Below are 47,482 nucleotides of genomic sequence, written 5' to 3'. Positions count from 1 at the left end.
GGAGCATGACCGGATGCGGGCATCGATGAAATATGTTGGAGCCGTTCTTGTCACACTCTCGGTCGCAACCGGGTGCGGTAACAACGCCGACCAACCGGAGTCGGCGTCGACTGTGGAGGTGACGACACCGGCCCCGGCTCCCGGCGACGCACTGAAGGTCGGGTTTCAGTGGGTAGCGTTTCGCACAACGGATCTCGATTCCCCGGTCGTTCAGGCCACCCGTGCGGCAGCGGAGTCGCGGTGGTTCACACCCGAGGTGGCACGCGATATCTACAGCGGCGCACAACCTTTACCGCAGCAGCAGCCCAGCGGCGGAACCGGAACAGTGGCGTTTCGGGTTGTCGACGTCTCCGACGCCGACACCAACGGATACACGGTGAGTGTCTGCACCGATAGTTCGGAACTGTTCACCCGCCACCCGGACGGTCAATGGCATCCGGCAGGCCTCGCTCCTCAACTCGACGTGTATCTGGTCGACCCTCCCACCGATGCGCAGAACGATCCGCTCACATCAGCACCCGAACTCGCCCAGGACGGAACGGACCCATCCGCCGTCCGCTACCGCTACCCGAGTTGGGACGTGTTCAACGACTACACCGTGACATTGTCCAAACAGCAGGGTGATGATTCGCAGTGTTCGGCAACACAATCTGACGCCCCCTCCACACCCCAGACCGCACCACCGGCACCTGGCAACTGGTACCCCGGTTGGCTACAGCCCGAGAAGTAATCCTCGATACAGGTTTACGACGAACGTGACGGTGAAATGAAAGCGCAACGACTTCTCGGATTGATCCTGTGTGTGGGTCTCGTTGGTTGCGGAGGGCCGGCGACAGTGCAGCAGTCTGTCGGCGAACCGAAGTCACCGGGGACGCTGTCCGAGCGGTCGCAGGCATTGAACTTTCGGTGGTCGGCTACCGTTCCGGTGGATTGGGATTCACCAGCGATGCAGGTGGTCCGCGCATTCGCCGAGGCGCTCCAGATACCCGAGAGCACCGGCGAGCTGCTGTATCCGGGGGTTGACGAGGCATACCTGTCCCAAACAGGAGGAGACTTCTCGCCAGTCCGCGTAGGGCTACGCGGAACGGTACATTTCACTGTTCAGCACGCCGAGAAGTTCGTGCACGAAGGGAAACCGGCGGTGCGGGTGAACGTGTGTGACGACGGGTCTATGGCGGCAGAATATGACGACGGTTGGAGAGTATCCACGTGGCCACCAGTCACCCTGTGGTACATCGTCACATTCCCAGAATGGGGGGCTGCCAATCCCTTGCGGTCGGCGCATGCGGCAGACGGTTCGCACACACGAGAACGCTACCCAACCTGGGATGTTTTCAACGGTTACCACGTGGAGCTTCCTGGAAGATCAGGTGTTGGGGTCTCTGCGGAGGAGAAAGACGCGTTGAACGCGCAATGCGAGGCGGTAGACGTTACACCGGATGCGCCGGCGAATGAGATGCCGCCGGGAACCTGGTACCCGGGTTGGCTTCGACCGGAAGGAGCATGACCGGATGCGGGCATCGATGAAATATGTTGGAGCCGTTCTTGTCACACTCTCGGTCGCAACCGGGTGCGGTAACAACGCCGACCAACCGGAGTCGGCGTCGACTGTGGAGGTGACGACACCGGCCCCGGCTCCCGGCGACGCACTGAAGGTCGGGTTTCAGTGGGTAGCGTTTCGCACAACGGATCTCGATTCCCCGGTCGTTCAGGCCACCCGTGCGGCAGCGGAGTCGCGGTGGTTCACACCCGAGGTGGCACGCGATATCTACAGCGGCGCACAACCTTTACCGCAGCAGCAGCCCAGCGGCGGAACCGGAACAGTGGCGTTTCGGGTTGTCGACGTCTCCGACGCCGACACCAACGGATACACGGTGAGTGTCTGCACCGATAGTTCGGAACTGTTCACCCGCCACCCGGACGGTCAATGGCATCCGGCAGGCCTCGCTCCTCAACTCGACGTGTATCTGGTCGACCCTCCCACCGATGCGCAGAACGATCCGCTCACATCAGCACCCGAACTCGCCCAGGACGGAACGGACCCATCCGCCGTCCGATACCGCTACCCGAGTTGGGACGTGTTCAACGACTACACCGTGACATTGTCCAAACAGCAGGGTGATGATTCGCAGTGTTCGGCAACACAACCCGACGCACCTTCTGCACCCCAGCCCACACCACCGGCACCGGGCAACTGGTACCCCGGTTGGCTACCGCCCGGGAATTAGGGTTTTTAACAAGCGACTCGGGGCGGATACCGGCCGAGCTGCAGTTTCCGGGAAGGAACTACATCTACCGATCGGGTAGCGGGCGCTCGGGAATCTGCGGACGCGCCAGCGGATGGCGGACACGGCGTTTCGCGGCCGCATAGACGTTCGCGGTGTCGTCGGCGACCTTGTGCCAGTCGAAGTCGGACGTCAATCGTGCCCGAGCTGCTTCTGCGCGAACGGTGGCTGCGGCCGGATCGTCGAGAACTTCCCGCACCGCAGACGTCAGCCCCGCGACGTCGCCCGGGGCGAACGACACACCGGTGACGCCGTCGACCACGGCCTCGCCCAGACCGCCTGCCGTGGACGCCACCAGCGGCGCACCCGCTGCCGCGGATTCGAGGGCGATGATGCCGAACGGTTCGTAGCGGCTCGGGAGAACGATGGCGTCGGTGCCGTGCAGCCAGCCGAGAAGTTCGATGTGGTCCAGGTTTCCCAGGAAGGTCACCGAGCGCGCGACGCGGTGTGTGCGAGCGAGTTCCGACAGCCACTCGAACTGGGTGCCCTCGCCGGCGATGGCGAGTGTCGTTCCCGGGTGGCTGCGTCTGATGCGGGGGAGCGCCGCGATCGCGTCCTGGACGCCTTTCTCGTATTCGAGGCGGCCGACGTAGAGCAGTCGCGGCGGCCCGGACCTGGGTGCGCGTTCGCGGTAACTCCACGTGGTGAGGTCGATTCCGTTCCGGATCACAGTCACCGGCGGCAAACTCGGCCCGTAGAGTGCGGTGACCTCGTCCTTCATCGACGCGGAGCATGTGATGAGGCTGTCCGACTCGTTGGCCAGCCACCACTCGACCGAGTGCACCTGGCGGTTGATCCGACCGGATACCCAGCCGCTGTGCCGGCCGGCTTCGGTCGCATGCAGGGTGGAGACGAGGGGCACGTCGTAGAACTCGGCGAGAGCGATCGCCGGATGCGCCACGAGCCAATCGTGCGCGTGCACGACGTCGGGCTGCCATCCTTCGCCCAGTCCGGGTTTGCGCAGGGCGGTACCGGCACGGACCATGGCGTGCCCCATCGCCAGCGTCCACGCCAGCATGTCCTCGCCGAAGACGAAGTGTGCCGGATCTTCGGCGACGGCAACCACGAGGACACCGTCCTCGAAGTGGCTGATCGTGGGGTGGGTGGTCGCGTCGGTTCCGGAGGGTCTGCGCGAGAGGACGACCACCTCGTTCCCCGCAGCAGCCAATTCGGTCGCGAGATGGTGGACGTGACGCCCCAGCCCTCCCACGACCACCGGCGGGTACTCCCAGGACACGATGAGGATTTTCATGGCGTGCTCTCTGTGCGGTCGGTCGGATTCGGGCTGTCCGGTCCAGGTAGGCGTCGGGCGTCGAGGCCGGGAAAGAGCCCGTCGGCATTGTTCCAGCCTGCGGCAAGGTGCGCCGCACGGGTGTCCTTGCCCTCGGCGACCGCGGCGGCGATCTCGCGAAGGGCGTGCGCGTGCTTGTGTGCTCGTTCGCGCGCATACCCGGCGGCGGAATCCTTGCTGACCATGAACGCCCAGTCGCTCGAGACGGTCATCAGGGCTTCGCGCACCATTTGGTCCGATACCCGGTTGCGCAGCGCGGGCCTGCCCGGAGCCGAGTCGCCGCTGGACTTGTCGATCGTCTCGAGGGCGGTCGCGACCACCTCGGAGTTGAGCTGCACGAGGTCGGATACCTGATCGCCGGCCCACACCCGCCAGTCCTTGCCCGAGCCCCAGGACGAATCCTCGAGCCCGACGGGTTCACCGACGAAGCCCTGCGCTTTCGCGTCCCCGAGTGTGCCGACGCGGATTCCGGCTTCCGGGAGTGCGCGTAAGACCTTCTCGAGCCATTCCGGACCCTCGTGCCACCAATGCCCGAACAGTTCGGTGTCGAATGCGGCCACGACCAGTGCGTCGCGGCCGATGCGGTCGGATTCTTCGCGCAGTCGCGTGCGGACGGAGTCCACGAAGTCGGCGACGTGCCGGTCGACGGCAGCAGAGGCGAGCTGCGGGTCGTACGGAGCCTTGTTCGCGGAGTCGACCGTGCGACCCGTCACTCGGGCAGGTTTGAGACCGGTCTCGTGGTCGTAGGTATGGAAGTCGCGGTACGCACCGTGACCTGGGTAGCCGGATTTGGGGGACCAGACGCGGTAGCTCACCTGGAGGTCGCGTCCGAAGGCGACCACATCGGATTCGCGGACCGGGCGACCGAGGGAGGTGTCTCCGCGCAGCGCGGGACCGTCCACCATGAAGTGGCTCACACCCGCAGCCTGATAACCGACCTCCATGCCGGGGGTGTACCCACATTCGGGTCCCCAGATGCCGGTCGGGGTGTGCCGCCACCGCGCCTGCGCGTCGGCGAGGCCTTCTGCCAGGGAAAACGCGCGAAGGCGTGGGTCGAGCAACGGCTGGAACGGGTGGGCGAGCGGACCGCCCAGCAATTCGATCGCCTGCGAATCGATCAGCTCGCGCACCACCGGGGACCCGCCGTGCCGCCACCGGGTCTCGAAATCTTCCAGGGCAGCGGCTGCCGCGCGGTGCTCGCGGGCGCCGAGCGCGCGGTGCGCCGCGTCCGGCATCCCGGCCGCCTCGTGTGCCCTGATCTGCCAGTTTCCCAGCCAGTGGTGCATTCCGGACAGGGAATGGGGGTCGTCCAACTGTGCGGCGAGGACCGGCGTGATCCCGAGGGTGAGGAGATTGGATCGCCCCTCGTCGGAGAGTCGGCGCAGGACGGCGGTCAGCGGAAGGTACGACGCAGCCCAGGACTGGTACAGCCATTCCTCGCCGACCGGCCACCTGCCGTGGTTCGCGAGCCACGGCAGATGAGAGTGCAGGACCAGGCAGAACATGCCCGGTTCGGTGTTCTTCGTCACGTAACCGGGACCTTCACTGCGATGGCCACGAGGTCCAGGCTGCCGTCGATGTCCGGTTCCTGGAGAGTGAAGTCGGCGGCGGTGATGCCTTCGACATCGTTGGTGAGGTCTTCGGGCCACGGCTCACCGGCCAGGGCACGGTCGATCTGCGCGTCGATGAACGACCCGCCGTGCTTGGCGTCGAGAGTACGAAGACGCTCGCCGTGGTGGACCCCGGTCATGACCGAGACGGTGAAACCGGCCTCGACGAGGAGTTCCGTCAGCTCCGCAGCATTCAGTTCGCGGGTATGGAAGGGGTTGAGCGGGGTGTCGCGACCGGGGGAGAAGGTGATCCGGTTGGGCGTGCTCACCAGCAGTTCACCACCGGGCTTCAGGACCCGGAAGCATTCGCGCAGAAACTGGGCCTGATCCCACAGGTGCTCGATCACCTGGAAATTGACCACCACGTCGACGGAGGCGTCTTCGAGTGGGAGCTCCGCGAGGTTGCCGTGGACCATCTCGACCCGCGGGTAACGGGTCCGCACGTGCTCGACGGCCGACAGGTCGTAATCGAGTCCGGTCACCTCGGTGGCGACGTCGGCGATCATGTTGGCTCCGTAGCCTTCTCCGGAGCCGGCTTCGAGGACGGTCTTGTCCGCGCACCGGTCGAGCAGGTCCAGGTAGACGACTTCGTGTCGCCTGAACCAGTAGTTCTCCTCGGGGATTCCAGGCACGGTGCGTTCCCCGGTGAGGGGCAGTGGTGCGTCGTCTCGGTCGCCGACAATTGATTCGCTCACGGGTGCGAGGCTAGTGCCCCCTTGGTTCGGGCTGTTCGTCGTGGTCCGGATCACAGTGGTGAATCTCGCTTTCGCCGCTATGGTGAACGAGGCTCGCACCCAAGTTACTCGCGGGTAACTTGACGTGAGGTAATCTAACGCTCAGTCGACGTGCGCCGAACTACACAGACGAGAGTTCGGCCTGCGCGCAGTAGCTCACGACAACCAGGTAAAAACACACAGGAGGTCGACGAAGACCCATGACGAACATCGTTGTTTTGATCAAGCAGGTCCCCGACACGTGGTCCGAGCGCAAGCTCACCGACGGTGATTTCACCCTCGACCGTGAAGCTGCCGACGCAGTGCTCGACGAGATCAACGAGCGCGCCGTCGAAGAAGCACTCCTCATCAAGGAAGCTCAGGGTGGCGAGGTCACCCTCCTCGCAGCCGGTCCCGACCGCGCGACCGACGCGATCCGCAAGGCGCTGTCGATGGGTGCCGACAAGGCCGTTCACATCAACGACCCGGCCCTCCACGGCTCCGACGGTGTCCAGACCGCATGGACGCTCGCCGCGGCTCTCGGCCAGATCACTTTCGAGAACGGTGAAGCTGCCGACCTGATCATCGCCGGCAACGAGGCCACCGACGGCCGCGTCGGTGCAGTTCCCGCCATCATCGCCGAGTACCTGGGCATCCCGCAGCTCACGCAGCTGCGCAAGCTGTCGGTCGCCGACGGCACCGTCACCGGCGAGCGCGAGACCGACGAGGGCGTCTTCGGTCTCGAAGCCGGCCTTCCCGCCATCGTCTCGGTCAACGAGAAGATCAACGAGCCCCGCTTCCCCTCCTTCAAGGGCATCATGGCCGCGAAGAAGAAGGAAGTTCTCGTCTACACGCTCGCCGACCTCGGCGTCGACCCGGAGACCGTCGGTGTTGCCAATGCAGCCACCACGGTCACCGCCTCCACCCCCAAGCCCCCCCGTACCGCTGGTGAGCGCATCACCGACGAGGGCGAAGGCGGCAGCCAGATCGCCGCTTACCTCGTGGCTCAGAAGATCATCTGATCGCGCCCCTCTAGACAACCAGCAGACATTCACAGGGAGAGTTAGTCATGGCAGAAGTACTTGTGCTCGTCGAGCACGCAGAGGGTGCACTCAAGAAGATCAGCACCGAACTCATCACCGCCGCACGCGCGCTGGGTGAGCCGTCCGCCGTCGTCACGGGCCCCGCCGGCACCGCCGACAAGCTCGCGGATGCACTCACCGCGGCCGGCGCCGAGAAGGTCTACGTCGCCGAGTCGGACGACATCGACGGCTTCCTCGTCACCCCCAAGGTCGACGTCCTCGCCGGACTCGTCGAGTCCGCATCGCCGGCAGCAGTGCTCACCGCCGCCAGCATCGAGGGCAAGGAGGTGTCCGGCCGTCTCGCTGCGCGCATCGGTTCCGGCCTGCTCGTGGACGTCGTCGACGTCAAGAGCGACGGCAGCGTCGTCCACTCCATCTTCGGTGGCGCCTTCACCGTCGATGCCAAGGCCAACGGTGACGTCCCGGTCATCTCGGTCCGCCCGGGTGCCATCGAGGCGCAGCCGCAGGCCGGAGCCGGCGAGAAGGTTGCCGTCGAGGTTCCCGCCCAGGAAGACGGCGCCGTGAAGATCACCTCGCGTGAGCCGATCGTCGGTGGCGACCGTCCCGAGCTCACCGAGGCGACCGTCGTCGTTTCCGGTGGCCGTGGTGTCGGCAGCGCCGACAAGTTCTCCGTCGTCGAGGAGCTCGCCGACTCGCTCGGTGCCGCTGTCGGTGCCTCGCGTGCCGCCGTGGACTCGGGTTACTACCCGGGCCAGTTCCAGGTCGGTCAGACCGGTAAGACGGTCTCCCCGCAGCTGTACATCGCCCTCGGTATCTCCGGCGCCATCCAGCACCGTGCAGGTATGCAGACCTCGAAGACCATCGTCGCGGTGAACAAGGACGAAGAGGCCCCGATCTTCGAGATCGCGGACTACGGCATCGTCGGCGACCTGTTCAACGTTGCTCCGCAGCTCACCGAGGCTGTCAAGGCTCACAAGGGCTGATCACCGCTCGTAGCGGACATCTGCTCGTTGCGCCCCCGTCTCCCAGTGGGAGACGGGGGCGCAGTCCGTTTCAGGGAGCGTTCATCCGTCCTGCATCGACATGACACCTCAGGGTTGCCGCAGGTCTGCAGTGGCTCGGTAAACCTGCGCCATGACAACTTCGTCAGTTCTGCGCTCGCCACGCGACGCCACCGATTCCGTTGTTTCCGCGCCCAGGTATTCCCTGGTCGTCTCGTCCGACCGTGAGCACCGAGTCGCCGCTCAGCGGCTCCGTTACCGGGTTTTCGCGTCCGAGCCCGGGTTCTCGATTCCGGACGCTCCCGATGGCCTCGATGCCGATCGGTTCGATGACTTTTGTGACCACCTGCTCGTGCGTCACGACGTGACCGGCGAGTTCGTCGGCTGCTACCGGATGCTTCCGCCCGATGGGGCAGTGGCCGCGGGCGGCTACTACACGGCCACAGAATTCGACATCTCCGCACTGGCACCCGCCGACAATCGCGTCGTCGAAATGGGCCGCGCGTGTGTCGAACGCGACCATCGTTCGGGTTCCGTGCTCAGTCTGATGTGGGCAGGGATCTTGCACTACCTCGAACTGACCGGCCACGAATCGGTCATGGGGTGTGTGTCGGTGCCGATGCAGGAGACCCCGGACGAACCCGCTGGGGCGAATGTCCGCGGCGTGCGTGACATGATCCTGCGCAGACACGGCAACGAGCCCGGCCGTCGAGTCGTGCCCTACTCGCCGGTGGTCGTCGATGGCAAGAGCCTGGACGATCTCGTCCCGCCCGTGCGGCCGCTCATCCCGCCGCTCCTGCGGGGATATCTGCGAATGAACGCGAAGATCTGTGGCGAACCCGCACACGACCCCGACTTCGGTGTTGCCGACTTCGTCGCGATTCTGCACCGCCGCGATGCCAATCAGCGGTATCTCGACAGGTTGCAGTCGGCATCCGCCAACCTCGAGTCGGTAAGTGCCCGATGAGCACCGGACAGCACTCGTGGATGCCGACGAGCCCGTGCGGCGACGGCTGCTTGCCGGCAGACCAGGGCCGGGTGTCGCGCGCGACAGTGATCGGTCGCTGGATCCTGGTGTTCGCTGCGTTGGCGACCGCTCCCGTGTTGAGCGCGGGATGGTTGCTTCCCCGCAGGCTTCGGTCCGGTCTGCAACGCAGGTACTCCCGCATGCTTCTTCGCTGTATGGGGATGCGGTTGCGAATCTCCGACGAGCGAGGTGTGCGTCGACCGGAGGGCGGCGTCATGATCGTCGCAGGCCACGTCTCCTGGTGCGATGTTCTGGTGTTGAGTGCGATAGCCCCCGCGAGCTTCGTTGCCCGCGCAGACCTGTTGGATTGGCGGGTTCTCGGGTCGTTGGCTCGGCGGATGCGCGTCATCCCCATCGAGCGCCAGAACCTTCGAGCACTCCCCGCGACGATCGGAGTTGCCGCCGACCGGCTGCGGGCGGGTGAGCGGGTCGTCGTCTTTCCCGAGGGCACCACGTGGTGTGGCCGCGCCTACGGCGGATTCCGTCCTGCCATGTTCGAGGCGGCGATCGACGCCGAGTGCCCGGTGCAACCGGTTTCGGTTCGCTACGCCGAGGAAGACGGCAGTCTCACCACCAGGCCGTGCTTCGTCGGGGAGGAAACGATCGGGCAGTCGATTCGCCGCATCATCGGGCAGGAGAACGTCACCGCTGCGGTCCGATTGGCGCCGATCGAGTATCCGGGGCAGTCACGTCACGACCTCGCCGCCCGCGCCGAACGTGCAGTACGCGGCGCTGAACGCATCGACCTGGCAGCCCACGACATCCTCGACCCCGCTATCGAGGCGCAGGAGAGGCTGGTCGCCTAGGTTATCCTGGTCAGGTCATGACCTCTGCTCGCACCTTTGTTCCTCCTGTCTACCTGGATCACGCCGCCACCACGCCACTGGTGTCGGCGGCCGTCCGGGCCATGACCGACATCTTCACCACAGTGGGCAATGCATCGTCGCTGCACGGTTCCGGTCGCGCCGCCCGGAGACGGGTCGAGGAGTCACGCGAATCCATCGCCGCTAATCTGGGTGCCCGTCCCTCCGAGGTGATCTTCACCTCGGGTGGGACCGAAAGCGACAACCTTGCCGTCAAGGGGATCTACTGGGCCCGGCGCGATGCCGATCCGAAGCGCACCCGCATCATCGCGAGCGCGGTGGAGCACCACGCCGTGATCGATGCCCTCGAATGGCTCGAGCAGCACGAAGGCGCCCAGATCAGCTGGCTGCCGGTGGACGAGGTCGGCCGCGTGGATCCGCTCACCCTGCGACGCGAGCTCGAGCTCCACGGCGAGGAAGCCGCGCTCGTGACCATCATGTGGGCGAACAACGAGATCGGCACCGTGATGCCGATCGCCGAACTTGCCGCAGTGGCGTCGGAGTTCGAGATCCCCATGCACAGTGACGCCATTCAGGCGGTGGCCCACCTGCCGGTCGACTTCGCCGCGAGTGGGCTTTCCGCCATGAGTGTCGCCGCCCACAAGTTCGGCGGTCCGCAGGGCGTGGGGGCGCTCCTGCTGGGGCGCACGGTGCCGTGCGTTCCGTTGCTGCATGGCGGCGGGCACGAACGTGACCTGCGATCGGGAACCGCGGACACTGCGGGCGTGGTGGGGATGGCTGCGGCGCTGCGGGCGGCCACCCAGGACCTCGCAAACGGTACGGCGGAACTGGCGTCGCTTCGCGATCATCTCGTCTCGGAAGTGCTACGCGTCGCACCCGAGGCGATTCTGAACGGACCGAAGGGCGACCACCGGCTGGCCGGCAACGCGCATTTCACCTTCCCCGGATGTGAAGGCGATTCCCTGTTGATGCTGCTCGACGCGGCCGGAATCGAATGCTCCACCGGATCCGCATGTACTGCGGGAGTGGCGAGCGCGAGCCACGTGCTCCTCGCCATCGGCACCGACCCGGCCACCGCACGCGGGTCGTTGCGGTTCTCGCTGGGACACACTTCGACAATCGACGACGTGGCCGCGCTGGTAGCGGCGCTGCCACAGGTAGTAGAGCGCGCCCGCGCCGCCGGCCTGGCCGGCGCCGGATCGCGCGGAGGAGGCAACTGATGCGCATTCTGGCAGCCATGAGTGGCGGGGTGGATTCGGCGGTTGCCGCCGCCCGTGCCGTCGATGCGGGACACGACGTGGTCGGAGTCCATCTTGCGTTGTCCACCGCACCGGGTGCACTGCGCACCGGTTCACGGGGGTGTTGTTCCAAGGAGGACGCCGGCGACGCGAGACGCGCGGCCGATGTGCTCGGAATTCCCTTCTATGTATGGGATTTCGCGGAGCGCTTCAAGGAAGACGTGATCGACGATTTCGTCGCGTCCTATGCCGCCGGTGAAACCCCCAACCCGTGCCTGCGCTGCAACGAGAAGATCAAGTTCTCGGCGCTGGCGGATCGTGCTGCGGCACTCGGCTTCGATGCGGTGGCGACCGGGCACTACGCCCGTCTCGAGGACGGGGTGCTGCGTCGGGCTGTCGACGACGACAAGGATCAGTCCTACGTTCTGGGCGTGCTCACCTCCGAGCAACTCTCGCGCGCAATGTTCCCGGTGGGAGACAGCCCCAAGGACCGGATTCGCGAGGAGGCTGCGGAGCGCGGCCTCGCGGTCGCGGACAAGCCGGACAGCCACGACATCTGCTTCATCCCGTCCGGTGACACCCGTGCGTTCCTCGGGGCACGTATCGGTGTGCGTCCCGGCAGCGTCGTCGACACCGACTCGGGCGAGGTGCTTGCCGAACACGAGGGTGTGCACGGATTCACGATCGGGCAGCGCAAGGGGCTCGGCGTGCAAGGGCCTGCTGCAGACGGTCGCCCGCGGTACGTGACGGCCATCGAACCCGAAACCGGCACGGTGCGTGTCGGGTCGGCGGCCAATCTCGAGGTGTGGTCAATTTCTGCCGAGCGTGCGGTGTGGACATCGGGTCAGACGCCCGATGGTCCTGTCGAGTGCACGGTGCAGGTGCGGGCGCACGGCGGGCTTGCGCAGGCAATTGCCGAGGCGGTCGACGGCGGCATCGAGATCACGCTGCGCGCACCTCTCACCGGTGTGGCCAAGGGTCAGGCCGTCGTGCTGTACCGCCCCGACGCTCAGGGCGACATCGTGCTCGGTAGCGGCACCATCGCCGGTACCGGCGGAGCGCCGAACCCACTGTGACACCCCACGCTCGTTCCGTCAGTCTGGCCGGCGCGGTCACCGGTGTGGGCTCGTGGCCGGGAACGAATCCGCTCGAATCCGCCCGAGTGATTCTCGGCGAACTGGGGGAGTTGCCGCACCTCGTCGAACTACCCGACCGTGGGCTCGGCGCGGATATGATCGGTCGTGCCGCGGCACTGCTCGTCGACATTCCCCTCGACGCATCCACCACCGGCTACCGAATCACACGCTCGCGCGGCTCGGTCACCAAGCGTGCCACCGACCTGATGATTCAGGATCTCGACGCTCTCGAAGAGGCCTGGGAGGTCGCTGGTTTCAGCGGCGACCAGGTGCTGAAAGTGCAGTCCGTCGGACCGCTGACCCTCGCCGCCCAGGTGGAGTTCGCCACCGGCAAGCGCATCCTCACCGATCGCGGCGCGGTCCGCGACTTCGCAGAATCGTTGGGCGAAGGCGTTTCCCGGCATGCTGTCGAGGTGACGCGACGGACCGGAGCGCAGGTGGTCGTTCAGTTCGACGAACCCTCGTTGCCCGCGGTGCTGGCAGGAACCCTGAAAGGCCGGACTCGCCTCGAAACGGTGCCCGCCGTTCCCGAACCCGAAGCGCTCGCGTTCCTCGACAGCGCCATCGACGCGACCGGGCATCGCGTCCTGGTTCACTGCTGTGCGGCCGATATTCCGGCGGACCTGCTGCGCCGAAGTTCCGCTTTCGCCATCGGTTTCGATGCCTCGCAGTTGACGTCGTCCGGTCTGGACGGCATCGGCGAACTGATCGATTCCGGAAAGGAATTGGTCCTAGGGCTCGTTCCGACGCTCCCACCGGAAACTGTGCCCGGTTGGCGCGAGTTGGCGCAGCCGGCCGTGACGTTGATCGACCGACTCGGGTTCCCACGCACCACCCTGCGAACTCAGGTGGCGGTCACTCCCACGTGTGGTCTGGCCGGGGCGAGTGAGCAGTGGAGTCGCGACGCGCTGAAGCTGACCCGTGAGGTCGGTGCCGCACTCACCGAGGATCCCGAATCACTCTGAGCTACCGAGGAGGCGTCGTGCACTGGGCTGTCGGTCTGGCCGTTCTCGTGGTGGTGCTCTTTGTTGTGGATCGGATTGCGTTGTGGGCCGAACGCAAGGGCTGGATCTACTGGCGCAAGCGCAGCGCGAACTACGGCGGCGGTGTTTCCGGTGCATTCGGCGAGATGCAGACCTTGCTCTCGCCGTCGTACCGGCACACCGCCGAAGAGGTGGAGGCCAAGAAATCGCTGCGGGTCGATCTTGCCACCTGCGACAAGCCCGGAATTGCAGTCGATCTCGACGACAACGTCGTGCAGATCCTGGCGCCGGAGAGCGGTACCGGCCACCGAGGTTCCGGCGACCGGTGCCAGTAATCGCTCAGGGGATGAGCACATAACGCCCGCGCACCCCGCCCTTGGCTACGGCCTTGTGCGCATCGGCGACCTGGTCCAGCGGCATCACCGTATGTATCCGTGCGGGAAGCTCACCTGACGCGGTGCGGGCCAGGAGTTCGGCCAGTCGGTTGCCGTCCGGGTGGGCCATCACCGCTTCCGCTCGGATTCCGCGTTCGGTGGCAGGTCCGGCATTCGGTCGGACACCCACATAGGTGCCGCCGTCGCGCACGAGGGTGATGGCCTGCTGCCCCAGTGTCGCGGTATCGACGACCGCATCCCAACCCGATTCGGTGCGCGTGACGAAGCCCGCACCGAGGGTGGTGACGAACTCCTGGTCCTCGGCGCGTGCGAGACCCGTCACCTGCCAGCCGCGGCCTTGTGCGAGTGAGATGACATAGGCCCCGACAGCGCCGGCCGCTCCGGTAACCAGCAGACGGTTTGCATTCGCAGGCGCATCGCCGAGCAGGTCGACGATCTGGGAGGCGGTCTGCGCGTTGAGCGGCACCGTCGACGCTGCGGCCAGATCCAGCTCGTCCGGAACCACCGCGAGATCGGTTGCGGGGACGACGAGTTGCTCGGCGTAGGTTCCGAAGTCTCGGTCGAAGCCGCCCACCATGCCTGCCACCCGTGTTCCGGCCGCAACGTGCACGCCCTCGCCCGTGTCGATCACCGTCCCGGCGAAGTCCCAGCCCAGACCGGTGTGTTCCGGCTGATGGACGGCGCCCATTTCATGGAAGAGGCCGTTCGCGATCGCCAGGTCGACGGGGTTGACGGTCGCTGCGACGATCTGGACCCGTACCTGGCCGGGCCCCGGCGAGGAGGCGGGGATGTCGATGATCTCGATCGAGTCGGGGCCGCTCGGAGTGCGGACCACTGCGGCACGGAAAGTGGAGTTCGTCATGAGTTAACGCTCCTAGGGGATTGTGTTCGACATGCTGACTACTTCACTATGGATAGGTAACTCTCCATTCGGAAGTACGTACTTCGAGGTGCGTAGGTCACCAGGCGGTAGGAAGGTGCGACAGATGCCCACGATGACGGCCGCACAGAAGCGCGCACATGCGAAGGCCGAATACGACGCATTCCTGGCGGAATGCCCGAGTCGCAAATTGCTCGATCGCATCTCCGACAAGTGGGTGGCGCTCATCCTCGCCGCGCTCGGCAGCGACGGTCCCACGCATCCGGGGCATGACAGCTCCGGCGGGCCGCGAGTGATGCGCTACTCCGAACTGTCACGCCGATTGGCAGGGGTCAGTCAGAAGATGCTCACCCAGACTCTGCGCTCACTCGAGCGTGACGGTTTGCTCGTTCGCACCGTGACGCCGACCGTGCCGGTCACGGTCACCTATGAACTGACCGACCTCGGACTCTCGCTCCACGAGGTGATCCGCGGTATCAAGATATGGGCCGAGGCGAATATGGGTGCGGTGCTCGCGAATCGTGAGGAATACGACACCCGCGTAACGCACGAGAGCTAACCCGTCATTACAGCGCCCCATGAGTGTGGCCACAAAACTTGGTTCGGGTTGAGGGATTCAATAGGTTCGAATGTCTAAAGAATCAAAACTCGAGTGGGGGAATAATGACTCATCGTCGTACTGTCGGTAAGCATCGTCGGGTCTCGCCGAACGTCGGCAAGGTTGCTGCTCTGGGGGCCGTCCCCGTATCGATCGCCGTGGCATTCGCCGCCACCGGAACTGCCAGCGCGGCTCCGGCGAAACATACTGTTGCCCAATCAGAATCGGTCGCTCTGACGCCGAACGTGGCAGCTGCGGTACCCGTTTCCGAGATTGTGGCTCCGGTCGTGTCGGTCGACGGTCCGTTGCCCGGGCCGGATATGAACAACGTCACCAACGGTGCGATCAACGGTGCGCTGGTCGGCGGCGCCGTGGGCGGTGCGCTGGGCGGCATCGGCGGCGGCGCCACTGGTGCAGTGGTAGGCGCAGGGACGGGGCTGGTTGCGGGCTCCGTAGCGGTGGCAGCTGTCACCGGCGGAATCGCGGGGTTCGGGTGCGCGACCACTGCATGTGTGATCAGTGTTCCGTTGATAGTCGGGGGCATTGTCGCCGAGACGGCGGTGGCTCTTCCCGCTATGGCTGCCGGTGGAGCAATCGGTGCAGCAACAGGCGGAGCGCTTGGTGCCGCTGCGCTCGGGATCCCGGCCGCCGGCGTCGGTGCGGCGATCGGTGCTGGCGCGGCCGCCGCCGGCGTTCCCATGCCGCCGCCGCCGATTCCGGCCATGTAACAGATCTGGGAAGTGCGGGGCTCCTTCGGATGCTGGTGGTCGTCGATCGCCGGTACCGGAGGAGGTCCGCGCAATTCGGTTGTGCCCGAAAGTATTGTGAGGGAATGACCGTGAATATCCCCAGGTTCGAGCCGGTAACCGATGCGCGCCCCAACGATCAGCCGTGGCCCAACATGGTGTGGCCGGTACCTGCCGGAACGGAACTGAAGGGTTCCACAGTCACGGTCACGCCCCTCGATCCGTCACGCGACGCAGAAGAACTGTTCCATGCGCTGGACCGTGACGAGGTGTGGGCGCATGTGCCCGGGCGGCCGAGTAGCCCGACGCACTTCGAGGAGATTCTGTCACCGCGAGTCGCCAGTGTGAACTGGGCGCCGTGGGTGGTACGCACTGGCGAGGGGGCAGTAGGCATGAGCTCCTATCTCGATGTCAATACGTATGACGCGCGCCTCGAGATCGGCTACACGCTGTATTCCCCGCAGGTATGGGGTGGCGTGGTGAACCCCGAAACCAAACTGCTTCTCCTCGGCTATGCCTTCGACACCTTGCGGGTTGGCCGGGTGCAGCTCAAGACCGATACCCGCAACACCCGTTCCCAACAGGCCATCGCACGGCTGGGCGCGACATACGAGGGCACGTTGCGGCGACACTTCCGCCGAGACGACGGCAGCGTCCGTGACACCGTCATGTTCTCGGTCATCGCGGAGGACTGGCCGACGGTGCGTGACGGCCTGCGAGAACGCGTCGAACTCGTCGGTGCCAACAGATAATCTCTAACCGTGAGTGAATCGACCGACGCCCCCGCGCCCGCACCGAATGATGTCCGGGAACGATGGAACGAGCTGGCCGAGGATGTGCGTCAGCACCAGTTCCGTTACTACGTGCGCGATGCCCCGGTGATCTCCGACGGCGAATTCGACACGTTGTTGGGTGAACTCGATTCACTCGAAGAGCAGTACCCAGACCTGCGCACACCCGATTCGCCGACGCAGCTGGTGGGAGGCGGATTCGCGACGGAGTTCACTTCTGTCGACCACCTGGAGCGGATGCTCAGCCTCGACAACGTCTTCGACGAATGCGAACTACGGACGTGGATTTCCCGCGTCGAGCAAGAGACCGGGCCCGATCTTCACTATCTGTGCGAGGTGAAGATCGACGGCGTCGCACTCAATCTCGTCTACGAGAACGGCACGCTGGTCCGCGGGGCCACGCGAGGCGACGGTCGAACCGGCGAAGATGTCACGCTCAATGCCCGCACGATCGACGAGATCCCACAGAAGCTCACCGGCACGGACGAGTACCCGGTTCCGGCGTTGCTCGAGGTGCGCGGTGAGGTGTTCTTCCGGTTGGAGGATTTCGCGAACCTCAATGCCTCGCTCGTCGCCGAGGGGAAGGCCCCGTTCGCGAATCCGCGTAACTCGGCGGCGGGTTCGCTCCGTCAGAAGAATCCGGCGGTCACGGCGCGCCGGCGGCTGGGCATGATCTGTCACGGCTTGGGCCGGATCGAAGGATTCGAGCCGAAGTCGCAGTACGACGCCTACACGGCACTGGCGGCATGGGGTCTGCCCGTGTCGTCGCACACCTCGCGGGTGGTGGGCGCGGATGCGGTTGTCGAGAAGATGCAGTACTGGGGCGAGCACCGGCACGACGTGGAACACGAAATCGACGGCCTGGTGGTGAAGGTCGACGAGATGTCGTTGCATCGGCGGTTGGGTTCCACGTCGCGGGCACCGCGGTGGGCGATCGCGTTCAAATATCCGCCGGAGGAGGCGACCACCAAGCTTCTCGACATCCGGGTCAGTGTCGGCCGGACCGGCCGCGTCACACCGTTCGCCTACATGGAACCTGTCACGGTCGCGGGGTCCACCGTCTCGCTCGCGACGCTGCACAACGGATCAGAAGTGCAGCGCAAGGGCGTACTGATCGGGGACACCGTGGTGCTCCGCAAGGCGGGCGACGTGATTCCGGAGGTCCTCGGCCCGGTGGTCGATGTGCGCACGGGCGACGAGCGATCCTTCGAGATGCCGAGCCATTGCCCCGAATGCGGCACGCTCCTCGCGCCTGCCAAGGAGGGCGACGCCGACATCCGGTGCCCCAACCAGCAGCATTGCCCCGCGCAATTGCGTGAGCGGGTGTTCCATGTGGCCGGAAGAGGGGCCTTCGACATCGAGGTCCTGGGATACGAAGCCGCGACAGCACTTCTGGGGTCGCACGTGATCGAAGACGAAGGGGATCTGTTCTCCCTCACGGAGGAATCGCTTCTCGAGACATCGATTTTCCGGACCAAGGCAGGCAATCTGTCCGCCAACGGACGTCGACTGCTCGACAACCTGGACTCGGCGAAGGACAAGCCGCTGTGGCGAGTCCTCGTGGCACTGTCCATTCGGCACGTCGGTCCCACGGCGGCGCGCGCGCTGGCGAGTGAATTCGGCTCCCTGGAACGCATTCGGTCGGCGTCACTCAAGGAATTGGCAGAAGTCGACGGAGTCGGTGCGACGATCGCCACCGCAGTTGTCGAGTGGTTCTCGATCGACTGGCACCGGGCGATCGTGGACAAATGGGCTGCCGCCGGGGTTCGGATGGAAGACGAGCGCGACGAATCGATTCCGCGGAACCTCGAAGGCTTGTCGATCGTGGTGACGGGTTCGCTCGAAACCTTCTCCCGTGACCAGGCCAAAGAAGCCATTCTCGTTCGGGGTGGAAAGGCAGCGGGCTCGGTGTCGAAGAAGACGGCTTTCGTGGTGGTCGGTGAGGCGCCCGGATCGAAACACGACAAAGCGGTCGAACTGGGAGTTCCCGTACTGAACGAAGAGGGATTCCGCATTCTGCTGGCGCAGGGGCCCGAGGCTGCCGCCGCAACGGTGTGATTGTTACCTCACGTCACGTTTTGGCTGGTGTGAGTTCAGCTGTCATCATTCCTGCATGATCGAGATTCGTGATGCGACGGCCGACGAGCACGAGGCCGTGGCAGACCTGACGCTGATCGCCTATGTAGGTGGCGGATTCGTAGACACCGACGACCCGTACACCGAGGTGCTCAAGGACACGTCCGCTCGCGCCGACGATGCGCGGGTCGTCGTTGCCGTGCAGGATGGCGCTGTCGTTGGATCGGTGACCATCGCGGAGCCGGGTTCGCGTTACGCAGATGTCGCGGAGCCGGGTGAACTGGAATTCCGAATGCTTGCCGTGTCGACGGATACGCGCAGGCAGGGGGTGGGGTCTGCGCTGGTTCGGCACGTGTACGACGTGGCCTACGAACGTGGTGATCAGGCGGTGGTGATGTCGACGCATCCCGACATGGAAGATGCGCGTCGCGTATACGACCGCAACGGCTTCGTCCCTGCCCCTGGGCGGAACTGGGAGCCGGTGCCGGGAACCGAACTGACCGTGCTGGTTCGCGAGATCGCCTGACGCAGCTATCCGAGAACCGTTGCGATGATGCCGGCAAGGTAGCCGAGGCGAGCTACCTCGGAAGGTCGGAACTCGGGGCCACCTGGTCGCCCGAGCATGAGTACTCGGTCGGAGTCTCCCAATGGGGCGGCGGCCAACGCGGTGTCCATGTCGCGCCATACCTGCGGTACCCAGGATGCCTGCCCGTCGAGTGCGGTCGCAGCGCGAAGGGGAAGCCAGGGGAGTTCGGTGGCGTGTGTTTCCGGGGCTCCCGAACTGCCGACGAGCCGGTGTACGCCGTGCGATCTCTGTTCGATCACGGTCGCCCAGCCGACCCGCAGGACTCGCGGCGCTCCGTCGACCAGGACCTGCATGCGATCATCGGACGCAGTCGCGACGTGGTCGATGAGCTCGAGTTCGCGGTGAGTGTCGAGCAAGCCCGTATACGGGCGGATCGAGTCGACGCCCACGTCGACGAGGGCCTCCGCCGCGGTGATGAGGGTGTCGGGAAGTGCGCCGGGTTCGACATCCACCACGAGGTCGTCGATGGCGAATCCGGCTTCTCTCTCGACGACATCGAGGGAGAGGATGTCGGCACCGACCGAGCCGAGGGCTACGGCGAGGGCACCGAGACTGCCGGGCCGGTCGGGAAGCCGGACGCGGAGTAGGTATGACACGTGCATCCCTTTCGCATGGCCTGTAACGCTTGACGGCGACGTCGACCATCCTTGCACTTTCTCCGTCGTGGATGGCTGTGGCCCAGCCTGCACGGCCAAGCACGCCACGCTCTAGGCTGGGACGGAATGCCTCGGCGTTGCCTGATCCGAAATGCCCGACCTGAAAGGGGTACTGCGGTGCCTGCCATCTCTCGTGACGAGGTCGCGCACCTCGCGCGGTTGTCCAGACTTGCGTTGTCGGAATCCGAGCTCGACGAATTCTCGGGTCAACTGGATTCGATTCTCAACCATGTCAAAGTGGTCACCGAGGTCGGTGCCGATGACGTGCCGCCGATGTCCAACCCCAACGACGTCACCAATGTGACGCGCCCGGACGTCATTGCGCCCGGACTGACGCCCGACCAGGCGCTTTCCGGTGCACCCGCTGTCGAACAGGATCGCTTCGCGGTTCCGCAGATTCTTGGAGAGGGCGAATGAGCGCTGATCTGACCGGTCTCGATGCTTCCGTACTGGCGGAGAAGATCCATTCCCGTGAGGTGTCGTCCGTCGAGGTGACGCAGGCACACCTCGATCGGATCGAGGCTGCGGACGGTGAGCTGAACGCGTTCCTGCACGTCGCGGGGGAGCAGGCCCTGGTGTCGGCCAAAGCCGTGGACGAGGCGATCACTGCCGGGCAGGCACCGGCTTCACCGCTCGCCGGTGTCCCGCTCGCGCTGAAGGACATCTTCGCCACCACCGACATGCCGACGACGTGCGCGTCGAAGATTCTCGAAGGTTGGGTGGCGCCGTACGACGCCACGCTGACCACGAAGCTCCGCGACGCAGGTATTCCCATCCTGGGCAAGACCAACATGGACGAGTTCGCGATGGGCTCCTCCACGGAGAACTCCGCGTACGGGCCGACACGTAACCCGTGGGACAAGGAACGGATTCCGGGCGGTTCGGGCGGCGGCAGTGCTGCGGCGTTGGCATCGCGCCAGGCGCCGCTCGCGATCGGTACCGATACCGGCGGTTCGATTCGTCAGCCGGCAGCGGTCACTGCGACGGTCGGAACCAAGCCCACCTACGGCACGGTGTCGCGCTTCGGTCTGGTGGCCTGCGCGTCCTCCCTCGACCAGGGTGGCCCTTGTGGACGTACCGTCCTCGACACCGCGCTGCTGCACGAGGTCGTCGCCGGTCACGATCCGCGTGACTCCACATCCATCGACGCACCGGTTCGTCCGGTCGTTGCCGCGGCCCGCGAGGGCGCCAAGGGTAACCTCAACGGCGTCAAGGTCGGTGTCGTGAAGGAACTTCACTCCGACAGCTACCAGCCCGGAGTGCTCTCCTCGTTCGACGCGGCCGTCGCACAGCTCACCGAACTGGGTGCGGAGGTTGTCGAGGTCTCGTGCCCCAACTTCGAGTACGCCCTCGCGGCCTACTACCTGATCCTGCCCAGTGAGGTGTCCTCGAACCTCGCCCGATTCGACGCCATGCGTTACGGCATGCGGGTCGACGACGGCAACATGAGCGCGGACCAGGTGATGGCCGCGACGCGTGCTGCCGGATTCGGCCCGGAGGTCAAGCGCCGCATCATGATCGGCACTTATGCGTTGTCCTCGGGGTACTACGACGCCTACTACGGTCAGGCGCTCAAGGTTCGCACCCTGATCTCGCGTGACTTCGACAAGGCGTACGAGGAGGTCGACGTTCTGGTGTCGCCCACCAGCCCCTTCACCCCGTGGAAGCTGGGGGAGAAGGTCGACGATCCGTTGGCGATGTACTTGTCGGATCTGTGCACCCTGCCCACCAACCTGGCGGGGCATTGCGCGATGTCGGTTCCGTCCGGGCTCTCGGAGGACGACGGACTTCCTGTCGGTTTGCAGATCATGGCGCCCGCACTCGCCGACGAGCGCCTTTACCGAGTTGGTGCAGCGTACGAGGCTGCTCGCGGTCCGGTGGGGTCGCCTTCCTGAGTGTCGCACTCGGGTAATGCCGTGCCCTGCTCGGTCCCGTATCGGTGGCCGTGTCCGGGCGGCACGCTCAATGCGGTGAGCAGGTCGACGCTCGTCTGAACGAAGCTGATACCCGGTAACCACGTGGGGATCGGCGCATCTCGGGTGGCTGATTCGAGGTCGGGTGGTGTGGTGATCAGCGTCGGCGACCACCACACCACTGGGTCCGAAGTGTTGGCGAGAACCGTTGCGCCGTCCGTGTTCACAGATCCCGCGGGTGGTCCGGCCCACAGTGTGCCGCACACCGATGTGCGTGCATCGGCGTCGGTCAGGGCTGCGCTTCCGCCGACCGAACCCAGACTCTGCCCGTAGAGGTAGATGTCGGGCCGCTGATCGGTGGGCATATCGGCCACGTGTTCGGTGACTGCGGACAGCAGGGCACCGGCACTCTCGTCGGCGGCGTCGCGTGCGAACAGGAATGTCACCCAACTGGGCGCGAACGAGTACTGCAGGCCGACGATCGCGACGTCGCCGGCAAAACGCTGTTCGATCCCGTGCGCCGCATTCGCATCGATCCACCCGGATCCCGTGGGCACCGCGACGACCACGGCAGACTTGTCGAAGCCGCCCGCTTGGTCGAGTTCGGAAACGGCGAGTGCAGCACGGGTATTCGTGTCGTCCGCGGAGTTCAGGCCGATGTAGGTGCGTACGCCGGTCGAGTCCGCGCCTGCGGCGACGAACCGCCGTCCCTCCCGGCCCAGGGTTTCCCAGCGCACGGCCGAACCGCTGTCGCCTTCGGCGGCGAGTGGGCGATCGACCGAGGCCTCGATCACCGAGTTCGACTCGCTGTAGGACTGCGAGAGCATCTTCGCGGCTGCGGGTCCGATTACCTGCGCACCTACTACGGCAATGACGATTGCGGTTACGGTCCCGAGCCGTCCGACTCGGCGTGCGAGGCGCCCCAGTCCGGTACCGGCGCCGAACAACACGAGGAACGTGAGAGCCCCGCACACGGTCGTGTGCGCCCAGTGCGCGGGCCCGATCGTCGGCATACCCATCGCCTGACGCAATCCGTCCTGCCATTGGTCGGCGGCGATCACGGCCCAACTCACGACGACCGCCGAGAACAGCAGTGCCAGTACCTGCGCGGATTCTCGGGGCCGGCGTTCCGGGATGTTTCGGACCGCTGTGATCACTCGACCGACGAGCACGGCGAGCGCGTACGCGAGCGCGGCCAGCAACCCCGTCACGATCCCCTGCATGATCGGTGGCCGGGGAAGCAGCGACGGTGCCAAGGAGACCAGAATCGCGACCGTGACGATCAGTGTTCGCAGGGGCGGCGGAGCGTACCTCACGACATCGCTCCGTTCTCGCGTCGTACGAACACGGCGGTTGCGGTGGTCAGCACGATGCCCAGCCCGCACAGGAGGTACGGCAGGAACGATTCCTTGGTGGGAGTGACGAATCCCTGCCGCCACGAATTGCCGGTGACCGCTGCAGCGGCGACGTCCGCCATGACGTAGCAACTTGCCCGGTTCATTTCGCCCGTTCGTGAGTCGCATGCGTTGTGCATGTCGACTTCGAGACGAGCATCGAGGTCCTTTCGTGCCCACGGTCCCAGTTCCTGGTTGTTGGCGGTGGCGTACCGCAGCACGTCGTAGCCGAGATCGTGCGCCTTGCACGCGTTGTCGAACTCCGCTGGCAGCGGCACCGGCGACGAGCAGCTGCCGCCCGGGTTGACGAGCCGGCCGTCGACCCGCGCAGGCTGGTAACCCATCACCGCTGCGAAATCGTTCGGAAGGGCATTCCTCTCGGTGACTGTGGCACTCAGTACCTGCACCGCGTGGGCGGCGGCAGCGTTCTCGCGTACCGGCGTGTCCGCACCCGCCATTCCGGTGGTGGCGACGGTGGCGGTCGCTGCCACCGCCACCGCCAGAGTCGCTGTTCGTCTCCCCGTGATTCGCATGGCACCGACGCTATGAACGCGGTGCACACAGGCACATCACCCCGAAGAGCGGTAACGATCTCGTTCTCCGCGGTGGTGTTTTCGGGCCTCTGATACTCAGGTATGGGGTGAACATCAACCCCGGGGGTGAGGACTCGGGAGGTAGGTCTTCGTACTGTCGAGGTGTGAAGACGAATGCACGTAAGAGTGTGCGATGGGTGAGTCGAACTGTGCCGGCAGGTCAATGGGCGAACGTCCTGATTCTCCTGACGACGGCGATCCTGTACGCGGTCGCGTGGCCGACGTTGCATCTGACCCATCAGGTGGCGCCGCCGATTCAACCGATCGTGGCGGCCCTGGCGGCATTTCCGTTCGTCCTGATTCGGTTGAACCCGGCGATGGGTTGGGCGGTGTCGGCGGTGTCGGCACTGGTGATCCCACGGGTGTTCGATCTTCAGGAGGGGTACGAGTACCCCTGGCAGGTTGTTCACATCATGGTGATCCTGGTGCTGCTCACCGCCGTGAGCATGCGGGCGGCGCTTCCGATCGTCGGTGTCGCGTGGGTGTCGACTGTCCTGTTGTTCTTCGCGGATACGCCGGGGACCAACGGGCGTGGGTGGGCGGTCGGATTGACCGCGATCGTCGCCTTCGGACTGCTCGTGCGGTGGTTGGTTCTCTCGCGCCGACAGCTGGCCAAGCAAGAGGAACTCAGCGAACTCGAACGTACTCGCCGAACCATTCTCGAAGAGAAGGCGCGAATCGCACGCGATCTGCACGACATCGTGGCCCACCACATGTCGATGGTGGTGGTTCAGGCCCAGACCGCACCGTACCGACTCAGTGACGTATCACCGGAGGCGAGAGCAGAATTCGATTCGATCGGGGTCACGGCGAGGTCCGCGCTGAACGAAACACGAGGACTGCTGAGCGTCCTACGCAGCGACGAACAGTCGGCGGAACAAGCGCCGCAGCCCGATGCTTCGCAGGTCGAGTCCCTACTGGAAGGGAGTCGCCGCGCTGGAATCGCGGTGTCGTGGAACGTCGACGGTGATCTCGGAACTCTGTCGTCCGCGTCGGGTCTCGTGGTGTACCGGATCCTCCAGGAATCGCTGGCGAACGCGGCGCGGCACGCGCCGGGTGCTGCTGTTGCGGTGCAGATCGAGTGCAGTGATCACGACACGGTCCTGCGCGTCGAGAACGGTCCGGGATCGGCCGGGGCCGGGCACGGCCTGGTCAAGCCGGAGTCGGGCGGTGGCAACGGGCTGATCGGAATGCGTGAGCGCGCTCGTGCAGTCGGGGGATCGGTGACTACCGGTTCGCGTGCGGACGGCGGTTTCGAAGTCCGCGCACAGATTCCGTCGGGCTCCGCCTAGGCTGTGCGGGTGGCAATCACCGTATTCATAGCCGACGATCAGGCGATGGTCCGTCAGGGTTTCGGTGCACTACTCGGAGCGCAGCAGGACATCAGCGTGATCGGCGATGCCGCGGACGGGCGGATCGCGGTCGCCGAGGTGGAGCGGCTGCGTCCCGATGTGGTGCTGATGGATGTACGAATGCCCGAAATGAACGGTCTCGACGCAGCACGCAAGATCCTCACCGCCCGCTTCGACCCGCCGGTACGGGTGCTGATGCTCACCACGTTCGACATCGACGACTACGTCTACGAGGCGCTGAGTCTCGGTGCCAGTGGCTTCATGCTCAAAGATGCGCCGGCCGAAGAACTTGTGCGGGCCGTCCGCGTCGTCGCAGACGGAGAAGCGCTGCTCGCCCCGACGGTCACGCGCAGGCTCATCGCGGACGTGACGAGCCGCCGCGCAAGCAATAGACGCGAACCGGCCGTGCTCGGTTCCCTCACTCCGCGTGAGCGCGAGGTTCTCGAGCTGATCGCTACAGGATTGTCGAACACCGAGATTGCAGAGTGCTTGTTCGTCGCCGAGCAGACGGTGAAGACTCACGTCGGCAAGGTGCTGGCGAAGCTGAATCTGCGCGACCGTGCTCAGGCGGTCGTCCTCGCATACGAAAGCGGACTCGTCACGCCGAGCTGATGGAGGGGTGTCAACGCGATACTCTGGGCGGCAAGATGGAACCATGCGTATCGGAATTCTGACTGGTGGCGGTGACTGTCCGGGCCTGAACGCGGTGATCAGAGCTGTTGTGCGGACCGCCGATGCGCGATACGGCAGCACAGTGGTGGGATTCCAGGACGGCTGGCGGGGACTGCTCGAAGATCGCAAGGTCAAACTGGCGAACGACGACGGGATCGATCGGATTCTCACTCGGGGTGGCACGATTCTGGGCACCGCCCGGGTCAATCCGGACAAGTTGCGTGCTGGTCTGGATCAGGTGAAGCAGACTCTGGACGACAACGGGATCGACGTGCTCGTTCCGATCGGCGGGGAGGGGACCCTGACGGCGGCGAGTTGGCTCTCCGACAGTGGTGTGCCCGTCATCGGTGTTCCCAAGACCATCGACAACGACATCGATTGCACCGACGTCACCTTCGGCTTCGACACCGCGCTGAGCGTTGCGACCGAGGCGATCGACCGCCTGCACACCACAGCGGAATCGCATCAGCGTGTGATGCTCGTGGAGGTGATGGGCAGGCATGCCGGGTGGATCGCATTGCATGCGGGGCTCGCGGCCGGGGCGCATCTGACGTTGGTGCCCGAGGTTCCGTTCGATGTCGCGCAGGTATGCGCCATGGTGAAGAAGCGATTTCAACGCGGAGACAGCCACTTCATCTGTGTCGTCGCCGAGGGTGCAGCGCCCACACCGGAGTCGATGAGTTTGCGCGAGGGTGGTATCGACGAGTTCGGGCACAAGCGGTTCACCGGCGTCGCCCAGCAACTCGGGGACGAAATCGAACGCCGTATCGGGAAGGAAGTGCGCACCACCGTGCTCGGGCACGTTCAGCGTGGTGGTACCCCGACAGCGCACGACCGGGTGCTCGCCACGCGTTTCGGCGTGTACGCCACCGACGCCGCGCATCGTGGTGATTTCGGTCGAATGGTTGCGTTGCACGGCACCCGGATCGAACTCGTCGAGCTCGCGGCTGCCACACGAGCACTCAAGACCGTGCCCCGATGGCGATACGACGAAGTCGCCGCGTTCTTCGGCTGACCGGCTCCCGGTGCACCGGCTCCCGGTGCACCGGCTCCCGGGGCGGCGCCGTCACCGCATAAACTCGTGAGCATGACTGCTCTCGACGCGCCGGACATCCTCGACTACGACGACGTGCTCGCCACCTACGAGCCGGTACTCGGTATGGAGGTGCACGTCGAGTTGGGCACGAACACCAAGATGTTCTGCCCATGCCCGACAGAGTTCGGTGCCGAGCCCAACACCCAGGTGTGCCCCGTGTGTCTCGGTATGCCGGGATCGTTGCCCGTGGTGAACGAGTCCGCGGTGGAGTCGGCGATCCGCATCGGGTTGGCGCTGAACTGTTCGGTGACACCGTGGGGGCGCTTCGCGCGGAAGAACTACTTCTACCCCGACCAGCCGAAGAACTACCAGATCAGTCAGTACGACGAACCGATCGTTCACGACGGGTACCTCGATGTGGTCCTCGACGACGGAAGCACCTTCCGCGTCGAGATCGAACGCGCCCATATGGAGGAGGACACCGGGAAGTCGCTGCACATCGGCGGCGCCACCGGGCGCATCCACGGTGCCAGTCACTCGTTGCTCGATTACAACCGCGCCGGCGTGCCGCTGGTCGAGATCGTCACCAAGCCGATCGAGGGCGCCGGTGAACGCGCCCCGGAGGTGGCCCGCGCCTACGTCGCAGCCTTGCGTGATCTGTTGAAGGCCCTCGAGGTCTCCGATGTCCGGATGGATCAGGGGTCGCTTCGCTGTGACGCCAACGTATCGCTGAAGCCGATCGGCACAGAGGAGTTCGGTACCCGCACGGAGACCAAGAACGTCAACTCGCTCAAGAGCGTCGAGGTGGCCGTCCGCTACGAGATGCGTCGTCAGGCGGCAGTGCTGAAGTCGGGTGGCGAGGTGACGCTGGAGACGCGGCACTTCCAGGAAGGCGACGGAACCACATCCGCAGGCCGGCCGAAGGAGTCGGCCGAGGATTACCGGTACTTCCCGGAACCCGACCTCGAGCCCGTCGCGCCGAGCGAGGAATTGGTCGAGCGGCTGCGCGGCACCCTTCCGGAACTGCCGTGGGTACGCCGCGCCCGCATTCAGGCGGATTGGGGTGTGTCGGACGAGGTGATGCGTGACCTCGTCAACGCGGGTGCTCTCGATCTGGTGATCGCCACGGCCGATGCGGGTGCATCGCCGGAGGCCGCCCGCTCGTGGTGGGTGTCGTACCTGTCGCAGCAGGCGAACACGCGCGGTGTGGAACTGTCGGAACTCCCCATCACCCCCGCTCAGGTCGCCGAGGTCGTCGAACTCGTCGACACCGGAAAGCTGAACAACAAGATCGCGCGCCAGGTCGTCGACCACGTACTGGACGGTGAGGGCGAGCCCGGGCAGATCGTCGAGGCGCGGTCGCTCGTGGTCGAGCGTGACGACACGAAACTGCAGGCGGCGGTCGACGAAGCACTGGCCGCCAACCCGGACATTGCCGACAAGATTCGCGGTGGAAAGGTCGCGGCGGCCGGAAAGATCGTCGGGGACGTCATGAAGGCCACCCGTGGCCAGGCCGATCCGGCACGAGTGAAGGAACTTGTGATTGCCGCGTGCAGCTGATGGTGCCGCACTAACGTAGAGGCGCATGGACGCTGCCGTCGCCACCTCCTTGTTCTGGATCAGCGTGGCGGCGGTGCTCGGGCCGGTGATCGCCGCTGCGGTCCCGCGCCGACTCGTTCCGGAGGTCGTGCTACTGCTGGTTGCCGGTGTGCTCATCGGCCCCTACGTGTTCGACCTCGCGTCGGTGGACAGCGAGATCGGGCTGCTGCGGGAACTGGGTCTGGGCTTGCTGTTCTTGCTCGCGGGTTACGAGATCGAGGTCAAGGAACTGACCGGTAACGGTGGTCGGCGGGCTCTGATCACCTGGCTGGTGTGTTTCGCGCTGGCGCTGGCCACGGTGGGAGCACTTGCCGCGTTGGATGTGGTGCACGCAGGTATCGCGGTGGCCATCGCCCTCACGTCGACGTCTCTGGGCACACTGTTACCGATCCTGACCGACCGCGGCCTGCTGAACACCCGGATCGGCCGGACGATTCTCAATCACGGTGCGACGGGCGAACTGCTCCCGATCATCGCGATGGCGATCCTGCTCGGCGCCCGTGGCGCCGCAGCCTCGCTCGTCGTCCTCGCCGTGTTCGCCGTGGTGGCGGTGCTCGTGGCATGGCTACCGCGACGATTCGTGCGCGAAGGATCCCGGTTCCACCGCTTCGTACGGCGCACCTCCGAGACGACTGCGCAGACCCCGGTGCGACTGACGATGCTGCTGCTCGTCGGGCTCATTGCGCTGGCGGTCGTGTTCGACCTCGACGTGATCCTGGGCGCTTTCGCAGCGGGGTTCATTCTGCGGCGGCTGATACCGGACGGCGACGAGATTCTCGAGTCGAAGCTCGATGGCCTGGCCTACGGTTTCCTCATCCCGATCTTCTTCGTCACGTCGGGGATGACTATCGACGTGGGCGCGGTAGCGGATGCGCCCGGGGCTCTCCTGGCGTTCTTCGTGCTTCTTGTCGTTGTTCGCGGGGTCCCCGTGTTCGTGGCCTCGCGCATCGAACGATCGGCGAACGGCCGCTCGTTCACCACTTCGGAGCAGCTACGAGTCGCACTGTATTCCACGACCGCTCTTCCGATCATCGTCGCGGTGACGGGGGTGGCCGTGGCGGCGGGGGAGATGACCAACGCGTCCGCATCGATCTTGGTAGCGGCCGGTGCGGCCACAATTCTGATTCTCCCGCCGACAGCGACTGCACTGCCGTCCCGGGCCACTTCGCGGAGTTAGTCGAATCCGCCACCGCCGGTGGGCAGCGGCATCTTCACCACGCGGTCGTCGTTGGGTCCGGGTTGGCCGACCCCGTCCTTGTTGACGGTGCCCACCCAGATCAGACCGTCCGTGCCCAGTGCGGCGCCGTTCAACCGTCCGTATCGGTCTTTCGCGACGACGGACGGCTCGGCGGTGACGGCACCGTTCGGGTCGGCGGCGAGTGCGGCCATCGCCTGTCCGTCGCTCAACGACACTGCGACGACGTTCTGTGCTGCGACGCAGCCGCCGACACCGGGATGTTCTGGCCACGTCCACACCGGCGAGGTCACCGAACCATCGACTCCCACTCGTTGGAGACGATCCTCGAGAGCGGTCCGGTCGGTCACCCAGGTGGCGACACCGGGGTCGACGCATACTCCCCCAGCCGTGCCGATGCCGGAGAGTACGACCTCCGGCATCGGCTGGGCCCCCTCCGGTGCGGGGGAGAGGGCGGTGACCTTCAGGAGTTTGCCCGCCAGTGAAGTCGGGTCTGCCGCCGCTGCGGGATTACCGGCATCGCTCGTGAGCACCATCAGGTCGGTGGGGCTGGCGAATTCTAGTGATCCGCGATTGCCGCTCTGGGCGCGCGGAATACCGCTGAGGATCACCTTGGCGGTGTCCCCGGGGGCGATCCGGACGACCCGGTTGTCGGTGGCGGTCGTGATGTAGGCGTAGATCAGGCGGTCTTCCACGAATGTCGGTGACAGTGCGATGTCCAGCAACCCGCCGTCGGAACTTCCGTCGACCTCCACGCGCGCGATCTCTCGGGGCTCGACTCCCTCTGCGACCTCGAGGATGCGGCCGGTACGGCGCTCCGCGACCAATGCTGCGTTGCCGCCGGGCAGCGTCACCAACCCACCGGTCACATCGAGGCAGGTCGCGATGACCGCCGGATCGGGATCCTCGCAGGGGCCGAGCGGTCCGCTGGGGGCCTCGCGCGGCGTCGACTCGGGAGCCTCGCTCTCGGGCCGCACGTCGACAGGGGCAATGGAAGGCTCCGGGCTGAACGGGGACGACGCGGATTCGTCGAAGCGGGCACATCCGCTCGCCAATGCCATGGTGACGACGAATATCGCCAGGCTCGCTACGGTTCTGCCGGGCGTCTTCCGGCGCCACCCACCCACAGTCATGGGTCAGACGTTACGGAAGGTTCCGGGCTCGCCGCCACGCCGGTTCCATTTACCGGCCTCGGTGTCGATTTCGTCCTACGCTGAGCCCTGTGACCGACATGCCGAAAGATCCCAGCAAGTCGTCCGAATCGGATGGGTTGCCGCGCACCGACGACGAACTCGACTCCGGCGCCGCAGGTCTGCCAACGGAGCACATCTCGACACCATTCTCCACGTCCGAGCAATCGGAACAGTATGTTCCCGGTCGGGCCGATGTGCCGGACCATCCCACCGAGGTGATGGCGACACCCACGGCGCAGCAGCAGGTCACGGGCGCGCCCGTAGCCGCCGCTCCCGTTGGGAAACATGCGCGCGACGACGACCGACACGGCGTGGAACCGGGAAGTGAGCCCGACACCAAGGCGAGGCGCGGAACCTTGGATCTGGGTCTGTTGTGCCTGCGCCTGATCGTCGGTGTGACAATGCTGGCCCACGGACTGCAGAAGCTCTTCGGGTTGTGGAACGGCCCCGGGCTCGACGGCTTCGAGAACGTCCTGACAGAAGCAGGGTTCGACTACGCGCAGCCGCTCGCAGTGCTGGGCGCCATCGGTGAGGTCGCCGGCGGCGCACTGCTGATTCTCGGACTCCTGACGCCGTTCGCTGCGGCATCGGTTCTCGCCGTGATGATCAACGCGTGGGCGTTCCGCCAGATCTCGGAGCCCGGGATCGAGTACTTCGCTCCGACCGGTACCGAGTACGAGACGTTGCTCGGTGTGTGCGCCGGCGTCATCATCCTGACCGGTCCGGGTCGCATTTCCCTCGACGGCCGTCGAGGGTGGGCGACACGTCCATTCGTGGGCTCGTTCGTGGTGCTCCTGCTGGGTATCGCTGTCGGTATCTGCGTCTGGATCTTCCTCAACGGAGCGAACCCCCTGATCTGATCCCCACCCCGACGAATGTCGCACCGGTTCAGCTCACGCGAACCGGTGTGACATTCGTTCGGGGAGGGGGGTGTTCGGATCAGGGCACCTGACGCACCGCGCCCTTGTCGGCGGAGGTTGCCAGTGCCGCATACGCGCGCAAGGCGGTGGTGACGGTGCGCTGACGATCGACCGGCTGCCACGGCCGCTCACCGGCTTCCATCTTGGCGCGCCGCTCGGCGAGCACGTCGTCGTCCACCAGCACCTCGAGTGCCCGCGTCGCGACGTCGATGCGGATACGGTCACCGTTCTCGACGAGGCCGATGACACCACCCGATGCCGCCTCCGGAGAAATGTGCCCGATCGACAGCCCCGACGTGCCGCCGGAGAAGCGTCCGTCCGTGATGAGAGCGCACTTCTTACCGAGGCCCGCTCCCTTCAGGAACGCGGTGGGATGCAGCATCTCCTGCATACCGGGGCCGCCCGCTGGTCCCTCGTAGCGGACGACGAGGACATCGCCCTCGGTGATCTTCTTCTGGAGAATGGCGGAGACGGCCTCTTCCTGAGATTCGACCACCAGCGCGGGGCCTTCGAAGGTGAACAGGTCTTCGTCGATGCCTGCCGTCTTGAGGATCGCGCCGTCCACTGCGACGTTGCCGCGCAGAACCACGAGGCCGCCTTCGACGGTGTAGGCGTGCTCGATGTCGCGGATACAGCCGCCCGCTGCGTCGGTGTCCAGTGACGACCAGCGGTTCTCGGTCGAGAAGGGTTCGGTGGTACGGACCCCGCCGGGAGCCGCGTGAAACAGCTCGATCGCTTCGTCGGTGGCCTTGCCGGAACGGATGTCCCAGTCGTCGAGCCACTGATCGAAACTGGCACTGTGCACAGTGGTGACGTCGGTGTCGAGCAATCCGCCGCGCCGAAGTTCCCCGAGCAGAGCAGGGATGCCGCCGGCGCGGTGGACGTCTTCCATGTGGTAATCGGAGTTTGGGGAGACCTTCGACAGGCACGGGACCTTGCGGCTGATCGCGTCGATCGTGTCGAGATCGAAGTCGACCTCGCCTTCCTGTGCGGCGGCGAGAGTGTGCAGAACGGTGTTGGTCGAGCCGCCCATCGCGACGTCGAGTGCCATCGCGTTGCGGAATGCTGCCGGGGTTGCGACGCTGCGTGGCAGAACCGACTCGTCCTCGTCGCGGTAGTACTTCAGCGCAGCCTCGACGACGGTGGTACCCGCCCGTGTGAACAGTGCGCGACGAGCTTCGTGGGTTGCCAGCGTGGAACCGTTGCCAGGAAGGGCGAGACCCAGTGCCTCCGTGAGGCAGTTCATCGAGTTCGCGGTGAACATGCCCGAGCAGGAACCGCAGGTGGGGCAGGCGGAGAGCTCCACCTCCGCCAGACCTTCGTCGGACACGGCGTCGTTCGCGGACGCCGAGATCGCGGTGATCAGGTCGGTCGGAGCCTGCGCGACGCCACCCACCACAACGGCCTTTCCGGCCTCCATGGGGCCGCCCGAGACGAACACCGTGGGAACGTTCAGACGCATTGCGGCATTGAGCATTCCGGGTGTGATCTTGTCGCAGTTGGAGATGCACACCAGGGCATCGGCGGTGTGTGCGTTGACCATGTACTCGACGGAGTCTGCGATGATCTCGCGGCTCGGCAGCGAATAGAGCATTCCGCCGTGACCCATGGCAATCCCGTCGTCGACGGCGATGGTGTGGAACTCACGGGGCACACCCCCTGCTGCGCGAACAGCGTCCGCAACGATCTCGCCGACGTTCTTGAGATGAACGTGACCGGGCACGAACTGGGTGTACGAGTTGGCGATCGCGACGATCGGTTTCCCGAAGTCCGAATCGGTCATTCCGGTTGCACGCCAAAGCGCGCGGGCACCGGCGGCGTTTCGTCCTGCGGTGGTGGTTCGGGACCTCAGCGGGGGCATGGCTTATTCCTTATATGGGCTGATGGAACTGCATCACAACGCTACTCGCGGGTCAGCGATCGGTTTCGTCGGGCTGGGTTCGGTCCGACTGGGTTTGGTCGGGCTGGGTTGCGTCGGGTTCGGTTTCGGTGGATTCGGCCTGGCGCGCTTCGGCCTCGGCGGCATACGGATCGGGGACGCGGCCACGGCTGGCCGCAGAGATCTCGGGAAGGCGGTCGAAAGTGACGACGGGGAGCTTTACTTTTTCGCCATTGTCGGCCAGGACGGCGCGTGCCCATCCGTTGTTCGGGAAGTCGAACCCGGCGATCCGGTCCCACTCGAGTTTCCGGGAACGGAGGGGGTACCGCAGTTCGAGGCCTTCCTCGGTGACGGTGGTGCGGACGCGGGCAACCCAGATGCATGCGATTACGGGCGCGATCAACAGCCATCCGAAAGCTGCCGGCCACCCGAGGACGGGAAACGACACGGCAAAGAGAAGGAACGCGCACCCGATGTAGGCGAGCGGCGAAATCCGGATGACCTGCCGGGGAGTCTCGGGAGTATGGGATGATGGACGCGGTGGCACGGGCTGCTTCGAAGTTGACACCTCTACATCTTCGCACTGCAGCCGATGTATCCTACATTCTGGGACGGTCGACCCACCAGGTTTGACTGTTCACCATTTGCGCACCTACCGTCGAATGCGTGAAACAGAATGAGTTGCTCGTAATCGGCTGGCGCGTCGTCGCCTGAGTCGATACTCAACTCGCAAAGATAACGACGCGCCACCCTCGTACAGCATTGTGCTGACGGGGGTTTTTTGTTGCCCGGAGCCAGAATCAGAGGATTTTCCAGTGAGCGCACCAACTGCACGGCCTCAACCCACACCGCGGAAGGCGGCTGCATCCGGCCCTGCCGCCGCGGCCGCAGCCACGCCGGGAGGTAACCGGCGCCCCCTCGCCCCCGAGCGAGTCACCGGGGCGCAGTCGGTTGTGCGTGCGCTCGAGGAACTCGAGGTCGACACCGTATTCGGTCTTCCGGGAGGAGCCGTCCTGCCGGTCTACGACCCACTGTTCGACTCGACGAAGGTTCGCCACGTGCTCGTTCGACACGAGCAGGGTGCGGGGCACGCCGCCACGGGGTACGCCCAGGCGACCGGCAAGGTCGGTGTCTGCATGGCAACCTCCGGTCCCGGCGCCACCAACCTGGTCACTCCTCTCGCGGACGCCCAGATGGACTCGGTTCCCGTCGTCGCCATCACCGGTCAGGTCGCTCGGAGTCTCATCGGCACGGACGGTTTCCAGGAGGCGGACATCTCGGGCATCACCATGCCCATCACCAAGCACAACTTCCTGATCACCGATCCGATCGACATCCCGCGGATCATCGCCGAGGCCTTCCACCTGGCGGAAAGCGGACGTCCCGGCGCTGTGCTGGTCGACATCCCCAAGGACATCCTCCAGGCGCAGACCACGTTCTCGTGGCCACCGGAGATGCGTCTGCCCGGATACCGCCCGGTCACGAAGCCGCACGGCAAGCAGGTTCGCGAGGCCGCCCGGCTCATCGCCGACGCCAAGCACCCGGTGCTCTATGTCGGCGGTGGCGTCATCAAGTCGGATTCGTCCGCAGAACTGCTCGAACTCGCCGAGCTGACGGAGATCCCCGTCGTGACCACGCTGATGGCACGCGGTGCGTTCCCCGACAGCCACAAGCTGAACTGCGGCATGCCGGGTATGCACGGCACCGTCGCGGCAGTGGCGGCGCTGCAGAAGAGTGACCTGCTGATCACCCTCGGCGCCCGTTTCGACGACCGCGTCACCGGCCAACTCAGCTCGTTCGCCCCCGATGCCAAGGTGATTCACGCGGACATCGATCCCGCGGAGATCGGCAAGAACCGGTACGCGGACGTCCCGATCGTCGGTGATTGCAAAGAGGTCATCGGTGAACTCATCGAGGCCGTCAAAGCCGACCGCGACACCGGAACCACACTCGATCTCACGGAGTGGTGGTCGTACCTGGACGGTATCCGCAGCACCTACCCGTTGGCATACGACCGCCCCTCCGATGGCGCGCTGTCTCCCGAATTCGTGATCCAGTCGGTCGGGCGGCTTGCCGGACCCGATGCGATCTATTGCGCCGGCGTCGGCCAGCACCAGATGTGGGCAGCACAGTTCGTGAACTACGAGAAGCCGCGTACATGGCTCAACTCGGGCGGCCTCGGAACGATGGGGTACGCGGTTCCGGCAGCGATGGGCGCCAAGATGGGCATGCCCGACTCAGAGGTCTGGGCAATCGACGGTGACGGCTGCTTCCAGATGACCAATCAGGAACTCGCCACCTGCGCCGTCGAGGGCGTGCCGATCAAGGTGGCTCTGGTCAACAACGGCAACCTGGGCATGGTGCGCCAGTGGCAGACCTTGTTCTACGAACAGCGGTACTCCAACACCAACCTCGGCACACACGGCGCGGTTCGTGTCCCCGACTTCGTCAAGCTCGCAGAATCGCTGGGATGCCACGGCATTCGGGTCGAGCGTGAGGAAGACGTCGAGGCCGCGATCCGCGAAGCACAGTCGATCGACGACCGGCCGGTCGTCATCGACTTCATCGTCGGCGCCGACGCCCAGGTGTGGCCCATGGTTGCCGCGGGGACCAGCAACGACGAAATCATGGCGGCACGGGGCATCCGTCCGCTGTTCGACGAAGACGAAGCCGTCGCAGAGCCGGCGATCATTCACGAAGCCATGGAACGCGATGAGCGTTCGGGCGAGGAGGACCAGCAGTGAGCACGAGCCACACCCTCAGCGTTCTCGTCGAGGACAAGCCGGGCGTGCTGGCCAGGGTTGCCGCACTGTTCTCCCGTCGAGGTTTCAACATCGAGTCGCTCGCCGTCGGCGGCACCGAGATTCCGGAGATCTCGCGCATGACGATCGTCGTCACGGTCGACGAGTTCCCCCTCGAGCAGGTGACGAAGCAACTCAACAAGCTCGTCAACGTCATCAAGATCGTCGAGCAGGACGAGGGCGCCTCCGTGGCCCGAGAACTTGTGCTCATCAAGGTGCGGGCAGATGCGAGTGTGCGCACCCAGGTGATCGAAACAGTGAACCTTTTCCGCGCCAAGGTGATCGACGTATCGCCCGAGTCGGTGACGATCGAGGCGACCGGAACCCGGTCGAAGCTCGACGCTCTGCTGCGCATGCTCGACCCGTACGGTATTCGAGAGATCGTGCAATCCGGTGTGGTCGCCGTCGGTCGCGGACCGAAGTCCATCACCGCCACCCGCTAGTACTTCGAGAAGAAAATCCAAGAAAGAGGTTTGAGAAGTGGCAGTCGAGATGTTTTATGACGACGATGCCGATCTGTCGATCATCCAGGGCCGCAAGGTTGCTGTGATCGGCTACGGAAGCCAGGGCCACGCGCACTCGCTGAGCCTGCGTGACTCCGGCGTCGAGGTGAAGGTCGGCCTCAAGGAAGGCTCGAAGAGCCGGGCCAAGGTCGAGGAGCAGGGCCTCGCGGTCGGCACGCCAGCCGAGGTCGCCGAGTGGGCAGACGTGATCATGGTGCTCGCCCCCGACACCGCTCAGGCGTCGATCTTCACCGACGACATCGAGCCGCACCTGAAGGACGGCGATGCCCTCTTCTTCGGCCACGGTCTCAACATCCACTTCGACCTGATCAAGGCGCCGGAGTTCGTCACCGTCGGCATGGTCGCCCCCAAGGGCCCCGGCCACCTGGTGCGCCGCCAGTTCGTCGACGGCAAGGGCGTTCCCGCACTCATCGCAGTCGACCAGGACCCCAAGGGTGAGGGCCAGGCTCTCGCGCTGTCCTACGCCAAGGGCATCGGCGGCACGCGTGCCGGCGTCATCAAGACCACCTTCAAAGAAGAGACCGAGACTGACCTCTTCGGTGAGCAGGCCGTGCTCTGCGGTGGCACCGAGGAATTGGTCAAGACCGGTTTCGAGGTCATGGTCGAGGCCGGCTACGCCCCCGAGATGGCGTACTTCGAGGTTCTGCACGAGCTCAAGCTCATCGTCGACCTCATGTACGAGGGTGGCATCGCCCGCATGAACTACTCGGTGTCCGACACCGCGGAGTTCGGTGGCTACCTCTCCGGCCCGCGCGTCATCGACGCCGACACCAAGGAACGCATGAAGGCGATCCTGGCCGACATCCAGTCCGGTGAGTTCACCCGTCGCCTCGTCGCGAACGTCGAGAACGGCAACACCGAGCTCGAGGGCCTGCGCAAGGCCAACGCCGAGCATCCGATCGAGGTCACCGGCAAGAAGCTGCGCGACCTGATGAGCTGGGTCGATCGCCCGATCACCGAAACCGCCTGAGTTTCGCCCCGGCACGACTGGCCCGACGTCTCATCGCGACGTCGGGCCGGTCGTCGCTTTTCGATGCACAACTGTAAGGGAACTCACTCTGTTCGTTCCACTATGTGGTATAGCAGACCGGAATGGGATTTCGATGTGAGTACACACTAAGATGGAAGCGTTCGAAACACCCCCACACCCATCTATCCAGGGAGTTTGCACGTGAGCCAGCCAGGCCGTCCTGTTGTTCTGATCGCCGACAAGCTCGCGCAGTCGACCGTCGATGCGCTCGGCGACAGCGTCGAGGTGCGATGGGTGGACGGCCCGGACCGTCCCGCGCTGCTTGCGGCCGTCCCGGAAGCCGATGCGCTGCTGGTGCGTTCGGCGACGAAGGTGGACGCCGAGGTGCTCGCGGCCGCCACCAAGCTCAAGATCGTCGGCCGTGCCGGTGTCGGCCTCGACAACGTCGACATCCCGGCCGCCACCGAGCGCGGCGTCATGGTGGTCAACGCGCCGACCTCCAACATCCACTCGGCAGCCGAGCACGCCGTCGCACTGCTCATGGCCACCGCGCGTCAGGTACCTGCCGCAGACCGCACTCTGCGTGAGAACACCTGGAAGCGTTCGAGCTTCAACGGCACCGAAATTCTCGGTAAGACCGTCGGTGTCGTCGGCCTCGGCCGGATCGGCCAGCTCTTCGCCCAGCGTCTCGCGTCGTTCGAGACCGACATCATCGCGTACGACCCCTACCTGCCCGCAGCGCGTGCCGCGCAGCTCGGAATCGAACTGGTCGACATCGACGAGCTCGTCGAGCGCGCCGACTTCATCTCGGTGCACCTTCCCAAGACCAAGGAGACGGCCGGCCTCATCAACGCCGAGCGTCTCGCGCGTGCCAAGGACGGTGTCATCATCGTCAACGCTGCTCGCGGCGGACTGATCGACGAGGATGCACTGCACGACGCACTGGTGTCGGGCAAGGTGGGCGGTGCCGGCCTCGACGTGTTCGAATCGGAACCCTGCACCGATTCGAAGCTGTTCGACCTGCCCAACACTGTCGTCACCCCGCATCTGGGTGCTTCCACTTCCGAGGCGCAGGACCGTGCGGGAATCGACGTTGCGAAGTCGGTGCTGCTGGCGCTGGCCGGTGAGTTCGTTCCGGACGCAGTGAACGTCACCGGTGGCCCGGTCGGCGAAGAGGTTGCGCCGTGGCTGGACCTGGTGCGCAAGCTCGGTCTACTCGCCGGCACGCTGTCCACCGATGCGGTCCAGACAGTGCAGGTCGTGGCGAGCGGGGAACTGTCGGCCGAGAAGGTCGACATCCTCGGTCTGGCCGCACTGCGCGGGGTGTTCTCCGCCAGCAGCGATGAGGCGGTCACGTTCGTCAATGCTCCGCAGATTGCGGAGCAGCGTGGCGTGTCCGTGTCGGTCGAAACCCACTCGGAAGCGTCCACACACCGCAGTGCCGTCGAGGTGCGCGCCGTGTCCGGTGACGGAGCGGTCACCACGGTGACCGGCGCTCTCACCGGTCTTCAACAAGTCGAGAAGATCGTCAACGTCAACGGCCGCAGCTTCGATCTGCGTGCTCAGGGCCACAACCTCGTGGTGCACTACACGGATCGTCCCGGTGTGCTCGGCACGCTGGGCACGGTTCTCGGCAACGCCGGCGTCGACATCCAGGCCGCGGCACTGAGCCAGGATGCCGAGGGCGAAGGTGCCACCGTCATCCTCCGTGTGAGTGCCGTCGTAGGTGACGACGAGGTCGCGGCCATCGTGTCCCAGCTCGACGCTCGCGTGGAGCAGGTCGATCTCTCATGAAGCTTGCAGTCATCCCCGGCGACGGAATCGGCGTCGAGGTCACGGCAGAGGCATTGAAGGTCCTGCGCAAGCTGGTTCCGGACCTCGAGACCACGGAGTACGACCTCGGTGCTCGTCGGTACAACGCGACCGGCGAGTTGCTCCCGGAGGGCGATCTCGAGGCCATTCGTGGGCACGACGCGATTCTGCTGGGTGCGATCGGCGACCCGTCCGTCACACCCGGTGTTCTCGAACGCGGTCTGCTGCTCAACATGCGGTTTGCGCTCGATCACCATGTGAATCTGCGTCCTTCGCAGCTGTACCCGGGGTCGACGTCGCCTCTGGCTGCTGAGCCGGACATCGACTTCGTCGTTGTTCGTGAGGGCACCGAGGGCCCGTACACCGGAAACGGTGGCGCGATCCGTGTCGGTACCCCGCACGAGATCGCGACCGAGGTTTCGATCAACACCTGGTTCGGTGCCGAGCGCGTTGTTCGGTATGCGTTCGCGCTGGCACAGGATCGCAACAAGCACGTGACTCTCATTCACAAGACGAATGTGCTGTCCAACGCCGGCGCCATCTGGACGCGGGCGGTGGAGACGGTGTCGGCCGAATATCCGGAGGTCGAGACGGCGTACTGCCACATCGATGCGGCCACGATCTACATGGTCACGGACCCGTCCCGATTCGACGTGATCGTGACGGACAACCTCTTCGGCGACATCATCACCGACCTTGCCGGTGCAGTGACCGGCGGAATCGGACTGGCGGCATCGGGCAATATCGATGCGTCCGGCACCAATCCGTCGATGTTCGAACCCGTGCACGGCAGCGCCCCGGACATTGCGGGAGAGGGGATTGCCGACCCGACTGCGGCGATTCTGTCGGCCGCACTGTTGCTTCGTCACCTCGGGCGTGCAGAGGATGCAGCTCGGGTCGAGGCGGCAGTGGAGGCAGACCTTGCATCACGTGGTGATGCGAAGATCGTCACTTCCGAGGTCGGCGACCGGATCACGGCCGTGCTCTAGGGAGATTTCCGTTTCGGCTCGGCCGGAACGACCGGTATCGCAGCGGCAGGGAATGCCGCTGCGATGCCGAACGCCAGTGGAAAGCTGACGGCACCGATGATTGCGCCGAATGCCGGCGGCACGATGGAGGCCGCGATGAACTGGCCGGTGTTCTGTATTCCCAGCGCGCGGCCGCCCCAGAAGGGGCCGGCGATTTCGGCGACTGCGGTGAATGCGAGCCCGTTGGGGGCGACGGTCGCGATCGATGCGGCCACCATGACGATCACAGCCGCGGAGAGTTCGAGTTCGTCGGTCACGGCAAGTGTGAACATGAGCGCTGCACCGGTGGCCGCAACCCATCGCATCGGACGCAACCGGCTGCCGACGCGATCCGACCAGTAGCCCACCGAGATTCGTCCTGCCGCGCCCAGCAGTTGGGACACGGTGATCAGCATTCCTGCGGCTGTTGCGTCCCAACCTCTTTCCGAGATGAGCCAGACGAGGGCGTAGGTCCATACCGTGTACTGCGGGACCACGAGCAGCACCGATGAGGCGTGGATTCGCCACAGTGTGCGGCTCGTGCGGTACGGGTTGTCGAGCAATCCCATGTCTGCCGCCCGGCCCCGTTCGGGACGTGGCGGATCGATGATTCCGAACATGCTCGTCGCGGCGGCGATTGCGCATACGACGGTGGGGAAGGCCAGCGCCCAACCTATTCCGTGGACTTCCGCGATCGGTGGGAGCACCATTGCTGCGCATGCGATTCCGAGGGGCAGCGACATCTGCCGGATGCCCATGGCGAGTCCGCGTCGCTGCGGAGAGAACCAGCCGACGACGACTCGTCCACTGGCTGCGTTCGCCGATGCCGCTGCCATTCCTCCGAGTACGAGGAGCACTGTCATCCAGGTGAGTGAGGGCGACAATGCGGAGCCGGCCCCAGCGGCAGCTGCGAGGGTCAATCCCGCTGCGAGCACTCTGCGTTCACCGAATCGGTCGGCCAGTCCGCCCCACAGGACCAGGGTCGTCATCACGCCGATCGTGGGTGCCGCGACCACGATGCCGGTGCGCGCCAGGCTGAGTCCGTGATCGTCCTGAAGGGTGGGGATGAGGAAGGCGACCCCGTTCACGAGAATGGCCTGGGCCATCTGGGCGAACATTCCGAAGGTCAGCATCCACCACTTACGGGATCCGTCCACCGAGGCGTTCTGCGTCATGACATCTCACAATCTGAGAAGTAACTCTCATTTAGTGGTACAGCAGTGGAGTCTATACGTGCCTGCCGATCCGATAGACTCGGCGCCATGCGTCTAGGTCGAGTAGCAAGCCCCGACGGGGTCGCCTTCGTGAGCATCGAGGGGGACGGTGACGATGCTCGCGCCAAGGAGATCGCCGAACACCCCTTCGGTAATCCCACGTTCACCGGCCGGAGTTGGGCGTTGGCCGATGTGCGGCTGCTTGCGCCGATTCTGGCGAGCAAGGTCGTCTGCATCGGGAAGAACTACGCTGCGCACGTTGCCGAAATGGGTGGTGAGACTCCGGAGGATCCGGTGATCTTCATCAAGCCCAATACTTCGATCGTGGGCCCGGGTCTGCCCATCGTGCTTCCGGCCTCGTCGAACGAAGTGCATTACGAGGGGGAGTTGGCCATCGTGATCGGCCGACCGTGCAAAGACGTTCCCGCCGCGAAAGCTCTCGACGTGGTGTTGGGGTACACCGTCGCGAACGATGTTTCGGCGCGCGATCATCAGCGCAAAGACGGTCAATGGACCCGAGCGAAGGGGCACGACACCTTCTGCCCGCTCGGGCCCTGGATCGAAACCTCTCTCGACCCGTCGGACCTCGACATCAAGACCGAGGTCGACGGCGCAGTCAAACAAGACAGCAACACCGCCCTCTTGCTGCACACGGTCCCGGAAATCATCGAGTGGGTGTCCGCGATCATGACGTTGCTTCCGGGTGACGTCATTCTCACCGGAACACCCGAGGGGGTGGGCCCCATCGTCGACGGACAGACCGTCGCTGTCACCGTCGGCGGTATCGGCACACTCAGCAACCCGGTGACTGCCAAGCGCTGAGCTTCGGCGCTCGTCCGCCAACCAATTCCACTTCCACCTCGATTCGAGTGAGCCATGACCAGCAGCGAAGTTCGTGTCCGTTTCTGCCCGTCGCCTACCGGAACCCCCCACGTGGGTCTGGTGCGAACCGCCCTGTTCAACTGGGCGTTCGCCCGACACCACGACGGAGCGTTCGTCTTCCGCATCGAGGACACCGATGCGGCACGTGACAGCGAGGAGTCCTACCAGGCGATCCTGGACGCACTGCGGTGGCTCGGCCTGGACTGGGACGAGGGTCCGGAGGTAGGCGGGCCGTACGCCCCTTACCGGCAGTCGGGGCGACGCGATCTGCACGTCGACGTGGTGGCGCAGTTGCTCGCAGCGGGCGAGGCCTACGAGTCCTTCTCGACTCCGGAGGAGGTCGAGGAACGGCACAAGGCCGCCGGCCGCGACCCGAAACTCGGTTACGACAACTTCGATCGGGACCTGACCGCGCAGCAGCGCGAGGCATACCGCGCGCAGGGGCGTAAACCGGTGGTGCGCCTACGGATGCCCGACCACGACTTGGTGTGGACGGACCTCGTGCGCGGGGAGACCACGTTCAAGGCGGGTACTGTTCCCGACTTCGCGCTCACCCGCGGGAACGGCGTCCCGCTCTACACCTTGGTCAACCCGGTCGACGATGCGTTGATGAAGATCACACATGTCCTCCGTGGTGAAGATCTGCTCTCCTCGACCCCTCGCCAGCTTGCGCTGTACGAGGCGCTGACGCGCATCGGTGTAGCGGAATTCACACCGCAGTTCGGTCACCTCCCGTTCGTGATGGGACAGGGCAACAAGAAGCTGTCCAAGCGCGACCCGGAATCGAATCTCTTCATCCACCGCGACCGAGGATTCGTGCCCGAGGGCCTGCTGAACTACCTCGCGCTCCTGGGCTGGGGCATCTCCGACGATCACGATGTCTTCTCGCTCGACGAGATGGTGGCGGCTTTCGACATTTCCAAGGTCAATTCCAACCCGGCGCGGTTCGATCAGAAGAAGGCGGATGCGATCAACGCGGAGCACATTCGATTGCTCGATCCCGCAGATTTCACCACCAGACTGCGCGAGTACCTGACGCTTCACGGGTACCTGAACACCGCGATCGACGATGCGGTATTCGCCACGGCAGCCGAGCTGGTGCAGACACGCATCGTCGTCCTGTCGGATGCATGGGATCTGCTGAAGTTCCTCTTCGTCGACGAAGAGGACTTCGCGGTCGATCCGGCCGCGGCTGCGAAGAACCTGAAGGAGGATTCTGCGCCAGTTCTGGACGCTGCGATCCTCGCGCTGGACGCCGCGGGAACCTGGGATGCGGGATCGATCGAGAAGGCGCTCAAGACGTCACTGATCGAAGGCCTGGGCCTGAAGCCGCGTAAGGCATTCGCACCCATTCGCGTCGGCATCACCGGGTCGCACATCAGCCCTCCGCTGTACGAGTCGATGGAACTGCTCGGCAAGGACGTGTCGCTGACTCGTCTGCGTGCCGCGCGAGCGTCCGTGAACGTGTGAGCAGCTTTGGAAAGGGTCTCTGACCATACGATTTGGTAAATCACACGGGGTGACTGGTAATCTCTTCTTCGGCCCGAGGCGGACCGCGAAGCATTTGCTCAGAGCGGGACGATTACGGCCATTGGGGTATGGTGTAATTGGCAACACAGCGGTTTCTGGTACCGCCATTCTAGGTTCGAGTCCTGGTACCCCAGCGGAAATTCGGTCGATTTTGAGACCGAACCTCAGCAGGCTAAGCTAGCTGAGCTTCCAAAGCAGTAATACAGTCCTGGCCCCGTCGTCTAGCGGCCTAGGACGCCGCCCTCTCAAGGCGGTAGCGCGGGTTCGAATCCCGTCGGGGCTACAAAGAATGACCCTCCGATCATCGATGATCGGAGGGTCTTTTCTTGTTTCGTTCGGCACGCGCTCGGGCTATCCGGTCTTACGCCGAAAGTCTCGCTTGTGGTCTGCGGGCCCGTGAGCATCGTGGGCCTTCGACTCCGCATCTTTGTGATCCACGGCGTGCGAGTCCTGATGGGTTTTGCGATCCAGCGCTTCGCGGAATTTCTGTTTCGTGTCCTCGATCGAATCGGTCATGGTGCCTCCTCGTCAACGGGTGTACTGGTGAAGGTACGCCGTGTGCACCCGGATCGCCCGCGATTTTCTACTCGCTTCGCCGTCGGTGGGCAGTGCTTCCCGCTACCGGCATCGGCGGAATTCCGAGCTTTCGGTGGTCCCAGGATCGGGTGCGTTCGGGTATCACCCGGACGACCACCCGGTTGTGCAGCAACTGGTCGATCGCCGGCCGCAGGTCCTCGCTGTAGTGGCCTGTGTACCGCTCCCACACACTGACGCCGACAGCGAAGGCTGCATCGGCGTCGTCGACGATTTCGGCGCGACCCTCGATGGACACGCCGCGAAGAGTGTCGTAGGTATCGCCGGCCTCGATCATGAGTGTGACGCGATCGTCGCGGCGCAGGTTCACCGCCTTCTGCGATTTGGACTTGGTCTCGAACCAGATCTCGCCGTCGACGATTCCGTACCACATGGCGACGAGATGAGGCATTCCCGTCTTGCCGATGGTGGCAATGGTGGCGACTCGGCTGTGTTCGACGAACTCGGCGATTTCTCGGTCGTTCATGGTGATCTGGGATCGTTGGTTCGTGCCCAAGGGGTTTGCTCCTGTCGGTTGTGTCAGAGCCGCTTGTGTAGCGCCTCCGCGGCGGCGAGTAGGTCGGCGGCCCAACGAGCGCCGGGCCGTCTGCCCATTCTGTCGATAGGGCCGGAAACGGAGATGGCGGCGATCACCGCGCCGGTGGAGTCCCGAACGGGCGCGGCGACGCTGGCGACACCCTGTTCACGCTCGGCCGCGCTCTGTGCCCAGCCACGTCGGCGAACCTCGAGAAGTATGCGTTCTCCGTACACTGCATCGGGCAGTACGGCACGCTGGGTCTGCGGATCTGCCCATGCGAGCAGGACCTTCGCGCCTGATCCTGCGGTCATCGGCAAGCGGGCGCCCACGAGTACGGTGTCCCGCAATCCGGTGGGTGGTTCCATCGAGGCGATACAGATCCGTTGAGTGCCTTCGCGGCGATAGAGTTGAACGCTTTCGCCCGTGATCTCGCGCAGGCGCGGAAGAACGAGGGCTGCCGCGGATACGAGTGGGTCGTTGGCGGAGGCGGCAAGCTCGGCCAGTCCCGGACCTGGGCACCACAGGCCGTCGCCGTCGCGGGTGAGCAGGCGGTGGACTTCGAGTCCGACGGCCAGGCGGTGGGCCGTCGCGCGGGGGAGTCCGGTCCGCCCGCACAGTTCTGTGAGGCTGCACGGGTCTTCGGCCACTGCATGCAGGACGCCCATCGCTTTGTCAAGGACTCCGATGCCGCTATGCTGTCTCATAGGTCGATACCACGTTCTCGCATATTGGGATCATAGCGCACGGATCGTTCGCTGTGGACATTCCGAAAAGGGGGAGGTCGGAGTCGACTGGCAGACCGCGTTCGAGCAGGACACGTACAGAGGTGGAACAGATGGCAGAGAAAGCACGCACCCTCGCCGAGAAGGTATGGGACGACCACGTAGTCGTACGCGGTGAGGGCGAGAGCCCCGACCTCATCTACATCGACCTTCATCTCGTTCACGAGGTGACCAGTCCGCAGGCGTTCGATGGTCTGCGTCTGGCAGGTCGCACGTTGCGACGTCCTGATCTGACGATCGCAACCGAGGACCACAACGTGCCGACGGTCGACATCGACAAGCCGATCGCGGACCCGGTCTCGAAGACACAGGTCGACACCCTCCGCCGCAATTGCGAGGAGTTCGGAGTTCGCCTGCACCCGATGGGTGACATCGACCAAGGCATCGTGCACGTGGTCGGCCCGCAACTGGGCCTGACGCAGCCCGGCATGACGGTGGTGTGTGGAGACAGTCACACGTCGACCCACGGCGCATTCGGTGCTCTGGCAATGGGTATCGGAACCAGTGAGGTCGAGCACGTCATGGCCACACAGACTCTGTCGTTGCGTCCGTTCAAGACCATGGCGATCACCGTCGACGGAGAACTGCCCGACGGCGTCACGAGCAAAGACCTCATTCTCGCGGTCATTGCGAAGATCGGAACCGGTGGCGGCCAAGGGTACGTCCTCGAATATCGAGGTGAGGCCATCCGGAAGATGTCCATGGAAGCGCGCATGACGATTTGCAACATGTCGATCGAAGCGGGTGCGCGCGCAGGGATGATCGCGCCGGACGAGGTGACCTACGAATTCGTCAAGGGGCGTCCGCACGCGCCGCAGGACGCCGACTGGGACACCGCAGTGGCAGCCTGGGAGCAGCTGAAGACCGACGAGAACGCGACATTCGACGCCGAGGTGCACATCGACGCATCCACGCTGACTCCGTTCGTCACGTGGGGTACCAACCCAGGACAGGGACTTCCACTGGGTGAGAAGGTGCCGGACCCGGCCGAGATCGTGGACGAGAGCGAACGTGTCGCTGCCGAAAAGGCGTTGGCATACATGGGGCTCGAAGCGGGTACGCCGCTGCGTGAGGTTCCGGTCGACACCGTGTTCGTCGGATCGTGCACCAACGGGCGAATCGAAGACCTGCGCGCGGTCGCAGGGGTACTTCGTGGACGCCATGTGGCGGACGGGGTTCGAATGCTGGTGGTGCCGGGCTCCATGCGAGTTCGTGCCCAAGCGG

General features: G+C 65.1%; 45 protein-coding genes and 2 tRNA genes (1 of these 47 running past the window's edge). 33 read left to right on the top strand and 14 right to left on the bottom strand.

Annotation, left to right across the window (positions count from 1 at the left end):
* Positions 1–730, top strand: a 730-nt coding sequence (locus tag ACZI8Q_RS09010) for a hypothetical protein (RefSeq protein ID WP_463373154.1), incomplete at its 5' end; no start/stop codon positions are given.
* Positions 731–1,511: 781 nt separating this feature from the next.
* Positions 1,512–2,228: a hypothetical protein gene (locus ACZI8Q_RS09005; protein ID WP_463373153.1), complete on the top strand. Its 717-nt coding sequence runs from the start codon at positions 1,512–1,514 to the stop codon at positions 2,226–2,228.
* Between the two features lie 64 nt (positions 2,229–2,292).
* On the opposite strand, the gene ACZI8Q_RS09000 is transcribed toward ACZI8Q_RS09005, so the two are convergent.
* From ACZI8Q_RS09000 to ACZI8Q_RS08990, 3 genes are read right to left on the bottom strand one after another with little or no spacing between them, the layout of a single operon-like run.
* Positions 2,293–3,537 (bottom strand): glycosyltransferase family 4 protein, encoded by a 1,245-nt coding sequence (locus tag ACZI8Q_RS09000; protein ID WP_463373152.1) that lies wholly within the window; start codon positions 3,535–3,537, stop codon positions 2,293–2,295.
* The gene (locus tag ACZI8Q_RS08995; protein WP_463373182.1) at positions 3,534–5,081 is read right to left on the bottom strand and encodes a 1,4-alpha-glucan branching protein domain-containing protein; all 1,548 of its coding nucleotides are present in this window, start codon (positions 5,079–5,081) and stop codon (positions 3,534–3,536) included. Before ACZI8Q_RS08995 ends, ACZI8Q_RS09000 begins: the two co-directional genes overlap by 4 nt.
* Before the next feature lie 20 nt (positions 5,082–5,101).
* Positions 5,102–5,881, bottom strand: a complete 780-nt coding sequence (locus ACZI8Q_RS08990) for a class I SAM-dependent methyltransferase (RefSeq protein WP_463373151.1) — start codon at positions 5,879–5,881, stop codon at positions 5,102–5,104.
* A gap of 239 nt (positions 5,882–6,120) precedes the next feature.
* On the opposite strand from ACZI8Q_RS08990, the gene ACZI8Q_RS08985 reads away from it, so the two are divergent.
* The 8 genes from ACZI8Q_RS08985 (at position 6,121) to ACZI8Q_RS08950 (ending at position 13,486) form a co-directional block, all read left to right on the top strand.
* Positions 6,121–6,921 (top strand): electron transfer flavoprotein subunit beta/FixA family protein, encoded by an 801-nt coding sequence (locus ACZI8Q_RS08985; RefSeq protein ID WP_463373150.1) that lies wholly within the window; start codon positions 6,121–6,123, stop codon positions 6,919–6,921.
* A gap of 47 nt (positions 6,922–6,968) precedes the next feature.
* A complete protein-coding gene (locus ACZI8Q_RS08980; protein ID WP_463373149.1) occupies positions 6,969–7,925 on the top strand; it encodes an electron transfer flavoprotein subunit alpha/FixB family protein in 957 nt (318 codons plus the stop codon).
* 151 nt (positions 7,926–8,076) lie between these two features.
* Entirely contained in the window at positions 8,077–8,910 is an 834-nt protein-coding gene (locus ACZI8Q_RS08975; protein WP_463373148.1) for a GNAT family N-acetyltransferase, read from the top strand.
* Positions 8,907–9,776 carry a lysophospholipid acyltransferase family protein gene (locus ACZI8Q_RS08970; protein ID WP_463373147.1) on the top strand — a complete coding sequence of 290 codons (870 nt, stop codon included), beginning with the start codon at positions 8,907–8,909 and terminating at the stop codon, positions 9,774–9,776. The genes ACZI8Q_RS08975 and ACZI8Q_RS08970 overlap by 4 nt, the downstream gene beginning before the upstream one ends.
* Positions 9,777–9,793: 17 nt before the next feature.
* On the top strand, positions 9,794–11,014 hold the full coding sequence (locus tag ACZI8Q_RS08965; protein ID WP_463373146.1) for a cysteine desulfurase family protein: 1,221 nt from the start codon (positions 9,794–9,796) through the stop codon (positions 11,012–11,014).
* Entirely contained in the window at positions 11,014–12,108 is a 1,095-nt protein-coding gene (gene mnmA / locus ACZI8Q_RS08960; RefSeq protein WP_463373145.1) for a tRNA 2-thiouridine(34) synthase MnmA, read from the top strand. The genes ACZI8Q_RS08965 and mnmA overlap by 1 nt, the downstream gene beginning before the upstream one ends.
* Positions 12,105–13,133, top strand: coding sequence for a methionine synthase (locus tag ACZI8Q_RS08955; protein ID WP_463373144.1), 1,029 nt, complete (start codon positions 12,105–12,107; stop codon positions 13,131–13,133). Before mnmA ends, ACZI8Q_RS08955 begins: the two co-directional genes overlap by 4 nt.
* Before the next feature lie 17 nt (positions 13,134–13,150).
* Complete coding sequence (locus ACZI8Q_RS08950) at positions 13,151–13,486, top strand: hypothetical protein (protein WP_463373143.1); 336 nt, start codon at positions 13,151–13,153, stop codon at positions 13,484–13,486.
* Between the two features lie 4 nt (positions 13,487–13,490).
* Here the strand turns inward: ACZI8Q_RS08950 and ACZI8Q_RS08945 are convergent, their stop codons facing one another.
* Positions 13,491–14,408, bottom strand: a complete 918-nt coding sequence (locus tag ACZI8Q_RS08945; protein ID WP_463373142.1) for an NADP-dependent oxidoreductase — start codon at positions 14,406–14,408, stop codon at positions 13,491–13,493.
* Positions 14,409–14,532: 124 nt separating this feature from the next.
* Here ACZI8Q_RS08945 and ACZI8Q_RS08940 point away from each other — a divergent pair, with 124 nt between their 5' ends.
* From ACZI8Q_RS08940 to ACZI8Q_RS08920, 5 genes are all read left to right on the top strand, one after another.
* Entirely contained in the window at positions 14,533–14,985 is a 453-nt protein-coding gene (locus tag ACZI8Q_RS08940; RefSeq protein WP_463373141.1) for a winged helix-turn-helix transcriptional regulator, read from the top strand.
* A gap of 104 nt (positions 14,986–15,089) precedes the next feature.
* Positions 15,090–15,752 carry a hypothetical protein gene (locus ACZI8Q_RS08935; protein WP_463373140.1) on the top strand — a complete coding sequence of 221 codons (663 nt, stop codon included), beginning with the start codon at positions 15,090–15,092 and terminating at the stop codon, positions 15,750–15,752.
* Between the two features lie 104 nt (positions 15,753–15,856).
* The gene (locus tag ACZI8Q_RS08930) at positions 15,857–16,522 is read left to right on the top strand and encodes a GNAT family N-acetyltransferase (RefSeq protein ID WP_463373139.1); all 666 of its coding nucleotides are present in this window, start codon (positions 15,857–15,859) and stop codon (positions 16,520–16,522) included.
* Between the two features lie 9 nt (positions 16,523–16,531).
* Positions 16,532–18,619, top strand: coding sequence for an NAD-dependent DNA ligase LigA (gene ligA / locus ACZI8Q_RS08925; RefSeq protein WP_463373138.1), 2,088 nt, complete (start codon positions 16,532–16,534; stop codon positions 18,617–18,619).
* A gap of 55 nt (positions 18,620–18,674) precedes the next feature.
* Complete coding sequence (locus tag ACZI8Q_RS08920) at positions 18,675–19,163, top strand: GNAT family N-acetyltransferase (protein WP_463373137.1); 489 nt, start codon at positions 18,675–18,677, stop codon at positions 19,161–19,163.
* A gap of 5 nt (positions 19,164–19,168) precedes the next feature.
* Here ACZI8Q_RS08920 and ACZI8Q_RS08915 read toward each other — a convergent pair whose 3' ends face one another.
* On the bottom strand, positions 19,169–19,819 hold the full coding sequence (locus ACZI8Q_RS08915) for an ACT domain-containing protein (protein ID WP_463373136.1): 651 nt from the start codon (positions 19,817–19,819) through the stop codon (positions 19,169–19,171).
* Positions 19,820–19,996: 177 nt separating this feature from the next.
* Here ACZI8Q_RS08915 and gatC point away from each other — a divergent pair, with 177 nt between their 5' ends.
* Complete coding sequence (gatC, locus tag ACZI8Q_RS08910; protein ID WP_463373135.1) at positions 19,997–20,296, top strand: Asp-tRNA(Asn)/Glu-tRNA(Gln) amidotransferase subunit GatC; 300 nt, start codon at positions 19,997–19,999, stop codon at positions 20,294–20,296.
* Positions 20,293–21,774 carry an Asp-tRNA(Asn)/Glu-tRNA(Gln) amidotransferase subunit GatA gene (gene gatA, locus ACZI8Q_RS08905; protein WP_463373134.1) on the top strand — a complete coding sequence of 494 codons (1,482 nt, stop codon included), beginning with the start codon at positions 20,293–20,295 and terminating at the stop codon, positions 21,772–21,774. Before gatC ends, gatA begins: the two co-directional genes overlap by 4 nt.
* On the opposite strand, the gene ACZI8Q_RS08900 is transcribed toward gatA, so the two are convergent.
* Complete coding sequence (locus ACZI8Q_RS08900; RefSeq protein WP_463373133.1) at positions 21,717–23,108, bottom strand: alpha/beta-hydrolase family protein; 1,392 nt, start codon at positions 23,106–23,108, stop codon at positions 21,717–21,719. The two genes, gatA and ACZI8Q_RS08900, sit on opposite strands and share 58 nt — an antisense overlap.
* Positions 23,105–23,719, bottom strand: a complete 615-nt coding sequence (locus tag ACZI8Q_RS08895; RefSeq protein ID WP_463373132.1) for a phospholipase A2 — start codon at positions 23,717–23,719, stop codon at positions 23,105–23,107. Before ACZI8Q_RS08895 ends, ACZI8Q_RS08900 begins: the two co-directional genes overlap by 4 nt.
* A 164-nt stretch (positions 23,720–23,883) precedes the next feature.
* On the opposite strand from ACZI8Q_RS08895, the gene ACZI8Q_RS08890 reads away from it, so the two are divergent.
* The 5 genes from ACZI8Q_RS08890 to ACZI8Q_RS08870 all read left to right on the top strand — a co-directional run bounded on the left by ACZI8Q_RS08890 (position 23,884) and on the right by ACZI8Q_RS08870 (position 29,615).
* Positions 23,884–25,071, top strand: a complete 1,188-nt coding sequence (locus tag ACZI8Q_RS08890; protein ID WP_463373131.1) for a sensor histidine kinase — start codon at positions 23,884–23,886, stop codon at positions 25,069–25,071.
* Between the two features lie 9 nt (positions 25,072–25,080).
* Complete coding sequence (locus tag ACZI8Q_RS08885) at positions 25,081–25,743, top strand: response regulator (protein ID WP_463373130.1); 663 nt, start codon at positions 25,081–25,083, stop codon at positions 25,741–25,743.
* 43 nt (positions 25,744–25,786) lie between these two features.
* Positions 25,787–26,818: an ATP-dependent 6-phosphofructokinase gene (locus tag ACZI8Q_RS08880; RefSeq protein ID WP_463373129.1), complete on the top strand. Its 1,032-nt coding sequence runs from the start codon at positions 25,787–25,789 to the stop codon at positions 26,816–26,818.
* Between the two features lie 72 nt (positions 26,819–26,890).
* The gene (gene gatB, locus ACZI8Q_RS08875; protein ID WP_463373128.1) at positions 26,891–28,399 is read left to right on the top strand and encodes an Asp-tRNA(Asn)/Glu-tRNA(Gln) amidotransferase subunit GatB; all 1,509 of its coding nucleotides are present in this window, start codon (positions 26,891–26,893) and stop codon (positions 28,397–28,399) included.
* Between the two features lie 25 nt (positions 28,400–28,424).
* Entirely contained in the window at positions 28,425–29,615 is a 1,191-nt protein-coding gene (locus ACZI8Q_RS08870) for a cation:proton antiporter (RefSeq protein ID WP_463373127.1), read from the top strand.
* Here ACZI8Q_RS08870 and ACZI8Q_RS08865 read toward each other — a convergent pair.
* Positions 29,612–30,766: a PQQ-dependent sugar dehydrogenase gene (locus ACZI8Q_RS08865; protein WP_463373126.1), complete on the bottom strand. Its 1,155-nt coding sequence runs from the start codon at positions 30,764–30,766 to the stop codon at positions 29,612–29,614. The genes ACZI8Q_RS08870 and ACZI8Q_RS08865 overlap by 4 nt on opposite strands.
* A gap of 98 nt (positions 30,767–30,864) precedes the next feature.
* On the opposite strand from ACZI8Q_RS08865, the gene ACZI8Q_RS08860 reads away from it, so the two are divergent.
* Positions 30,865–31,686 (top strand): DoxX family protein, encoded by an 822-nt coding sequence (locus ACZI8Q_RS08860; RefSeq protein WP_463373181.1) that lies wholly within the window; start codon positions 30,865–30,867, stop codon positions 31,684–31,686.
* Positions 31,687–31,765: 79 nt separating this feature from the next.
* Here the strand turns inward: ACZI8Q_RS08860 and ilvD are convergent, their stop codons facing one another.
* Positions 31,766–33,607, bottom strand: a complete 1,842-nt coding sequence (ilvD, locus tag ACZI8Q_RS08855) for a dihydroxy-acid dehydratase (RefSeq protein ID WP_463373125.1) — start codon at positions 33,605–33,607, stop codon at positions 31,766–31,768.
* A 52-nt stretch (positions 33,608–33,659) separates the two neighbouring features.
* Positions 33,660–34,172, bottom strand: a complete 513-nt coding sequence (locus ACZI8Q_RS08850) for a PH domain-containing protein (protein WP_463373180.1) — start codon at positions 34,170–34,172, stop codon at positions 33,660–33,662.
* Positions 34,173–34,440: 268 nt separating this feature from the next.
* On the opposite strand from ACZI8Q_RS08850, the gene ACZI8Q_RS08845 reads away from it, so the two are divergent.
* From ACZI8Q_RS08845 to ACZI8Q_RS08825, 5 genes are all read left to right on the top strand, one after another.
* A complete protein-coding gene (locus ACZI8Q_RS08845; protein WP_463373124.1) occupies positions 34,441–36,369 on the top strand; it encodes an acetolactate synthase large subunit in 1,929 nt (642 codons plus the stop codon).
* Positions 36,366–36,869 (top strand): acetolactate synthase small subunit, encoded by a 504-nt coding sequence (gene ilvN, locus ACZI8Q_RS08840; protein WP_463373123.1) that lies wholly within the window; start codon positions 36,366–36,368, stop codon positions 36,867–36,869. Before ACZI8Q_RS08845 ends, ilvN begins: the two co-directional genes overlap by 4 nt.
* Before the next feature lie 49 nt (positions 36,870–36,918).
* Complete coding sequence (ilvC, locus tag ACZI8Q_RS08835) at positions 36,919–37,920, top strand: ketol-acid reductoisomerase (protein WP_463373179.1); 1,002 nt, start codon at positions 36,919–36,921, stop codon at positions 37,918–37,920.
* Between the two features lie 201 nt (positions 37,921–38,121).
* Positions 38,122–39,714 carry a phosphoglycerate dehydrogenase gene (serA, locus tag ACZI8Q_RS08830; protein ID WP_463373122.1) on the top strand — a complete coding sequence of 531 codons (1,593 nt, stop codon included), beginning with the start codon at positions 38,122–38,124 and terminating at the stop codon, positions 39,712–39,714.
* Complete coding sequence (locus ACZI8Q_RS08825; RefSeq protein ID WP_463373121.1) at positions 39,711–40,721, top strand: 3-isopropylmalate dehydrogenase; 1,011 nt, start codon at positions 39,711–39,713, stop codon at positions 40,719–40,721. The genes serA and ACZI8Q_RS08825 overlap by 4 nt, the downstream gene beginning before the upstream one ends.
* Here the strand turns inward: ACZI8Q_RS08825 and ACZI8Q_RS08820 are convergent.
* The gene (locus ACZI8Q_RS08820) at positions 40,718–41,914 is read right to left on the bottom strand and encodes an MFS transporter (protein WP_463373120.1); all 1,197 of its coding nucleotides are present in this window, start codon (positions 41,912–41,914) and stop codon (positions 40,718–40,720) included. The two genes, ACZI8Q_RS08825 and ACZI8Q_RS08820, sit on opposite strands and share 4 nt — an antisense overlap.
* 87 nt (positions 41,915–42,001) lie before the next feature.
* Between ACZI8Q_RS08820 and ACZI8Q_RS08815 the strand changes: the two genes are divergently transcribed.
* The 4 genes from ACZI8Q_RS08815 to ACZI8Q_RS08800 all read left to right on the top strand — a co-directional run bounded on the left by ACZI8Q_RS08815 (position 42,002) and on the right by ACZI8Q_RS08800 (position 44,648).
* Positions 42,002–42,775 (top strand): fumarylacetoacetate hydrolase family protein, encoded by a 774-nt coding sequence (locus ACZI8Q_RS08815; protein ID WP_463373119.1) that lies wholly within the window; start codon positions 42,002–42,004, stop codon positions 42,773–42,775.
* Positions 42,776–42,829: 54 nt separating this feature from the next.
* Positions 42,830–44,305: a glutamate--tRNA ligase gene (gltX, locus tag ACZI8Q_RS08810; protein ID WP_463373118.1), complete on the top strand. Its 1,476-nt coding sequence runs from the start codon at positions 42,830–42,832 to the stop codon at positions 44,303–44,305.
* A gap of 122 nt (positions 44,306–44,427) precedes the next feature.
* A tRNA-Gln gene (locus ACZI8Q_RS08805) sits at positions 44,428–44,499 on the top strand.
* 76 nt (positions 44,500–44,575) lie between these two features.
* Positions 44,576–44,648 (top strand) — tRNA-Glu (locus tag ACZI8Q_RS08800).
* Between the two features lie 68 nt (positions 44,649–44,716).
* Here ACZI8Q_RS08800 and ACZI8Q_RS08795 read toward each other — a convergent pair.
* The 3 genes from ACZI8Q_RS08795 to ACZI8Q_RS08785 form a co-directional block, all read right to left on the bottom strand.
* Complete coding sequence (locus tag ACZI8Q_RS08795) at positions 44,717–44,881, bottom strand: DUF5302 domain-containing protein (protein WP_463373117.1); 165 nt, start codon at positions 44,879–44,881, stop codon at positions 44,717–44,719.
* A 67-nt stretch (positions 44,882–44,948) separates the two neighbouring features.
* Positions 44,949–45,455, bottom strand: a complete 507-nt coding sequence (locus ACZI8Q_RS08790; RefSeq protein ID WP_463373116.1) for a pyridoxamine 5'-phosphate oxidase family protein — start codon at positions 45,453–45,455, stop codon at positions 44,949–44,951.
* Positions 45,456–45,478: 23 nt separating this feature from the next.
* On the bottom strand, positions 45,479–46,180 hold the full coding sequence (locus ACZI8Q_RS08785) for an IclR family transcriptional regulator (protein WP_463373115.1): 702 nt from the start codon (positions 46,178–46,180) through the stop codon (positions 45,479–45,481).
* A gap of 122 nt (positions 46,181–46,302) precedes the next feature.
* On the opposite strand from ACZI8Q_RS08785, the gene leuC reads away from it, so the two are divergent.
* A protein-coding gene (gene leuC, locus ACZI8Q_RS08780; RefSeq protein ID WP_463373114.1) for a 3-isopropylmalate dehydratase large subunit crosses the window boundary here: on the top strand, positions 46,303–47,482 show its 5' portion. It continues 242 nt past the right edge of the window; the window shows 1,180 of its 1,422 coding nt (coding positions 1–1,180); the start codon lies at positions 46,303–46,305; its stop codon lies beyond the right edge, outside the window.

It is taken from the genome of Rhodococcus quanlei (assembly GCF_055231015.1).
Note: the sequence above shows the minus strand (reverse complement) of the source record. Positions and strands in the feature narration are given on the sequence as shown.

What these genes read in the sequence shown, in the direction of transcription:
- ACZI8Q_RS08895 (WP_463373132.1), bottom strand. Translation starts at nt 23,719, where the DNA reads ATGCGAATCACGGGGAGACGAACAGCGACTCTGGCGGTGGCGGTGGCA.
- gltX (WP_463373118.1), top strand. Translation starts at nt 42,830, where the DNA reads ATGACCAGCAGCGAAGTTCGTGTCCGTTTCTGCCCGTCGCCTACCGGA.
- ACZI8Q_RS08935 (WP_463373140.1), top strand. Translation starts at nt 15,090, where the DNA reads ATGACTCATCGTCGTACTGTCGGTAAGCATCGTCGGGTCTCGCCGAAC.
- ACZI8Q_RS08980 (WP_463373149.1), top strand. Translation starts at nt 6,969, where the DNA reads ATGGCAGAAGTACTTGTGCTCGTCGAGCACGCAGAGGGTGCACTCAAG.
- ACZI8Q_RS08920 (WP_463373137.1), top strand. Translation starts at nt 18,675, where the DNA reads ATGATCGAGATTCGTGATGCGACGGCCGACGAGCACGAGGCCGTGGCA.
- ACZI8Q_RS09005 (WP_463373153.1), top strand. Translation starts at nt 1,512, where the DNA reads ATGCGGGCATCGATGAAATATGTTGGAGCCGTTCTTGTCACACTCTCG.
- ACZI8Q_RS08795 (WP_463373117.1), bottom strand. Translation starts at nt 44,881, where the DNA reads ATGACCGATTCGATCGAGGACACGAAACAGAAATTCCGCGAAGCGCTG.
- ACZI8Q_RS08825 (WP_463373121.1), top strand. Translation starts at nt 39,711, where the DNA reads ATGAAGCTTGCAGTCATCCCCGGCGACGGAATCGGCGTCGAGGTCACG.
- ACZI8Q_RS08945 (WP_463373142.1), bottom strand. Translation starts at nt 14,408, where the DNA reads ATGACGAACTCCACTTTCCGTGCCGCAGTGGTCCGCACTCCGAGCGGC.
- ilvC (WP_463373179.1), top strand. Translation starts at nt 36,919, where the DNA reads ATGTTTTATGACGACGATGCCGATCTGTCGATCATCCAGGGCCGCAAG.
- ACZI8Q_RS08820 (WP_463373120.1), bottom strand. Translation starts at nt 41,914, where the DNA reads ATGACGCAGAACGCCTCGGTGGACGGATCCCGTAAGTGGTGGATGCTG.
- ACZI8Q_RS08985 (WP_463373150.1), top strand. Translation starts at nt 6,121, where the DNA reads ATGACGAACATCGTTGTTTTGATCAAGCAGGTCCCCGACACGTGGTCC.
- ACZI8Q_RS08930 (WP_463373139.1), top strand. Translation starts at nt 15,857, where the DNA reads ATGACCGTGAATATCCCCAGGTTCGAGCCGGTAACCGATGCGCGCCCC.
- ACZI8Q_RS08880 (WP_463373129.1), top strand. Translation starts at nt 25,787, where the DNA reads ATGCGTATCGGAATTCTGACTGGTGGCGGTGACTGTCCGGGCCTGAAC.
- ACZI8Q_RS08975 (WP_463373148.1), top strand. Translation starts at nt 8,077, where the DNA reads ATGACAACTTCGTCAGTTCTGCGCTCGCCACGCGACGCCACCGATTCC.
- ACZI8Q_RS09000 (WP_463373152.1), bottom strand. Translation starts at nt 3,537, where the DNA reads ATGAAAATCCTCATCGTGTCCTGGGAGTACCCGCCGGTGGTCGTGGGA.
- ACZI8Q_RS08940 (WP_463373141.1), top strand. Translation starts at nt 14,533, where the DNA reads ATGCCCACGATGACGGCCGCACAGAAGCGCGCACATGCGAAGGCCGAA.
- gatA (WP_463373134.1), top strand. Translation starts at nt 20,293, where the DNA reads ATGAGCGCTGATCTGACCGGTCTCGATGCTTCCGTACTGGCGGAGAAG.
- ilvD (WP_463373125.1), bottom strand. Translation starts at nt 33,607, where the DNA reads ATGCCCCCGCTGAGGTCCCGAACCACCACCGCAGGACGAAACGCCGCC.
- ACZI8Q_RS08970 (WP_463373147.1), top strand. Translation starts at nt 8,907, where the DNA reads ATGAGCACCGGACAGCACTCGTGGATGCCGACGAGCCCGTGCGGCGAC.
- ACZI8Q_RS08995 (WP_463373182.1), bottom strand. Translation starts at nt 5,081, where the DNA reads ATGTTCTGCCTGGTCCTGCACTCTCATCTGCCGTGGCTCGCGAACCAC.
- mnmA (WP_463373145.1), top strand. Translation starts at nt 11,014, where the DNA reads ATGCGCATTCTGGCAGCCATGAGTGGCGGGGTGGATTCGGCGGTTGCC.
- gatB (WP_463373128.1), top strand. Translation starts at nt 26,891, where the DNA reads ATGACTGCTCTCGACGCGCCGGACATCCTCGACTACGACGACGTGCTC.
- ACZI8Q_RS08870 (WP_463373127.1), top strand. Translation starts at nt 28,425, where the DNA reads ATGGACGCTGCCGTCGCCACCTCCTTGTTCTGGATCAGCGTGGCGGCG.
- ACZI8Q_RS08860 (WP_463373181.1), top strand. Translation starts at nt 30,865, where the DNA reads ATGCCGAAAGATCCCAGCAAGTCGTCCGAATCGGATGGGTTGCCGCGC.
- ACZI8Q_RS08785 (WP_463373115.1), bottom strand. Translation starts at nt 46,180, where the DNA reads ATGAGACAGCATAGCGGCATCGGAGTCCTTGACAAAGCGATGGGCGTC.
- ACZI8Q_RS08965 (WP_463373146.1), top strand. Translation starts at nt 9,794, where the DNA reads ATGACCTCTGCTCGCACCTTTGTTCCTCCTGTCTACCTGGATCACGCC.
- ACZI8Q_RS08865 (WP_463373126.1), bottom strand. Translation starts at nt 30,766, where the DNA reads ATGACTGTGGGTGGGTGGCGCCGGAAGACGCCCGGCAGAACCGTAGCG.
- ACZI8Q_RS08815 (WP_463373119.1), top strand. Translation starts at nt 42,002, where the DNA reads ATGCGTCTAGGTCGAGTAGCAAGCCCCGACGGGGTCGCCTTCGTGAGC.